Below are 48,704 nucleotides of genomic sequence, written 5' to 3'. Positions count from 1 at the left end.
TTGGCGATCTGTTGTCGGTTCCACAGCGCGTCCTGCTGGCGCGGGCCAGGACGGCGATAGCGCGTCCGGAGTCGCCCGGCAGCGGCCGGTGGGCGTGCATGTCGGTGCGCAGGATGTTCGCGAGCACGAGTGCGTCGCCGGGGTCGGACTTCTTGCGGGAGACGGAGTGCCGGTCGCGGTAGGGCGGCGGCCAGCGGGTTGATCGCGAACACCTTGCGTTTGCCGGTTCGCAGCACGGCAACCAGCAGCGGGAGGTCTCGATCGCCACGGGGATCGGGTTCTCCTCGGTGTCGCCGTGCTCGGCGAGCAGGTCCAGCAGCAGTTTGTAGCCGGCCGCGTCGTCGGTGATGTGCCGCTTGGCCACCAGCGCCCCGGCATCGTTTACCAGGGCGACGTCGTGGGTTCGTTCCGCCCAGTCGATTCCGCAGTAGATCAAGGTTGTCCCTCCCCGATGTGCAGGTGTTTGCGCTGGTGACGAGCGCATGCGGGCCACGCGAGCGACCTAATCCCAGGCATCAACCGTCCTGCGGATGTGCCTCCACCTCACTAGCCGTTCGTGGCACCAGTGCACCCCACGGGCCTCGGTCTGCGCGGGAGCTCGGACGGCTCGGGCGTATCAAGAGGTCACCGTGCGGCAGGCTCGCACCACCAACACCAACGAGTGATCAAGAATCGGTGTTGACGCTCGACGGCCCTGGACGGCGCCGCTCTGGCTGGAGGCATCAAGGCCCAGACCGCACAGGCGTCCGTCCAGTGCCGACGAGCACCAGCGCCCGTCGACGGTGGTGGCGGCCCCGCTGCACCGCATGTCGCCGCTCTGCCTTGAGGCATCACACGCCAGGGCCTCTTGGGGCATCCATACGGCGCCCACGCGACCGCCACCACCATGAGCACCAGGACCGCGCACGCTGTCTAAAGCGAGGCGTTGCCCGCCCGGCAGCCACGAGGTGTCACGGTCCGGCACTCGAACATCCCGGGGAGCCAACTTCCTCGGAACGCCCTTAGCAACGGATTAGGGCCTCTTGGTAGCTCGGGGTTGCGAAGCCGACCGAGATCCAGGAGACCCTGTTGCCGCAGTTGTACGCGCTCGCGCCGGTGGAGTTCAACTCGGCTGCACCGACGTGTGATTGGAGCCGAGTGCGGGTGTGATCGATTCAGTCGGTCAAGGCGGACGTCGCCGTCGGTGCGGACAGCCGTGGCTTCGACGGCGGGAAGCTGGTCAACGGGCGCAAGCGGCACGTCGTGGTCGACACGCTCGGCCTGCTGGGTGATGGTCACCGCAGCGGACACCGGTGATCGCGCCGCCGCGCAGGTCCTGCTGCGGCAAGTCGCCGACGCCCACCACCAGTTGGAGCTGGTCTGGGCCGACGGCGGCTACACCGGCGGCCTCGTCGAGTACTGCCTGGCCACGTTCGCTGGTCCTGGCGATCGTCAAGCGCAGCGACGACATGCGCGGCTTCGTGGTGCTGCCCAAGCGGTGGATCGTCGAGCGGGTGCGCCGTGAGGCGCTTGTCGAGTGGAGGTGAAAGACCTGCACCAACCTGCTGTCGCAGCAGTGGGGTTGAAGCTGAGGGCAGCCTGATCCGGGAGGTGCCGGGGAGGGCGGGAAGCAGCCCTGACAAAGCCGGGGCGGGGCCAGGACCGTCAGATGGCCGTGTGCCCGGCGAGCATGACGGAGAGGTGTACGAGAGGAACCGGTGTGTGAAGCCTCGTAACGAATTCCCACCAGCTCGAACCTGACGGATCTGGGCTGGGTGCGGTGCGCGTCTGCCATCTGCTCGGGCAGGCGACTTGCGCGAGGTCTCGCCGCCGCCGCAAGGCCACGGTGAAGGACTGCGGCGTAGCCGTGGCGATGCCGCCGGGTATAGCCGGGCGCCTCCTCCGACAAGCGATCACAAGTGAACACGGGAACCGTCCCGGTCCGCCGCGGCCGCGCATCCGGCGCGGACATCCGGGCTGGGTCCGTCGGCCGAACGGCATGGGGCGGAGCCGCCGTAGTAGTCGAGAGCGCGGAAAGCCGCGTACATGGCGAAGGGCGGCAGCAGGTAACGAGTGGAAGGGACTGCAATGCCCGAAGACGCCGGAGGAGACTCCGGCCGTGCAGCGCGACGTGCCGGTGGTGCGGCCGCTGCAGGTACCGGAGATGCAGACCAAGCTGCACCGCTGGGCGGCGGCCGATCCCGGCTGCCGCTTCGATGATCTGTACCACCTGGTATGCGACCGCAGGTTCCTCGCACGTGCGTGGGACCGGGTCGCCGCAACACGGTGCCCGCACCGCCGGCGTGGACCGGGCCACGGCCCGCACCATCGCCGAGCAGGTGGGCGTGGAGGTGTTCCTGGACCAGCTGCGCGAGCAGCTTCGGCAGCGGACGTTCCGCCCGCTGCCGGTACGCGAGCGGATGATCCCCAAGCACGGCGGGAAACTGAGGAGTCTCGGCATCCCGACCGTGGCCGACCGCGTAGTCAGGCGACGCTGAAACTGGTGCTGGAACCCATCTTTGAGGCTGACTTCACGCCGGTCTCCTACGGGTTCCGCCCCAACCGGAGGGCGCACGACGCGATCGCCGAGATCCACTTCTGGGGCACCCAAGGCTACCGCCAGGTCTGGACGCGGACATCGAGGCGTGCTTCGACTCGATCGACCACGGCCCTCATGGACCGGGTGCGTTCCCGAGTCAGGACAAGCGCGTGCTCGCCCTGGTCAAGGCGTTCCTGAAGGCCGGAATCCTGCGGGAGACCGGGACAATGGAGCCATCCGAGACCGGCACCCGCAAGGCGGATCCTCTCCGCTGCTGGCCAACATCGCGCTGTCCGCGCTCGATGAGCACGTGATGGGGCCGTGGAAGCCAGGCGGGACGATGTCCAGCGACTCGCGACGCTTCACGCGGGTGGCCAAGAACCTGCCGAACTGGCGGATCGTGCGCTACGCGGACGACTTCGTCGTGCTCGTCAGGGGCGAACGCCACCACGTCGAGGCGCTGAGAACGGAGATCGGCGAGGTCCTGGCCCCGCTCGGACTGCACCTGTCGAAGTCCAAGACGCGCGTGGTGCACATGGCCGACGGGTTCGACTTCCTCGGCTTCCACATCAAGTGGATGCGCAAACGGGGAACGGACAAGCACTACGTCTACACCTTCATCGCGGACAAGCCAGTCCGTGAACTGAGGCGGAAGATCCGGGCGCTGACCCACCGGAGGTCACAGGTCCCCTTCGCCGCCGTGCTGTCGAGGATCAACCAGATCCTTCGCGGCTGGGCCAACTACTTCAAGCACGCCGTCGCCAAGCACACGTTCAACACCTTGCGGTCGTTCGTGTGGTGGCGGGTGGTCAACATGATCACGTATCGGCGGCGCATGACGTGGTCGGCCCTGCGCCGACAGTTCAAGGGCCCCTCGGGCTGGCGGCAGATTGCCCTGGACGGAGTCATGTTGTTCAACATCGCCGCGGTGACGGTCACCCGCTACCGCTGGCGCGGCTTGAACATCCCGACACCGTGGACCGCATAGATCATCGAGCCAACGGCAGGAACCTGTGGAGAGCCGGATGCGGTGAGAGTCGCACGTCCGGTTCGGTGAGCGGCCCGGGGAAACGGAGTCGGAGAAATCCGACCACCGCGTCCCGGGCCGACTCTCCTTCTTCGCCCACCTGATGCGCACCCGCCGCCTGGCACGCGACTTCGAACGCCGCACCACCAGCGCCGAGGCGATGGTCTGCTGGTCGATGACCCTGCTCATGACGCGCCGCCTTGCCCGGCCGGGCCCTGGGCGAGGGTGAACCGGCCCGGCTGCCGCTCTGCCAGCCAGCCCCGCGCGACCAGGCGTTTCGCCTTCGACCGCAGCGCCTCCACCTTCGCCGGCACCGCGTCCAGGCCGAACGCCACGGCCATCTCCTGGCAGGTCAGCGGCCCTTGATGGAGCCGATGCCGGTCCGCGAGGGACTGAAGGATGCGCTGATAGTCCACCGACACAGCACCGACCAGGCCAGTCCCTCACGCCACACCGGCACCTGCGACTTCACCTTCGCCGCCTGGCCGGGCGCCGAACACGCGTCCGCGTCCCGTGGGCCGGAGGCGGCTTCCTCATCGGCGATGCTGCCGCCGTCCGGATCCAGGACCGTGCCTACTCGCCTGCGGGCGATCACCCACTCCTGCCATTCCTGCTCGGCCGCGGCCAGTTCGGCCTGGATGCGATCGGCTCCTCACGCAACCCGTCGACCCGACGGCGAGCAGCGAGCTCGTGCTCTTCCAGCAGTCCGACGACCGACGGCATCCACAACCTCCCGGGGAGCGACGACACAACACGCCACCACTCCCACCGAATCACCGGCCCTATGCCTGACCAGCTAAAACACCGACCTCAGATTCGGAACGACAACAGCCACTTATGCCGCACCGGCCCGGGCCAAGGATCTCAGCGGCCTGCCCCGCGCCTACCTCGGCACCGGCTCGGTCGAGACGTTCCGCCACGAGATCCTGGCCTACGCCGGCCGCCCGTCCGAGGCGGGCGTGAGCGTCGACCTGCACATGTGGGGCGGCGGCTTCCACAGGTGCGACGGCCTCGCGCCCCACGCGGCGGTCTCACGAACCTCCGAGCCGCGACCCGCGACGACTTCATCCGGCGGGCCCTCGAGGACTGAGCGGCCCCGACCCGGCGCGGACCGGACCCATTCCGACCGTTCCGAGGAGCGATGGCGGCCCGCGAGGTGCAGGAACTCCTTCAGTTCAGGATCGCGGTGGCTTCGATCTCCACCAGGTGGTCGGGGATGTCCAACGCCGCAACGCCCAGCAGCGTGGCCGGCGGGGCCGGGGTCACGCCCAGCTTCGCGGATGCGCGACCGATCCCCTCCAGGAGCTGGGGCATCTTGTCGGGGGTCCAGTCGACGACGTGGACGTTCAGTTTCGCCACATCGTCGAAGGAACCGCCGACCTCGGCCAAGGCGGTGGCGATGTTGAGATAACACTGCTCCACCTGGGCGGCGAGATCGCCCTCGCCCACCGTGGCCCCTTCGGCGTCCCAGGCGACCTGCCCGGCGATGAACACCAGTTTCGTCCCCGTCGCGACCGCCACCTGCCGGTAGACGTCGATCTTGGGCAATCCGTCGGGGTTCACCAGTGTGATGGCCATGTTGTCTGCCTCCTCGTCAAGGGAGCCCGTGGGCTCGCTGCCACCGGACCAAGGGCGCCTCGGTCTCTTGTGGTTACTCAGGCACCGTAGGAGAGTGGCTGCTGACGTGGAAGTACGCACTTTTCAGTGACTGGAGAACCTCACGGTGACCAAGCAGTTCACGGGCTCGCCCGACGAAGCGGATCTTCGACGCGCGGACTCTCTGGCACGGGAGATCTTTTCGGACGTTGCCAACAAATGGGCACTTTTGATCATCGAGGCCCTGGGGGAGCACACCCTGCGCTTCGGCGAGCTGCGGAACGAGATCGAGGGCATCAGCCACAAGATGCTCACCCAGAACCTGCGCATGCTCGAGCGCAACGGTCTGGTCGAACGGACGGTGCACCCCGTCGTGCCGCCCAGGGTCGAGTACGCCCTCACCGAGCCGGGCCAGGCCCTTCGGGTGACGATCGACGGACTGTGCGACTGGACCCACCGATACCTCGGCCACATCGAGACCTCCCGCCACCGCTTCGACGCCTGAGGCGGACAGCTGCGTCGCCTGAAAGAGCGTGCGGGCGGCGCGGCAGGCGGCGCCGCTTCGCGTCAGGCTCTGGTGGGGTGCTGTGCCTTGGAGCCGTCGGCCGCGAGCGGAAGGCTGCGCAGTGACAGTGCGCTCGGCGCCGGCAGCGCTCCGTGGGCCGCCTCGGCGCGGAACGACTGGAGCAAGTACGCCACCAGACGCCGGGACGCCACACGGTCGCCCGGCAGCGCGGTGACCAGACCGCAGTGGGCCAGCAGGGCCACGGCGATGTCGGAGGGGTGGAAGTCGGCTCGCAGCGCGCCCGCCGCCTGTGCCCTGCGGACCAGGGTCATGAAGTCCCGCTCGGCCTGCTCCCGTTCGCGCGCGTGTTCTCGTGTGCTGTCCGGAAAGGCAGTGACGAACGCGGCCGGGAAGCCCCGTTCTTCCCGTTGCAGTTCGCAGACCGTCTCGACCAGCCGCTGGAATCCCTGCCACGGATCGGGGTCGGCCAGGGCGTCGGTGAGCGCCCGAGAGCAGGTGTCCATCTGGTGCGCGAACGTGGCCCGTACCAGTGCGTCCCGCGTCGGGAACCGCCGGTACAGCGTCGCCACGCCGACCCCCGCCCGTCGGGCCACGGTCGCCATGGGTGCGTCGATGCCGTGCTCGGCAAAGACCAGGCGGGCGGCCGAGAGGATGCGCCGCCGGTTGCGCCGGGCGTCCGCCCGCAGACTGTCCTGCCCCGCGATCCGAGAGGATTCCCCCACCGCTGTCTCTCACCTCCGGTCAAGTGGACGACCTCGTCCACTTGTCAGCCTACGCTCGGCGCCACGATCCCCCGGACCGGCCACTGGTGGCGAAGGCGAGAGCGAAGGTGAGAGCGAAGACGATGGACGACCGCACGATGAAAGCCGTACTGTTCGACCGCTTCGGCGGCCCCGAGGTGCTGTATGTGGGCCGGGTCCCACGTCCCGGGCCGGCACCTGGCGAAGTCCTCGTGCGCGTGCGCGCGTTCAGCGTCAACGGCGGTGAGCTGGCTGCCCGTTCCGGAAGGGCCCGCCTCATCACGGGCCGGAAGTTCCCCCAGCGCGTCGGGCTGGACTTCACTGGTGCAATCGCCGAACTCGGCTCCGGCGCCACCGGCGTGGCGGTCGGCGACCAGGTGTGGGGTGTCCTGGGCCGCACCTCCGGATTCGGCAGCGCCGCCCAGTACGTGACCGTACGGCCCGAGCGGCTCGGTCGGGTCCCGGACGGGCTGGACCTGGTGGCCGCCGCCGCGCTGCCGGTGGCCACCACCGCCGTCACGGCGCTGCGGGACAAGGCCGCACTGAGCCCCGGCGAACGGCTGCTCGTACGGGGCGGGGCAGGCGGCGTCGGCAACGCCGCCGTCCAGCTCGGACAGGCGTACGGCGCCGAGGTCACGGCCCTGGCCCGCGCTGCCAACCTCGACTTCGTCCGTACACTCGGTGCGCACCACGCCGCCGACCACCGGACGGTGTCCCCTGCGGAACTCGGACTGTTCGACGTGGTCCTCGACACGGCGGGCACCGACCTGCGTACCGTACGGCGGATGCTGAAACCCGGCGGACGCATGGTCACCATCGCCGTCGACCTGACGCGACCCGCCGCCTCGCTGGGCTACATCGCGGTCAGCGCTGTCCACGGACGCGGCCGAGTGCGCTTCTTCAGCGGCAACCCCGGACGCGCCCACCTCGACGACCTCGCCCGCCATGTGACGGAGGGAAAACTGCGGCCGGCGGTGGACACGGTCTTCCCGCTGGAGGAGACGGCGGCGGCACACCGGGCCCTGGAGGCGGGCGGGGTGCGGGGCAAGTACGTGGTCCAGGTCGACTAGGGCTTGTCGGGAAGGCGCTGGTCACAGCCACTCGTCGAGGACAGCGGCCAAGCGGTCGGCCGCTCCCGGCAGCGCCCGGGAGCACGGCGCTTTCTCTCGTCAGGGTAGCTTGGGCCGCACACGGCCGGTACGTGCGGCCGGGCACACCAGGACCGATACAACGGGGGTTCCATGATTCGGTCGCCTCTACGACGTCGCCGTGCGGCCTGGAGCCTCCCGGTCCCGGACGCCTGCGCCCCGGGCCGGCACGCTCTGGCCACCCCGCACCTACTGATCTACACCCCGGTGCCCCAGCTCGACGCGTTGGCGGCCCTCGCCGCGAGCGCGGACCCCGATGCCCAGCGCTGGCATGGGAACCAGACGGACCAGCTCGTACCGGACCCCGACACCAGACATGCCCTACTGGGCATGGGCCCCGCCGGCGCCATCCCCCGCTGGTTCACCAAGGCCAACCCCAACCTGGCCGAACCCTTCACACCCAGCCCCGAGACGTTCGAATTCATGGTCTGCGTACACCGCCAGAGCGGCCGCTACGCCGGCCACCTCGAACTCCACCCCGACAGGAACGAGCTCGGCGGCACCCTCGCCCCCGACCACCGAGGCCAGGGCCTCGGCGCCGAACTTTTCCTGGCAGGCGCGGAGTTGGCCCACCGCGTCCACGTGTACGAGACCTTGAGTACGCCGCCGCCTCGCCCTCTCTCGGTCGATCATGAGGCAGCCGGGTCACCGACCACCCGATCGCAAGCCAACCGGGTCGTGGACGTGCTGTCGGACCGCACCTCCGAAACGTCGCGGCCCGAAACCTCCTGCAACGAGATCAAGTCGCTCACTCGAAGCGTCCCCGCCTCCAGAACCTCCGCGTGCCCGCCGAGGCACGACAGCCGGCCCAGGCCGAACACCGGACGCCGTGGTCGCGGGCAACCGCGGGCATGATGCCAGGGTCCGGCGGCAGTTCGTGTGGACTGGGCCCGGGTGATGTCGTACATGACGATCGTGGTGACCGCCCTGATGAGCCGGTCGACGTCGGCTGCGCTGACGAGGAAACCGCCGCTGCCGCACATGCCGATGGGCGCCGATGCGTTCGCGGTCGACGAAGGGCCGGGTGCCGAGGTAGTCGACGGCCACGTGCAAGTCCTCGACGACCAGGTCCGGGGAGAGATGTGGCGCGGCGCTCACCCGGAGAGTGTGCTCGTGGCCGCTCATGCCCATCAGTTCCGGGTGCCGGCCGGCGGCAGCGTAGTAGTCACGCATGGCGTCCGGCAGGCGGATTCCCAAGCGATCCTCGGCAGCGGTGACTTCGGCATCTGTGCATCCGTCGTTCGGGGTCCAGCTGCCGAACGCGGTCGACATGAGTTCCTGAAGCAACTCTTTGATCATGGCAGGCCCCAAGCCGATGGGATCATCACTCACCGCGAGTGAGCGTTCCGTCCGCAATGATCATAAGTTGACTCCTCACGGCCTCTGTGACTTGTCCCGCAATGATCACGTAGGAGGGCGTCGCAGCTGGTTGTCGACGGGCTGCGGAGTCAGTCCAGGCCGGTCGCCCATGCCGTCAGCGTGGCGAAGTCGTCGATGGCAAGGCCGCGTCGCGGGTCGATCCGGCGCAGTAGGGCGGAACCGTCGTGGTGTTGCTTCACCCCTTCGGCAGTCCCCATCGGCCGACGTCGCTCGGTGGCCTCACCGCCGGCTTCGGCAAGCGGGCGACCGGTTCCATGCGACGCAGCGGCCGCTCAGAGGTGGTCGTCCAGCAGTTGCCGTATCTCGGCGGTGGACATGGGCCCCGTGCCATGGGCCACCACCTCTCCCTCCTTCAGCAGGACGCAGGACGGGGCTCCGGTGATTCCGAATCGCTCGGTCGCGGCCGGACAACGCGTGATGTCGGCGCGGACGACCGTCAGGCAGCCCGCGCGGTCGTCGGCGACGGCCCCCACGACGAGGTCCATCACCCGGCAGGGCTCGATCGTCTTGGGCCATGTCCCGGTGAAGTAGGCGAGAACCGGAACTCCGCTCTTCCCGAGGATGAAATCGAACTCCGCGTCCTCACGGGGGCGGTGGACCCGCATCGTCATGGAAGCTCCTGACCTCACGTTCCGTTGTTCCGTCCCCATCATCCCTCGCGCGGGGTGCCGGGCCGGGGCGCATCGTCCACCGGATCCGGCCGAGCCGTGTCAGCCGGCCCGCAGACCGACCGCCAGCGTCAGTTCGAGGACCCGGTCCGGCGATGCGAGGTCCGGAAACAGCTCCCGCAGCTGGGACATGCGGTAGCGGACGGTCTGGGGATGGACGAACAGCGCCGCCGCGACCTCGTCCCGCCTGCCCTGGTGCAGCAGCCACGCCCGCAACGTCTCCTCCAGCCGCCGTGCGGTCGCGGCAGGCAAGGCCCGCAGCGGGGCGAGGGCTCGGGCGCGCAGGTCCGCGAACGCGTCCGCGTCGGCGCTCAGCACCAGCTCGGGCAGGTGGTCCTCGGTGTCGCGAATGTCAGCGGAGAGGGAGCGCGCGCGTACGGCTCGCGCGTACGAGGCCGAAGCGCGCGCCCACGGCCGGGCCGGGCCGACCACGGCGCTGCGGTCGGTCAGCTGCCGCAGGAGATGTGATCGGTCGGCGTCGGGGACGAGCAGCACGCCGGTGGCGTCCGGCAGATCGTCGAGGACGAGGGTGTTCGGGTCGAGCACGCGGTACGCGGGCCGGGCCTGGGCGGCGGGCAGCAGGACCGCGGTCAGCGAAACCGGAGGCTGCCACCCGGCCCGTTGCGCAGAGGCCATCAGTACGTCCGAGCTCGCGTCGGCGAGGATGTCGCGGGCCAGGTGTTCCAGGTGGCGCTCGTGGGCCCTGCCCCGGGCGGCCAGTTCGTCGGCGTGGCCGGCGGCGCTCGCGGCGGAGAGCTCGTCGATGTAGGCGAAGGTCAGCTCGGCGAACTTGGCGACCTCGGCAGCGGGCAGACCGGCGGGGACGGCACCCGCTGCCAGGCATCGCCAGGCCACGCGGGCGCCGACGCGGTAGGCGCTGAGCAGCGCGTCCATCGAACGGCCGTCGCGGACCTCGCCGCGGCCCAGCTCGTAGGCCGCGTCCCCGGCGTCGCCGCCCGTGGCGTTCCCGCTCGCGAGGTCCAGGTAGTGCCCCAGGGCGGTTCGGACGGCGCGGCGGATCGTGGCGCCCATGTGGCCCGACAGGGCGCCCGCGTAGGGAGGGACCTCGTCGATGATCGCCTGGACGACCTCGTCGGCAGTGGTCCTCAGCGCGGCCCGAAGTGCGGTGACCGTCGTCTCGTCCAGGGCCAGCTCGCTGACCCTACGGATCGCATGACTCACGTTTCTATTCCTTGCGAACAATTCAGCCGACCAGATTCACATCCTGCGGTCAGGACTTTACGCCTTGAGGCACAGCAAGCTGGACTCATGACGAGTACAGCCCTCCGCAGCAGGGCGTGGAAACTGCTGGAGATGGTCACGACGCCGCTGCTGCCGTCGGACTACCTCGACCTGGTCAGCCCGCTGCGTGCGGGCGCCGACCTGCGAGGGCGCATCGAGGCCGTGCACCCCGAGACGGGTGACGCCGCGACGGTCGTGATCAGACCGGGACGGGGCTGGCGCGGTCACACGGCCGGCCAGTACGTGCGGATCGGCGTCGACGTCGACGGGGTGCGCCTGTGGCGTGCCTACTCGGTGACGTCGCCGACGAACAGCCAGGACGGCCGCGTCACGATCACCGTGAAGGCGATCCCGGACGGCAAGGTCAGCAACCACCTGGTCCGCAGGGCGAAGCCGGGCACGCTGATCCAGCTCGACCAGGCGACCGGTGACTTCGTGCTGCCGCGGGCCAAGCCCGCCAAGGTGCTCTACCTGACGGCCGGCAGCGGCATCACGCCGGTGATGGGCATGCTGCGCGACACCGAGTTCGACGACGTCGTCATGGTCCACAGCGCGCCGCGGCCGCAGGACGTGATCTTCCGCGACGAGCTGCATGCCCTGGTCGCGGACCAGAAGCTGCGGCTCACCGAGGTGCACACCGACACCGACGGCATGCTCGACATCGCCCGTCTCGACGAACTCGTACCCGACTGGGCCGAGCGCGAGACCTGGGCCTGCGGGCCCGCGGGCCTGCTCGACGCCGCCGAAAAGCACTGGGCCGAGCACGGCGTGCACGAGCGCCTGCACACCGAACGCTTCCGCCCCGGCATCGTCGTCGCCGGCGAAGGCGGGGAGGTCACGTTCAGCGGCACCGGCAAGACCGTCGACGCGGACGGCGCCACGCCGCTTCTTGACGTCGGCGAGGAGGCCGGCGTGCTCATGCCCTCCGGGTGCCGCATGGGCATCTGCTTCGGCTGCGTCACGCCGCTCAGGGCGGGCGCCGTCCGCGACCTACGCACCGGCGAGATCACCGAGGCCGAGCCGGGCGTCCTCATCCAGACCTGTGTGTCCGCCGCCGCGGGCCCCTGCGACATCGAACGGTAGGAGCGCCTTGACCGCCATCGACCCCACCGCCCATCTGACCGCGGAGCAGATCGAGGAGCTCGGCCGCGAGCTGGACGCGATCCGCGACGAGGTGATCGCGAGCCGCGGCGAGAAGGACGCCGCCTACATCCGCAAGGTCATCTCGGCGCAGCGCAAGCTGGAGCTGGTCAGCCGGGGTGTGCTGCTGTTCTCGTTCTTCCCGCCCGCATGGATCATCGGCACCGCGGGTCTGTCCGTGGCCAAGATCATGGACAACATGGAGATCGGCCACAACATCCTGCACGGCCAGTGGGACTGGATGCGGGACCCCAAGATCCACTCCACCACCTGGGAATGGGATCACGTCTCGCCGGCCGGCCAGTGGAAGCACTCGCACAACGAGCTGCACCACACGTACACCAACGTGATCGGCAAGGACAACGACCTCGGCTACGGCATCATGCGTGTCGACGAGGACCAGAGGTGGCACCCGTTCCACCTCGGCCAGCCGCTGTGGAACTTCATCAACGCCTGCTTCTTCGAGTACGGCATCGCCGCGTACGACCTGGAGCTCGGCAAGAACCTGCACAAGCGCCGCCGCAACAACCCGGAGTTCCGCGCGCGGGCCAGGGCCGTGGGCCGCAAGATCCGCAAGCAGGTGCTCAAGGACTACGTGATCCACCCGCTGCTGTCGGGCCCGTCGTTCCTCACCACGCTCGCCGCCACGTTCACCGCGAACCTGGTCCGCAACATCTGGTCCCACTCGGTGATCATGTGCGGACACTTCCCCGAGGGTGTGCAGGTCTTCGAGCGCCGGTCGATCAAGGGCGAGACGCGCGGCCAGTGGTACCTGCGCCAGATGATGGGCTCAGCGAACATCAGCGGCAGCAAGGCCATGCACTTCATGTCCGGCAACCTGTCGCACCAGATCGAGCACCACCTGTTCCCCGACCTGCCGAGCAACCGGTACGCCGAGGTCGCGGTGAAGGTGCGCGCGCTGTTCGAGAAGTACGAGCTGGAGTACGTCACCGGACCGCTGCCCAAGCAGGTGTTCTCGGCGTGGCGCAAGGTGGTCCGGCTCTCGCTGCCGAACAAGAAGCCCAAGGTCAAGACTCCGGACCGCGAACAGGAGCTCCTCGCGGCCTGATCCCGGTACGTGCGGTCGGCACCGGAGGCTTCGGTGATCCGGCACAGCGCGGCATCCGGCTGCACTGCTGCCCGGAAGTGCGCCAGGAGCACGGCAACAGCCCGGCAAGCCGGCCCAGTGAGGTGTCGAGGCGCGCCGATTTCACGGCGACGACAGAGCCCTGTCCCGGCCGGTCTCGCCGCCGACGACGTCGCGCTCGCACCGGTCGGCAACGGAAGATCCGCGGGAAGCAGGACCTCGTTCCTGTGAACCTGCGGTGGCGGCGACGGGGCACGAATCGGATCAGTTCAGCCGAGCCGGGACCCAGGCGTGGTGCCGAAGGATCATGCGGGTCGCGAGGTGGGAGGGTGTCCACCGCATAGCCGTGTTGCGCAGGGTGACGGCCAGCGGGTGGGAGAGCTGCTGGCCCATCCGCCCGGCTCGCCGGGCGGCGCGCGCCACCGCCTGGCTGCGCGGCCGACGCTCGGCGTCGTAGCGGGCGAGCGCGGCGTCGACGGTGGGCTCGGTGGCGAGCGCGGCGGCCAGGGTGACCGCGTCCTCCAGCGTCTGACAGGCGCCCTGTCCGAGGTTGGGGGTCATGGCGTGTGCCGCGTCACCGAGCAGTGCGATCCGGCCGACCGTGTACGAGGGCAGCGGCGTGCGGATTTCATTGACGTCGTGATGCAGTACGGCTGCGGGTCGCGTCGCGTCGAACAGCGCGGGGATCGGGTCGTGCCAGGTGCGGAACCGCCGGCGCAGTTCCGCCAGCGGGTCGGCGAACCGCGTTCCGGCGGGCAGGTCGAGGACGGCGTGCCACTCGGCCCGTCCGTCCCGAAACGCGATGTGCCCGAACTCGGCCCCCCGCCCCCACGTCAGCTCGAAGTCGGTGGGCAGTTCGACCGCCTGCTCAGTGATGGCCCGCAGCACTGTCGAGCCGCTGTAGACCGGGCCGGGGTGGGCTGGGAAGAGAAGACTGCGCACCTTGCTGCCAATGCCGTCGGCCGCCACCACCAGATCGGCATCCAGGACCGTCTCGCCGCAGCCGACTCGAACCGTCCCGGGGCGGATCTGTCGGAACGAGTCGGCCTCGGAGCCGATCAGCAGTCGCTCGGCGGGCAGGGCCTCGCGAAGCAGCCGGTGCAAAGTGGAGCGAGGGATGCCCATGATCGGCGTACCCACCGCCTTCTCCAGCACCGCGCCGTCCATCCGGGCCAGCCAACGGCCCTCAGGCGTGCGGGTGCCGCCTCTGTACTGGCCGCGCGAGGCATCCCGTACCGCCTCGCCGACGCCGAGTTCGTCAAGTGCCCGCACTCCGTTGGCCGCCAGTGAAATGCCCGCCCCCGCGTCCTCGAGCAGGCACGCACGCTCGACGACCGTCACGTCCCATCCGATGCGGCGCAGGCCGATCGCGGCGGCCAGCCCGCCGATGCCCCCTCCGACCACCACTGCCGTGCTACCCATTCCGGAAGCCCCCTCCTTCTACACCTGTAGAAGGACCACCCTAGCTGGGGCTCTACAGGTGTAGAAAGGAGCCATGGCTTCGGATCGGCGCACCCTCCTCGCGGACGCGGCTCTCGACGTCCTCGCCGACGAAGGGATCCGCGGCCTCACCCACCGGGCGGTCGACCACAAGGCGGCTCTGCCGCCCGGCACCACGTCGGCGTACTTTCGCACCCGGGCCGCGCTGCTCAGCGGACTCGTCACTCGCCTCGTCCAACTCGACCAGGAGGAACTGCAATCGATGGCCGAGCAGCTCCCGCCCATCCGTACGGTCGAGGAACTGGTGGACGGCATGGTGTTGCTCACCCGGCAGCGACTCACCGGCGAGGGCCGCCGCCGCTCGCTCGCCCGCTATGCCTGTGCGGTCGAGAGCGTGCGGGACCCCGAACTGCGCGAGATCCTCGTGCCCCGCGAGAACGCCGGCCGCGAGGCCGTCCGGTTGTTCCTGGCCGATCAGGGCGTGGCGGACGCAGAGAACCGCACACACACCCTCCTGACCTGCATCGACGGGCTGGTCTTCGACCGGCTGGTGAGCGGCGGCGAAGTGCCGCGCGAGCCCCTCGAAGGTATTGTCGCCGCCGCCCTGCGTTAGAGGGCGTTGCAGCGCTGACGCGGTACTCGCGACCGCGCCAACACGTCTCATGCGCCGGTGAGTCCGTCGACCTGCTCGCGAATGAGATCAGCATGACCACTGTGACGTGCGTATTCCTCGATCATGTGCACCATGATCCAGCGCAGGGAGACCCCCTGATCGCCGACGAAGCCCGCTTCCTGTTCGGACAGGCGACCGGAATCGTCCAGCGATGCGCCAGCGATCAGCTCACGGCCTCGGGCGATCTCGGCTCGCCAGACAGCCGTAGCTTCGTCGAGCCCTCGGTCCGGGCGAAGCGCATAGCCGTCTACGTTGATCTCGCCGAAGACCGGCGGCATGTCCTGACCCGCGAATACGCGCTGGAACCAGTTGCGTTCCACCTCTGCCGCGTGCTGCACGAGGCCGAGCAGCGTGATCGACGAGGGTGACGCTGCGGCAAGCCGTAATTGATCGTCCTTGAGGCCCGAACACTTCAGGGCGAGAGTCGCACGGTGAAAGTCCAGCCATGCCTCCAGCATGACGCGCTCGTCAGCACGCGCGGGTGGGATGGGCCGTCCGTCCGGTGTCGTTTTCATCGGCACACCATGGCAGCGACAACCGCGCCCCACGACCACTTTCGCTTGCACCGAACACGCATCCCCAAGGCTTCCCCCACGTTCACAACCACGGCACGGCCACCACGCTCGTCGGCTGTCCCACCTGAGCGAGGAAGGACAAAGGGAAGGGGAAGGGGAAGGGGACGAGGTTGACCCTCGACATGGTCGAGGCACCAGAGTCCTGGGTGTGGAGAGCGAGATGCACAGCATTGGAGAAATGGCCCGGGACAGCGGGCTCGGGGTGAGTGCCCTGCGGTTCTACGACCGTGCCGGCGTGCTGGTCCCCGCTTGGGTGGACCCGGTGAGCGGATACCGCTGGTACGCACCCGAACAGCTCGAAGAGGCCCGGCTCCTTGGCCGGTTGCGTCGGGCGGGCATGCCGCTGGCCGACATCCGGCTCGTCCTGGCCGGCTGGGGCGGCGCGGACACGGAACTGGTGCGCGGTCTTCTGCAGGCACACCTGCGCCGTCTCGAATCGAGGCTGTCCGATGCCCGTAGCGAGTTCTCCACACTCCGAGCCCTACTCGACCACAGGGAGACAGCCTCCATGACCTTGCTTCACACCACCGCCGCCGCCCGGTTCTCCGTGCCCGCGCCGGATGTGGCCGCCGCGTTGGACGCGGTCCGTTTCGCGGCCGGTACCGACGCGGAGCTGCCGATGCTCGGCGGGATCCTGTTCGACATCGAGGGAGAACTGCTCCACCTCGTGGCCACCGATCGCTACCGCATGGCGCTCGCGCGAACACGTACGACCGGGCACGGCGGGCCCCGGACGCAGGTGGTCGTACCTCTGCCGCTCGCCGACGCGATGCGGGCCCTGCTGACCGGCGAGGAGCCAGCCGAACTCATCGTGGACGGTGACCGGGTGACGCTCGAGACCGGGGACCGGCAGGCGGCAGGGCAGAGTCTCGGGGGCGAGTTCCCCGACTACCGCCGCCTCGTCCACCTCCCCGCCGGTCGCCGGGCCCGCGTCGGGGCAGTGGCCTTCCGCCAGGCCCTGGAGACCGGCCCGGTCCGCGCGGGCGAGACGCGTGAGCAGGACAGCGAGCCGTACGACCTGAGCGTGCTCCGGGTCGCGGAGAACGGGACCGTGATCGTCTGCGACGACAGTGACGACGACCCGAACAACGTTGCCGTCAACCGCGATTTCCTGCTGGACGCGCTCACCGCCGGGGCCCGGGACGAGCTGATCCTGGAGCTGGGCGCGCCCACGGCACCGCTCGCGATCCGCCGGCCCGACGACGAGCACGCCTTCTCGCTGCTGATGCCGGTTCGTCTGGAGGACCAGATGTCGGCGTGACGGGCCACGGTTCGTCGTGCGCCCGCCCTGTTCACCGTGGTCGCCTGCGTCGTGTTCGTCACGGTCGTGGCCGTCGCCGCCGCCCGGCCCGCGTACTCGCGTCGGCCGGTCGTCCGGGTCTGGGCGGAGGCCATGCGAATTCACGTGACAGTTGCGGACCAGCTCGGCGATCATCGGCCGATGACCACGGGACCGGACATTCTCCGTCTGAGCATCGTTTGCCCTCCACCCGACGAGGGTCTCGTGGAGGTTCGCCCGATCGTCAATGGCCGGGATCTTCTGGCCGAGGTGGTCCCCGGTGGCGTCGGAGGCTCCCGGTACCTGGGCGCAGGCCCCAGGCATCTGCTGGGCCAGGACGGGCTGTTGCACGCCACTGCGACGCCCCACGAGGTTCGTCTCGCCTGGTCCGGGTGCGGCGTGGAGGAGTGCTGTGGCGCGCTGTACGTGACGGTCACGCGTGACGGCGATCATGTTGTCTGGGCGGGCTGGCGCGATCCGTCCAACGAGGACGTCGACCTGCCGGAGCTTCGGTTCACCGCGGATCAGTACGAGGCCGAGATGCTGCGCGCCGGAGAGGACCGCAGTTGGGAGTGGCCGGCAGGAGCGGTTGCGCGGCTGCTCGAGGCAGGGCTGAGGAGACACGAGGACTGGCTCGTCAGGTGGGACTGCGCGTTGGAAGGCGTCTGGGCCTCCCGCAAGGAGCCCGATCGCATCCACGTCGTGTTGCTGCATCCCCGTGACCGGGCTGATGCCGATCTGCCCTGGCTTCAGTTCGGGATGACCCTCCCCATCTCCTCGGATCCCCCCTCGGACCAAGCCGAGCACCTCGAAGGGCGACTGACCGCCGGCGATCCCCGTGCCGCCGCCGAAGTCTGGGGCGGCTCGCACGATGCCGAGCAACTGGGATATCCATGGCCGCCGGTCGACCCGCTGTCCGTGTGAGGGGCTGGGAGAGGCCGGGGGACCTGCCCCGCGGTACGAGAGGTGGCGTCGGCGGGCGGGCGGAAGCCGGGGTGGCGGCCCGGGCAGGCCGGGGCAGCCTGGACCTCATTCTGCTGGTGTCCCGTGCAGCTGGCGGCCACCCGGCCAGGCACCCGCGTCAGCAGCCCTGAACAGGCAGAACGGATGACCCACCGGGTCGAACAGCACCCGCACAGCATCCTGGGGCTGGACGTCCGCCAGGGTCGCCCCCAGGGCAACAGCGTGCTCGACGGCCGAGGACAGATCGTTCACCTCGATGTCCAGATGCATCATCATCTGCTGTTCGGACCGTGTGGCAGGCCAATGCGGCCGGATGAAGAGCGGCTCCGTCTGGAACGACAATCCGGCACCGCCGTCCGGCGGCGCGATCTCGACCCAGTCTCGTTCGTCCCTCCGAAGCGGCCACCCGAGCAGGCCCTGGTAGAACCGCGCCAACGCGCGCGCGTCCGGTGCGTCAAGGGTGGTCGCTGCCAACGTGAAGCGCGGTTGAGACCTCATGCAGTGCGGCTACCCGGTTCCGCCGCCGACAGTTCCGTCCGTTCCACCGAGTGGCGCGGTCGTCAGGGGCTGTCGCCGCCCCAGTCCCAGCGGGACGGATCGCCCGGGCGCGGGTCGTACAGGGCCCGCCCGCCAGGGCCGAACTGCCCGAGCTCCGTGGCGAGGGAGACACCGTGGTCGATCTCCTCCGGCCTCCAGCCGGTGATGTCGAGCAGCAATCCGTCCAGCGGCCCGCCCACCAGTTCGGCGTAGCTACGCCCGGGCTTCGGGCCCGGGTGGTCGTGGTCCGCTCCGTAGATGCGGCCGCGCATCAGCTGCTCATCCTCACTGTTCATACGGTTCAGCTTCTCAGCCACCACCGACAACGAGGCCGGTGCAGTTGTGCGGCGCACGGTCCCGGGGCCGGGTTCTTGGGACAGACTGTGCGCATGACAGCGACATCGATGGCCAAGGGCGGCAACCTTCCCGTCGCCGCCACGGCGGTACAGGTAGAGCTCGGCTGGTCCGGGGGCGTCGGTGCGCCGGACGCCGACGCCTCGGCGCTGTTGCTCCGTGCCGACGGGCGGGTGAGGGACGACGGGGACTTCGTCTTCTACAACCAGCCCCAGCACGCCTCGGGTGCCGTGCGTCATCTGGGGAAACAGCGGACCGGTGGCGGTACGACGGACACCGTCGGGGTGGATCTGGGGGCCCTGGAGCCGGAGATCGAGCGGGTCGTTCTCGGTGCTTCAGCGGACGGTGGCACCTTCGGCCAGTTGTCCGGTCTGCGGCTTCGGCTGCTCGACGCCGGGACGGGTGAGGAGCTGGCGGTGTTCGAGATGGAGGCAACGACGGAGACCGCGTTCATCGGCGGAGAACTGTATCGGCGGGCCGGTCGGTGGAAGTTCCGCGCGGTGGGGCAGGGGTACGCGTCCGGACTCGCAGGGCTGGCCACCGACTTCGGGATCACCGTGGACGAAGAGGCAGGCGCCACCGCCTCGACGGCTTCCACCGTCCCCACACCCACCCCTGCCGTCCCGAGCACCCCACCCCACGCCGGCCCTCCCATCCCGCCCCGGTCCCCGGCGGCCCCGGCCCCGCGTCTGGTCAAGGGCGAGGAGCAGCTGCCGTTGGACATGCGCAAGCGGCTCTCCCTGCGCAAGGAGCAGATAGCCGTCAGCCTGCGCAAGCACGGGGCGGAGGGAGTGACCGCACGGGTCATCCTGGTCCTGGACGCCTCCGGGTCGATGTCCTTCCTGTACTCGAAGGGCGTCGTGGCCGACGTCGTGGAGCGGATGGCGGCCGTGGCCGCCCAGCTCGACGACGACGGTGAGATGCAGGCGTGGACGTTCGCGTCGAACCCGGCCCGGCTCCCGGACCTCGCCCTGGGCGACCTGCCGGAGTGGCTGCGGCGTCATGTCCGGGTCGGTGAACTGACGTTGTTCCGGCGCAAGAAGCCCCAGAAAGGTCTGCTGCCGGGCCAGGTGGACATGCGCGCGGTCGGCATCCAGAACGAGGAACAGAAGGTGATCGCCGAAGTGCGGGCGTACGTGCGTGAACACCCGGCGGCCGCCCCCACGCTGGTCCTCTTCTTCTCCGACGGCGGTGTCTACCGGAACAAGGAGATCGAGGCCGAACTGCGGGCAGCCGTGGACGAACCGGTCTTCTGGCAGTTCGTCGGGCTGGGCCGCTCCGACTACGGGGTGCTGGAACGGTTCGACACCTTGCCCGGCCGCCGCGTCGACAACGTGGGATTCTTCGCCGTCGACGACATCAGCCGCGTACCGGATGCCGAGCTGTACGACCGGCTGCTGTCCGAGTTCCCTTCATGGATACGCGAGGCTCGACGGCTGAACATCATCTGAGTCGGCGCCCGGAAGACCGGGTCACGTGGCTGTGAGGGCTGCGGCGCCGAAGGAGACGTCGAAACGGTCGCACCAGACGGTGACGCTGGTGTACCGCGAGGGGTCGACATCGTCGGGCAGGGGGTAGTTCTGGCTTCCCTTGTTGCCCTTGAGCTTGCCGAGGCTGACGTACGCGCCGTCGTCGAAGACGTGCCAGCCGGCCCGGCCCTCCTTGACCGGGGCGTCGGTCAGCCACACGCGCAGGTCGGGGCCGTTGCTGGTGTCGAGCTGCTCCAGCCGGATCACGTGGGTGCCGTCGGCCAGCCGTACGAGCTTCACGGTGCCCGTGGTCGGGTGTTCGTGGCTGATCAGCCCGCCGCTCGCCACCGTCACAGGTCCGCTCGGCGCGGAGGGGGAGGACGACGCTCCCGCGTTCGTGTCCGGCTTCGTCCCGGGGGTCGAGGAGGCTTCCACGACCGGGCCCGGCAGGGACTCCGTCACCGTCTGGTCCTGCCAGAGCTTCCACGGCTGGAACCAGTACAACCCGGCGGCCACGCCCACGCACATGACCGTCACCGCCGCCAGCCCGGCGATCAGTCGCCTTCTCGGCCTGCGCCGCCTCATGCCGATCCCGCTTCCTGTCTGATGTGTTGTCCGTGTCGTTCGTGTCGTTCGTGTCATCACGTTCCCCATCCAACGCCGTGCGCGGTCCTCCTGCCCCGGCTCCGCCGATGACGAAATCCTTACGTCTGCCTGGTCGGCATCCTGTCGGCTTGTCGTCACCTTACAGAAGCGTGACGTGCCGGGCGTGGCCCTGGGGCTCGGCGGGTGATCGCTTCTAGCGTGGGCGGCATGCGAGTACTGGTCACCGGCGGTGCCGGATTCATCGGGTCCCATGTCGTCGACGCGCTGGCAGAACACGGGCACGAACCCGTCGTGTTCGACACGGCGGTGGACGCGGGCGCGGACGTCCGGGACGGGAAGGCCGTGGCCCGCGCGCTGAACGGTGTGGACGCGGTGTGTCATCAGGCGGCGATGGTCGGTCTCGGCACCGGGTTCGCCGATGCCCCGGAGTACGTCTCCCGCAACGACCTGGGGACGGCCGTCCTCCTCGCCGCCATGGCGGACGCGGGTGTACGGCGGCTCGTGCTGGCGGGGTCGATGGTGGTGTACGGGGAGGGACGGTACGAATGCGAGCGGCACGGGGTGGTGCGGCCGGGTCCGAGGATCCGGGCCGATCTCGCGGCCGGACGTTTCGAGCCTCTGTGCCCGGAGTGCGGGGCCGAGTTGTCGCCGGGCCTGGTCGGGGAGAACGCGCCGGTCGACCCGCGCAACGTGTACGCGACGACGAAGCTGGCCCAGGAGCATCTGGCGACGGCCTGGGCCCGGACGACAGGCGGGGCTGCCGTGTCGCTGCGGTACCACAACGTCTACGGGCCCCGGATGCCGCGCGACACTCCCTATGCGGGGGTCGCCTCGTTCTTCCGGTCCGCGCTCGCGCGCGGCGAGGCTCCCCGGGTGTTCGAGGACGGCTGTCAGCGGCGGGACTTCGTCCATGTCCGGGATGTGGCGGCGGCCAATGTGGCGGCGCTGGAGGCTGATACGGCCGAGGGCTCGCTGGTCGCGTACAACACCGGGAGCGGCGAGCCGCACACCGTCGGGGAGATGGCGCGGGCGCTGGCCGCCGCGTACGGCGGGCCTGAGCCGGTGGTCACCGGCGAGTATCGGCTGGGGGACGTGCGGCACATCACCGCCGACTCACGACGGCTGCGGGCCGAGCTGGGATGGAAGCCGGGGGTCGGGTTCGCGGAGGGGATGCGGGAGTTCGCGCGGGCCGGGATGCGGGGTTCGTAGCCCCTTCTGGACCGGTGGTGCTGTCCGTGTTCAGGAAGCGGCCGCGGGCAGCACCACCTCGAAGCGGCAGCCGCCGGGGATGTTGCGTACGGAGGCGTGCCCTCGGTGGGCCTCCACGATCCCCCGGACGATGGCCAGACCCAGGCCCGCTCCGGCCTGGGGTGTGCGGGAGTGGGTGCCGCGCCAGCCGGTGTCGAAGACGCGCGGCAGGTCGTCCTCGGCGATGCCGCCGCAGCCGTCGGAGACGGAGAGCACCACGCCGTCGGGGGACCGTTCGGCGGCCACCGCGACCGTGCCGTCGGCCGGGGTCCGGCGGATGGCGTTGACCAGCAGGTTGGCGAGGACGCGGCTCATCTCCCTGCCGTCGACCTCGACCGGCACGGGTTCGACGCGCGCGCCGACGAGCCGGACGCCGTGTTCGCGGGCGAGCGGGTCGGCGCCCGCCAGGGCATCGCCGACGAGGTCGTACAGGGACATGCGGGAGAGGGAGAGCGTCAGGCTGCCCGCGTGGATGCGGGAGAGTTCGAAGAGGTCGCCGACCATGGCGTCCAGGCTTTCGACCTCCGTACGGATCTGCTTCAGGTAGCGGTGGGGGTCGGCTGCGACCCCGTCCTCCAGGGCCTCGGCCATCGCGCGCAGTCCCGCCAGGGGGGTGCGCAGGTCGTGGGAGATCCAGGCGACGAGTTCACGTCGGGAGGACTCCAGGGCGCGTTCGCGTTCCCTGGACGCGGCGAGCTTGGCGCTCGTGGCGGCCAACTCGGTGCTGAGTGCGGCGAGTTCCGCCGTGGCCGGGCCTTCGGGGGCCGTGAAGTCGCCGCCGTCGCCGAAGGACCGCGCGGCGATCTGGAGGGCGCGGCTGCGGGCGACGACCCAACGGCCGAGGAGCAGCGCGGTGGCCAGTGAGACGACGGCGGCCATGGCGACGACGGTGGTGACGACGCTCAGGTCGTGCGGGGAGAGGAACATGGCCCAGGCGACGGCGAGGGTGCCGGCGAGCATGGAGGCCACCGCGACGGCGGCAACCACGGTGAGCGACGCGGTGAGCGAGCGGCGGCGCAGCGGCCACAGCGCGAGCGCGCCCAGCAGTCCGGCCGCGCAGGCACCCAGGAACGCGTACAGGGCGATGAGCACGTTGGCGGTCATCGCCAGTCCTTCCGGTTTTCGAAGGAGGCGTGCGGTCCGTCGCCGACGACGGGTGTGCGCATGGGGTCGAAGCGGTAGCCGACGCCCCAGACCGTCTGGATCAGCCGGGGCCGTGCCGGATCGTCCTCGATCTTGCCGCGCAGTCGGCGGACGTGGACGGTGACCGTGGACAGGTCGCCGAAGTCCCAGCCCCATACCTCGCGCATCAGGTCCTCCCGGCTGTGGGCGCGGCCCGGGTTGCGGAGGAAGTAGGCGAGGAGGTCGAACTCCCTTAGTGTCAGGGCGAGTTCGGCACCGTCGCGGGTGGCGCGGCGGCCCACCGGGTCGAGGGAGAGGCCGGCCGAGCTCAGCAGGCGGGTGTCCGGGGCGGGTCGTGCGCGGCGCAGTACGGACTCGACGCGCAGGACCAGTTCGCGCGGGCTGAACGGTTTGGTCACGTAGTCGTCGGCGCCGACCTCCAGGCCCAGGATGCGGTCGTCCTCGTCGCCGCGCGCGGTGAGCATGATGACCGGTACCGGGCCCCGGGTCCGCAGCAGACGGCACACCTCCAGGCCGTCCATGCCGGGCAGCATCAGGTCCAGCACGACCAGGTCGGGCCAGTGCGCCGCGGCGGCGGCCAGCGCGGCGGGACCGTCCTCGGCGCGGTCCACCGTGTGTCCGGCGCGGTCGAGGTACCCGGTGACGACCTCGGCGACCGTGGGGTCGTCGTCCACGACCAGGACGCGCGCGGCCGCCGGCCCGCTCGGTTTCTGTTCCATGCGGCCAGCCTCGCACCTCGTCGGGGGTGTGGAGAGTGCAGACGGTGCGAAGGGCTGTCGACGTCCGCGTTTCGTAAGGACGCCATGCCCGATAGGAGAACTTTGTTCTCGTAGGCTGAAAGCTGTGACTACCTCCTCTCCCCCGCCTTCGGGCGTCGATGTCGTGCTGCCCTGCCTGGACGAGGCGGAGGCCCTGCCCTGGGTGCTGGCCCGGATCCCGGCCGGGTGGCGCGCTCTGGTCGTGGACAACGGCTCGACCGACGGGTCGGCGGACATCGCGCGAGGGTTGGGCGCGAGCGTGATCCACGAGGCGCGCCGCGGCTTCGGTGCCGCCTGCCACGCGGGGCTGACCGCCGCCACGGCCGACATCGTGTGCTTCTGCGACTGCGACGCCTCCCTCGATCCTTCGCTCCTCGTCCCCTTCGTCGACGAAGTGGCGTACGGCCGGGCCGACTTGGTGCTCGGCAGACGACGGCCGCAGGGCCGGGGAGCCTGGCCAGCGCACGCCCGGGCCGGCAATCTGGCGCTCGCCCGGATGCTGCGCCGCCGTACGGGACTGCCTCTGCGCGACCTGGGCCCGCTGCGCGCCGCCCGCCGCGAACCGCTCCTCGCCCTCGGGCTGACCGACCGGCGCAGCGGCTATCCGCTGCAGATGGTGGTGCGCGCCGCAGACGCGGGCTGGCGCGTCACGGAGCACGACGTGCCGTACCTGCCGCGCTCGGGGGCTTCGAAGGTGACCGGTACCTGGCGTGGCACCTGGCAGGCGGTACGCGACATGAACCGCGTCCTGAACGAAGCACCGGCGTCGGTCGAGGCGGGAGCGGTCCGCCGATGACCACGCTCCTCGTCATCGCCAAGGAACCGAGGCCGGGCCGGGTGAAGACCCGGCTCACCCCGCCCTTCACCCCGGACGAGGCGGCGGCGCTGGCCGAGGCCGCCCTCGTGGACACCCTGCGTGCCGTGGCCGCGGCCCCCGCGGAGCGGCGAGTCCTGGTCCTGGCCGGTGAGCCGGGCCCCTGGCTGCCGCCCGGCTTCGACGTCGTACCGCAGCAGGGCGGAGGGCTGGACGAGAGGCTCGCCGCCGCGTTCGCCGGCTGCGACGGCCCCGCCCTGCTCATCGGCATGGACACCCCGCAGGTCACGCCGGACCTGCTGACCGTGGAACTCGCCGGACACGACGCGTACTTCGGTCCGGCCGAGGACGGCGGCTTCTGGGCGCTCGGGCTCGCCGAGCCGAATCCCGCTCTGCTGCGCGGGGTGCCCATGTCGACGCCCCTCACCGGCGCGGTCCAGCGCGCCCGGATGGTCTCCGCCGGTCTACGGGTCCACGACCTTCCGGTCCTGCGGGACGTCGACACGGCCGCCGACGCCGAAGCCGTCGCCGCGCTCGCGCCGCACAGCCGGTTCGCGGCGGAACTGTCCCGGCTGCGAGCGGTCAGCGCCCGATGAGCGGGCCGTGGCAGGACACCATGCGGCGGCCGGACTGGTCCTCGGATCCCTATGCCGACGCCCTGCGCTCCGGTCGCGGACCGCTCTTCCTGCGCCGGGGGGACGGCTGGCTGCTGCCCCTGGAGGTGGAGCGGTGGTGCGCCCGCGCCGACGCGGTGGACCTCGAGGCCCTGAAACGGTGCGAGGGAGCCGTCCTCGACGTGGGGTGCGGCCCGGGGCGGCTGGTCGCCGAACTCGCCGCCCGGGGGCGGCCCGTGCTCGGCATCGACATCAGCGGGGCGGCCGTCGCCCACACCCGGCGGCTCGGAGGCCAGGCCCTCACCCGCTCGGTGTTCGAGCCGCTGCCCGGCGAGGGCCGCTGGGACACCACCCTGCTCCTCGACGGCAACCTCGGCATCGGCGGCGACCCGTCCGCCCTCCTGCGCCGGACGGCCGAACTACTGTGCCCTGGAGGCCTGTTGATCGCAGAGACGGTGCCGATGGACGTGGACGAGCGTGCCGAGGTCCGCCTCGTGAGCGGGGTCGAGACGGGCGGGGAAGGCGAGTCCGCGTTCCCCTGGGCCCGCCTTGGCACACCCGCACTGCTGCGGTACGCCCGCCCGCACGGCTGGCGCGCCTGTGATCAGTGGACGGCGGGCGGTCGCTCCTTCGTCGCCCTGCGCACCCGCAGTGCCAGCAGCAGCGCCGAACTGCCGAAGAGCAGGGCTGTGATCAGCAACCAGCGGCCGAGGAAGTCGTCGGCCGGCCTCCCGGTCGCGGACGCGTAACGCTCCGTCACCCGCCCGCTGATCAGCGGAAACCACACCAGCAGAAGCAGACCGGAGAGGGCCGCGGGCACACGCACGTACGCGGCCCTCCCCTGCCTCCCCGACGGCACGGGCGGCGTCCCCACCCGGTGAGCGGCCGTGGCCGTCGCGCGGACGAGCGCACGGTCCGCCGCCGCGTACAGCGGCGCCAGGACCAGGTCGTGGACGACCGCGAGCCCGACGAACCACAGCGCGACGCCGAACCAGTCGTCCGCGAGCAGTCGCACCCCCGCGTACCCGGCGAGCGTGAACGAGCAAGCCAAAAGCAGCAGTTGAAAAGGGCTGCCCAGCGGCAGACGGTACTTCCCCAGGCCCAGCGGCAGATGGTACTTCCGGTACTTCCCCATCACAGTTCTCCGAACGTCATCCGGGCCACCCACTTGGTGTTGAGCACACCGGGCGCGGCAGGCACGATGATCCGCGCCGGATAGCCGTGGTCGGGGGACAACGGCTCACCGTTGACACCCAGGGCGAGCAGGGAGCGCGGGTCGCGGACCTGGTTGGCCCGCAGAGCGGCCCGGCGGAAGGCACCGCGCCGCTGGAGGGACTCCACCAGGACATCGGGGGCCGTCCCGGCCTCGTATCCGACGAGCGCGGCGAGGTCGTCCAGTCGTACGCCCCGCCACCACTGGTCGGAGGTGGACCAGCCCTCGACACAGGCGATCGGCAGCGCCGCACTGTGCTGGGGCAGCTCCAGCAACTCGGCGCGGCTCAGTCGGACGGTTCCTGAAGGCCCCGTGACGACCAGTCGCCACGCCTCCTCGCTCGTCTCGGCCGCGCTGATCCCCCTCGACAGGGCCGTCTTGTTGATCTGGAATCCGTTCGGCCCGCTGCCCGGCTCGGCGCCACCGTGCGGGGCGAGGACGGCCGTACGCCGCAGCGGCCCGTCGAAGTTCTGTCCCACGGTCGTGGCGAGGAGCAGCAGCGAGCCGCCGCCGACCAGCCCGAGGGCACCTCGCCGCGACACGGTGGGCTCGGCCGGGTTCGGGGAGACCAGCGACGGCTCCTCCGACGACACCGGAGGCGGGACGGCTTCCTCTTCGCCCGCCCGCATCCGGCGCAGGTTGCGAACGGCGGTCGGCGCCCTCAGCACCACGTGCACCGTGAACGCCGCGAAGAACACCCACGCTCCGTAGAAGTGCAGCGGATAGAAGGAACCGGGGAAGACGTAGTCGAGCTGGACGTTCAGCACTCCGGTCACGAACTCGAACAGCACGCCGCCGACCAGCATCAGCAGCGAGATCCGTTCCAGGGCATGGGCCCAGGACCGCACCGGAGGCAGCTGGAACAGCCTCGGCAGCACCGACCACAGTTTGGCCAGCAGGATCGGGACCAGGGCGATCCCGAGCGTGACGTGGACGCCTTGCGTGAGCCGGTACAGCCAGTGCGGGTCCGTCGGCCAGGGGAACAGATAGAAGCCGAGAACGCCCTTGTCCGGGGTCTTGTCGTTCACCGGCGACAGACCAGGGTTGTAGGCGGCGTACGACAGCAGCCCGGTCACGAACAGCACGGTGATCCCGGCGAGCAGGACCACACCGAGGACGGAGGTGAACCAGGGGCCGCGCAGCGGGCTGCGCCAGAAGGCGGGGGAGGAAGGCAACCGTTCCATGCTCAGACGCTAGGCCCGGACCCCCGGTGAGTGGGCGCGCGACTCATGACGAAACGCTGACGTCCGCGCCTGTCGGGCGGGCACCGGCACTTCTCCGGCCTAACGTCTCGAGGCGTGAACCGTGATCACCGCCGCGACCTTTACGCCGTCGTCGCCGCCGCCCTGCTCGTCGTGACGGCCGCTGTGGTCGGCATAGCCATCAAACGTGCCGAGGACGTCCTGCACGTCGGATGGCCACCCCTGTACGCCAACTGGCTGCCCCACACCGGCCCCGGCACGCCCGCCGCGATCACCGTCGCCGTCATCGTCGTGGCGTACGGCCCGGCGCTGGCCGCCCGGCTGCCCTGGCGGCCCCTGCTGTGGGCCGTGTGGGCCACAGCCACGGCCTGGACGTTCTCCCTCGCCCTCGTCGACGGCTGGCACCGCGGCATCGCCCGCCGGTTGACGACCAGGTACGAGTACCTCCAGGTCATCGACCGCTTCGACGACATCCACGCCGCCCTGCGGAGCTTCACCGACCACATCCTGCTCGGCACCGCCGACCACTGGCCCCCTCATGTCGCCGGGCATCCTCCGGGGGCCACCCTCACCTTCGTCCTCCTCGACCGGATCGGCCTGGGCGGCGGAGGCTGGGCCGGTGTCCTCGTCATCACCGCCGGGGCGACCGGCGCGATCGCGGTCCTCGTCACCGTACGGGCGCTGGCGAGCGAGGCACTGGCACGCCGCGCGGCCCCCTTCCTCGTCCTGGCCCCGGCGGCGGTTTGGGCGGGCACCTCGGCCGACGGGTACTTCGCGGCGGTCGCCGCCTGGGCCGTGGCCTTCCTCGCCCTGGCGGTGACGGGGCACCGGCCACGGGCGACCGCCTTCGCCGCCGGGCTCCTCCTCGGCCTCACGCTCTATCTGTCGTACGGCCTCACCCTGTTCGCCGTGATGGCCGCCACCGTCCTGCTGCTCGGCTCCCGACGGCTGCCGATCCTCCCGTACGTGCTCGCCGGACTCACCGTCGTCCCGCTCGCGTTCACCATGGCGGGCTTCAACTGGTGGGAGGCGTACCACCTGTTGGTCGAGCGCTACCACCAGGGTGCGGGCGGCTTCCGTCCGTACGGCTACTGGGTGTGGGCCAATCTCGCCTGCACGGTCCTCGTCGTCGGCCCGGCCACGGTGGCAGGCCTGCGGCGCACGGGCGCGCTCCTCGCGCGGTGGCACGCTTCGCCCGGGGTCGAGCGCCGCCTCGGACTGCTGCTGTGCGCGGCCCTGCTCATGCTGCTCGCCGCCGATCTGTCCGGGATGAGCAAGGCGGAGACGGAACGGATCTGGCTGCCGTTCGCGCTGTGGCTGCCGGCCGCGTGCGCCGTCCTCGACCGCCCCCGGGCCTGGCTGACCGCGCAGGCGACGCTGGGCCTGCTCCTCAACCACCTGCTGCTGACGGGCTGGTGAGGTGGCATCGTCCTTGGCTTCGGCGAGCGGAGGCCCTTTGCCCTTCGGCCGCGTACTCGTCGTGACCGGGTGGTGGTGGTCAGGCGGGCGTCCGATCGGCGGGCCGGGCGGCGCGCCGGCAGCGGGTCAGGGCCCGGCGGCCGAGGAGCACCGCGCCCAGCCCCAGCGGGAGGGCCACGACGGCGCCGACGAGTCCGTTGCCGGTTCCGGGGCCGCCGTCGGCGGTGGCCAGGTGCAGCAGCGCGAGCACCGTGCCGAGCGTTCCCGTCGCGACGGCCGCCGCCCCGGCGGTGCGCGCGTTGCCGACACCGCTCCCGCGGCCGGCGCGAGCCAGGGCCAGCCAGCCGATGGCCAGACCGATCGCTCCCACTCCGAGAGCCAGGTTGGCCCCCGTCCGCCCGTCGCCGATGATCCCGCCCTCGGCGGCCGCCGTCAGTACCGCTGTAGCCCTCATACCGCATCTCCTCCTGTTTCCGCGTCGCCGCTCGCGACGTTCGTGACCCTGGAGAGCATGCGCGCCGGCCCTCCTGGCGGTCGTCCGGCAGACGCAGGCACTTCCCGGTGCCGCCGCCGTGGCATCCGGATACCGCGGTGGCGGCAGGCTGGGGTCACATACCGCACACGCGGTAGGCCACCGCTCCTCCCCCAGCCGGACCCGCCCACCGCCGCGTCCGGCTACGGTGCACGCATGGACAAAGGACGGTTCGCTGTCCCCGTCGCAGTCACCGACTGGGCGACCGCCCTGGGCGTGGCCGCACTGCTGCTGGGCACCGGGCTGTCCGGGCCGCACCCGTCCGGAGGGCGCGAGGTGCTCGGGTCCGTGCTGCTGGCGGCCGGCGGGTTGTCGCTGGCCGCGCGCCGCCGGGCACCGCTCGTGGTCCTGGGCTTCACCGGGCTGTGCGCGGTGGGTTACCTGGGGGCCGGGTTCGAGGCGCTCGCCGTCTCCTACCTGGTCGCGGTCTACGGCGCGGTGCGCGCCGGGCATCGTGCCGTCACGCTGGCTGTCTCCGTCGGTCTGCTGGCCGCGCTCCACCTCACGGCCCTGCTCCTGCACCACGGGCCGGTGCGCGAGGTCGTGACGCAGGCCCGGAACACCCTTGAACTCGCCTGGCTGATCGCAGCCTTCGCCGCCGGGGAGGCGGTGCGGCAGGCCGAACGGCGGGCGGACGAGGCCGAGCGCACCCGCGAGGAGACCGCGCGCCACCGGGCGGACGAGGAGCGGCTGCGCATCGCCCGGGAGCTGCACGACTCGCTCACCCACCAGATCTCGGTCATCAAGGTGCAGTCCGAGGTCGCCGTCCACGTGGCCAGGCGCCGGGGCGAGGAGGTGCCACAGGCCCTCCTGGCGATCCAGGAAGCCGGCCGGGAGGCGACCCGGGAGCTGCGCGCGACCCTGGAGGCGCTGCGCGACGACGACACCACCCCGCCGCCCGGACTCGACCACGTGCCCAACCTGGTGAAACAGTTCCAAAACACCGGCCTGGAGACGACATTGACGATCGAGGGACAACCGCACACCGTGCCTGCCCCGGTGAGCCGCACCGCCTACCGGATCGTGCAGGAATCGCTCACCAACGTCACCCGGCACGCCGCCGCCACCGCCGCCTCGGTCCTCATCGACTACCGGCCGGACGCCCTCACCATCCGCGTCGACGACAACGGAAAAGCCACCTCGCACCGCACCCCGACACCAGGGCTCGGGATGCTCGGGATGCGCGAACGCGTCACGGCCCTGGGCGGCCGCCTGCGGACCGAGCCGCGCGGCGCGGGCGGCTTCACCGTCCAGGCCGAACTCCCCACGAACGGAGCCTCGTGATCCGGGTCCTGCTGGTCGACGACCAGCCGCTCATCCGCAGCGGCTTCCGCGCGCTGCTCGACCTCGAGGACGACATCGAGGTGGTGGCCGAGGCCGCCGACGGCCAGGAGGGTCTCGCGCTCGTCGAGCGACTGCGGCCCGACGTCGCGCTCGTCGACATCCAGATGCCCACCATGGACGGCATCGAGGCGACCCGACGCATCGCCGCGGACCCGGCCCTGGCCGACGTACACGTGGTCATGCTGACCAACTACGGCATGGACGAGTACGTCTTCGACGCGCTGCGCGCCGGAGCCGCCGGGTTCCTGGTCAAGGACATCCTGCCCGAGGACTTCCTGCACGCCGTACGGGTCGCCGCCCGGGGCGACGCCCTCCTGGCGCCGGCCATCACCCGCAAACTCATCGACCGATACGTCACTCTGCCCCTGCCCGCCCGCACCGGCAGCGGCAGCGGCAGCGGCAGCGGGCTGGAGGCTCTGACCAGCCGCGAACGCGAGGCGGTCGCGCTGGCCGCACACGGCCTGTCCAACGACGAGATCGCCGATCGCCTGGTCATCAGTCCGGCGACCGCCAAGACCCACATCAACCGGGCCATGACCAAACTCCACGCCCGCGACCGCGCCCAACTCGTGGTCCTCGCCTACGAATCAGGCCTGGTCACTCCACGCGGCGCCTGACCCCCACACACCGAAGCGACCAGGCAGCCGGCCCCGACCTGCCGCTCATCGCCTGGTAGGCCCCGGCGACATATGCGACCTACTGCCTGGGCGTCCGGGACCGGCTCGGTCCCGGACACCCGTGGCGCCGCTGATCAGTCCGCACCGACGGCGGGCCACGTCACTCCGCCGACCAGTCCCTCGCTTCGACCGGAACACCCTCGCTGATCAGGGGTTCCACCGTCACCCCTTGCTCGAACCACTCGCCCGCCTCAACACGCCCGGTCAGCTACTCCAGTAGTCGCGGCGCGGCAGTTCGACCCACAGATCGGGCGGCCCGACGACGGCGCGCCGGTCGGTCAGGCGCAGTCCCGCGAAGGCGCAGGCGTAGGCGACGGCGCTGTGCGCGTAGAGGTACGAGGCCAGCACCTCCGCGGCGGAGTCGTCCTCGTGCGGTCCTCCGCCGGGATGCAGGTCCGAGCCCTCGATCGTTCCGTCCCGGGCGACACTGCCCTGGTTGCCGCTCTTGGGATTGGCGTAGAGGCCGTAGCAGACCGTGCCGACGGACAACCGGGTCAGCACGCCCGGCATCTGTGGCGCGTATCCCCAGGGCTGGGTGACGACGCACCCGCCCGGCACGGACGTCACGCCGATGATGTGCAGGCTCTCGTCCATGTCGTAGGCGTAGGGCTCCTCCAGGAACTCGTCCAGCTCAGCGAGGAGTTCGCCGTTCACCGGCGTCGCCTGAAGACGGCGCACCGCCTCGTCCTCGCCGATACCGGCCACACAGGCCAGCCCCGTCCCGTCGTAGTAGAAGTCGCCCAGCGCTTTGGTGAGCCGGTCGGCCTCCTGCGCTGCCGCCCGCTCGGTGTCGGTCAGAGCCGTTCCTTCCGGCACCGGGAACAACTCGGGCGTCGGTCCGGCCAGGCTCAGTCGCCCCGGGGACCAGCCACCGAGGGACAGCCGCCAGGGATCGGCCCCAGCGGCGGCCAGCACACGTGCGTTGTCCGCTTTCCTGGACAGCACCGCTTCCCACAGCGCCGTCACCCCGTCCTCCAGCGCGTCGACGTCCGCGACCCGGCGGGCCAGTTCCGCGACGGCCTCCGGGGAGCCGAACACCGCCGCCCGGTGCAGGGGCAGGCCCCCGCTCCATCTCTCCGGGTCGGCTCCTTGGTCGAGACGTCGGCGAATGTCGTCGGCATCCGACCAGTCCCAGCCCATGCCGGCCCATCCCCCACTTTCCGCTGCCACCGCTCCCCCTCGAACACGTCGCACGTCCTGGCTCCGCTTCGCCATGCTCTCCCCCCAGGCACCGTGCGAACGGCACGGCCGCGTGTCCGCTCGGGGCCCCGCACACCGTCCTGGCTCGCTGACCGGACTCTACCGTCGGCGAAAGCGCCGAGGGCACGGCGACTGGCATGCCCGGTTGGCGCTCGACGCCCGAACAAGCCGCTCCATAGAGCGGCATGACGGTGTGACAGCTACTGAGGAGCCGATCAGGGAGTGGGCGCCTGCCAGTTGGGGGCGCCGCCCCTGTTGTCGGGAGACGGCAGGCCTCTCGGGGACAAGGGCGCGGTGCCGAAGTAGGAGCCCTGTTGTCCCTGACTCTGCGCGCGCTCGGGAACGACCCTCTCGGGAAAGTGCGGTTCCAACATGCGGTGTACACGGTCGGCTTCGTCGCGCGCCCGGGCGGGGATGTCGCCCCTCTCGGCGACAAGGCGACTGTAAATCGGGGTTTCCAGCGATATGACTGGCTGTGTTGACATGCCGAAACCCTACGGTGCGGCGCTGACATCGCGGTCCACCCCTCCCGATTGGCGGCGGTCCGTCGGTATCGGTGCCGGTGCCGGTGGTCTTGGACGGCCAGGCGGTATCGCAGGTACCGTAGATACCATGTCCGACCCCAAAGCGATGAGCCTCCGCTTCCCCGACCCGGAGCAGCGGTCCGCCATCGCGGCAGCCGCGAAGCAGGCCGGGGTCAGCATGCAGGAGTTCATCCTTTCGGCGGCCTACGACCGTGCGACCGCCGTGGAGCGCCGGTTCCTGGAAGGCTTCAGCGCCTCCATGGCCCGTAGCGGCGCGGCTTTCGCGGCCGAGCACAGCACCATGGATCCCGGTGCCGAGCGGCGGGCGGCCGAGCGGCAGGCGCAGCAGGAGCTCGATCAGCAGGAGCGGGGTCACGTAGCGTGACCCCATCGGAACCTGTCGCGCTCGACGTCACTTTCCTGCTGCACGCCGCCGAGCTTCTCGGCGGTGATCCGCAGGTCGACGACTTCGGGCCGCTCTACGCCGCGGTCGCCCGGGTCAACGCGCGGGCGCTGGAGCGGGACATCTACGGATCCCTGTATCTCAAGGCCGCCGCGCTGCTGCAGACCCTGGCGAAGCTGCCGTCCCTCGAACACTCCAACGAAGCCTTCGCCTGGCACGCGACCGAGGCCTACCTGACGCTCAACTCCCGCGAACTCGACTACCCGCCCAAGGCGGCCGTCGCCCTCGTACGCGACGCGGCCGCCGGAACACTCGGCGTTGCCCGGATCGCCCGGCAGCTGCGCGACTGGCGCATCACTTGACCCGCCTCGGACCTTCCGGGCCTTGCGGTTCCTGGCCTGTCCGGGCGGCGGGAGTCGGCCTGCGGTGCCACGCGTCCCAGTAATGGGACGGCCGACATCGCTGTCATGACGGTGCGTGATCGTCCAGACGGGTCCTTGCGGGCGATTTCGGCGGGCGCGACTCTCCCGGACGCCCCTCGCGACGCCGGGAACACGGTGCCGACGTGAATATGCGTTTCTCCTGACTCGATGACCGCTTTGTTGTAGTTACGATTCATTCGTGCCTACTTTGAGGCGACAGCGACACCGTCGCCCACGCGGTGACCGATGGGACGCTGTCCGGCTGTCACCGGTGATCCTCACCGTCCTCATCGCCGCGCTGGCGTTCGCGACGCCGAGGGACATCGCCGTCAGCCGCCTCCTGCCCGCCGCGCCCGCTCTGGCCGCCTCGATGTGGACCGTTCTCCCCACGATTCTCCTGGGCGCGTCCTGCGCGCTGATCATGCTCGGCCTGAATTTGTTCTACAGCGACCTGGGGACTCCCTACACGACGGCCGCGATCGCCGCCGTCACCCTTGCCGCCGCCTACGCCAGCCACGTCCGCATCCGGCGGGAGGAGGCCCTGCTCCAGATCCGGCTCGTCGCCGACGCCGCCCAGCAGGTGCTGCTGAGACCGTTGCCGAGCCGCCTCGGAGGCATCGAGATCGAATCGCTGTACGTCGCGGCGCAGGCCCAGGCCCGGATCGGCGGCGACTTCTACGAGGCGGCCGAAACACCTCACGGCGTCCGCCTCCTCCTGGGAGACGTGCGCGGCAAAGGGCTGTCCGCGGTGGGAGCCGCCTCCGCTCTGATCAGCTGCTTCCGAGAGGCCGCACACGACGAACCCGACCTGACGGGCGTCATCCGGCGCCTGGAGACCAGTATCGGCCGCCACAGCGCCGCCTACCCCTCCCCGGACCTCCCGGAGCGCTTCGCCACCGCTCTGCTCGCGGAGATCCCACGCGACGGCAGCCACGTCAAACTCCTCAACTGCGGGCACCCACCGCCGCTGCTCGTGCATCGAGGCGAGACGTACGTCCTGGAGCCCAGCGAGCCCTCGCCGCCTCTCAACCTCGCGGCACTCGTCGAGGACAACTACCACGCCGACACCGTGCCCTTCACCCCGGGCGACCAACTCCTTCTCTACACCGACGGTGTGACGGAGACCCGGGATCACGACGGCGAGTTCTTCCCCCTGCACCACTGGATGCGACAGCAGAAGCCGGTCCCACCCCATCAACTGCTCGACCGACTCCACGAGGACCTGCTCCGCTTCAGCGACGGAAGACTCGACGACGACATCGCGGCCCTCTCCGTGCGATACCCGAAGCCCGGCCCTCTCGACGCGAGCGACAGCCCCTGACCTCACGGTCCCTCAACGCTCGCGGGGCCGCGAGGCACGCGGGTGCCCTGGGGCCGCCGGGCCGGACCGTCGGTGGACGGGTTCCGCGTCCGCTCCGGACCGGACCGGACCCGACCCCCGACGGTCAATGGGTCAGTTGACGACCGTCAGCGGCTTCGGCCATCCGTTCTTCTCCAGCGTTGCGAACAGGCTCTTGATGTCGCCGGGGCTGTGCTACCGCGTGCTGCCGGCGACGGTCAGTGCTGCGGCGTGCCGATCCGCAGCCGGCTGCCGTCAGGGTCGCGCAGTCCGATCTCCCGGCCCCACGGACCGTCCGAGGGTGGCGGATGGGTCCGTCACCCTTGGCTGCGAGCGGTCCGCAGGTCAGGCGCCTGGCCTCAGTCGGCGCGCCCTACGCCGCGATCAGGAGCGCTCATGTCCCCCGTGGCAGGTGTGCCCTCGGCGAGCCCGTAGCGCAGGTACACGGTGCCCTTGGGACCGGCGGCCGGCGGTCCGAGAAGCGTGAGGTTCGTGGGCACCTCACCACCGTCGAACACCTTCTTGCCCACTCCGAGCACGATCGGGTGCACCCAGAGGTCTAGACGGTCGAAGAGCTTCTCCCGCAGCAGGCTCTGCACCAGGTCCAGGCTCCCGACGACCTTCACGTGCTCGTGCCGGTCACGGATCTCGCGTACCGCGGCGGCCAGATCCGGGCCGAGCTGCGTGGAGCCGGCCCACGACAGGTCGGGCCGGCCACGGGAGGCCACGTACTTCGGGACACGGTTGAAGAGGTCGGCGATCTCGCCGTCCTCGCCGCCCTTCTGGTGCGGCCAGTACGCGGCGAAGATGTCGTACGTCCGCCGACCGAGCAGAAGGGCGTCCGTGCCCTCGTACGCGGCGCCGATCTGCGCCCCGGCGACCTCGTCCAGTAGCGGTGCCTGCCAGCCGCCGAACGGGAACCCGACCGGGTCCTCGTCGGGGCCGCCGGGTGCCTGCCCGACGAGATCGAGAGTCGCGAACAGTTCGATGTGGATGAGGCCCATGGCTTGCTCCCGATGAGATGGTCGTCCCGGTCGAAAGGTAGACCTGTGGGAACGGGCGAACTCATCGCCGATCGGGCCCCTGCCGATCGGGCCCCTGTCGGCAGGTCGTCCTGCGGGCGCCGACGGCCCCGCTCGGCCGACGGACACGCGCAACTGCGGACACGTTCGGCGTCGCCGGGTCGCGGATGGTGTCGGCGAGTGTGCGGTCCGCTCCGCAGGGGCCCTGGGCGGCATCGTCGCCCAGGGCGTCTTCCCCCCGTCCGCGTCGTCCCCACCCCAGCTGTCGCGCCGCGTCCCGGAGAGCCCGAGGTCATCTCAGGCGCCTCGTGCTCATCACCACCGCGGTGACCTCGTCGCGGACGCCCCACGGTTGCGGGGGTTGAACGGTGTGCGGGCCGGCAGACTTTCCGGGTGCCTGCCGAACAGGCCCAGTTCGGGGGTCTGGTTCGGGCCCATCTGCGCGACGATCGCGCGGTGGAAGGCGTCGTAGGAGCCCGTGAAGCCGTTGTCGGCCCAGATGCGGTGCAGGGCGGTGGTGAAGACGCCTGCGCCGTTGACTATGCCGTCGGACGATGTGCGGCCAGCGTGCTGGGCCCGGTCACAGCCGCGCATGGGGCACGGGTCCTGACCGCCGTGGGCGCTCACGATGCCGGCTCTACCGCCGTAGGGCTTCGACGGGTTCGACGCGGGAGGCCCGCCAGGCCAGGTAGAGGCCCGCCAGAGCGCCGGTGACGATGCCGATGAGGGGCGCGGCGGCCACGGTTCCCGGGTGGATGACGGCCGTCCAGTTCCGTGTGACGGTGACGGCGACGTCCGACGGAGCTTGACGCCGGGCGGGAATGCCGAGGGTCGGCCCCCAGCCGCCGGAGCGCCCTGCCAAGACCGACGTCGAAGCGGTCGTTCGCTGCTACTTCGGCCTGCTCCGAGCCGGGAGGATCCCTGAGGCCGAACAGCTCATCGATCACCACCCGGTCCGTCATGTGCTCAAGGCGCTGTGGACCGGGTCGGTCGAAGCGAGCGCCGACGGGGACGGGGACGGGCCGAGCGGAGGCTCTGCTCACGACGAGGACGAACAGCATCTGGAAACGAATCCGGAGATGAATCCGGAGATGAATCCGGATCTGCATGTGTCGTGGCTCGGCGAGCTGGATCTCGCGGACTTCCACTGGGGCGACACCGGCAGCCACGTCTACGTCGAGATCACCTACCGCGCGCAGATCATCGAGGTGTCATTGGGCTTCTGGGTCAGGCCCACGGACGCCGGCCGGGTCGTCACGGGACCGTCCACGTACTGGTAGTAGGGCGTCCAGGGTGGCTCACGTCGTGCCGCGGGCGTTCAAGTTCGGCGTCAGGACGATCGGGGGTGGCTGTTCCCCCGCGAGGAGGCGCTCGACCTGGTGGATGGCCAGTTCGCCCAGCTTTCGCTTGTCGAGGTGGAGGGTGGTCAGGGGCGGATCGACCAGATCGACGACGCTCAGCCCGTCGTAGCCGACCAATGCGCAGTCGTCCGGCACCTGGACGCCGAGCCGGCGGGCGGCCCGGAGCGCGCCTATCGCCACCAGGTCGTTGAAGGCGACCACGGCGGTGAGGTCCGGCCGCGCGGCGTGCAGCGCCTCGAACGCGGCAGCTCCCCCCGCCGGGGACTGCTCCCCCATCACGATCCAGCCCTCGTCGACGGGCAGCGCATGTTCGCCGGCGACTTCGAGGAAGGTGCGGCGCCGGACCAGGGGCGCGGTCAAGCACTCGCAGTCGATCATGCCGATCCGGCGGTGCCCGAGGTCGATGAGGTGCCGCATCCCGGCCCGGATTCCGGCCGCGGTGTCGATGTGGACCAACGCGTGGTCCGACGAGTCGAGCCCGCGATCGACCACGACCAGCGGCACGGTGCCGATGTACGGCTCGAGTTGCGCATCGGAATGGCTGATGTAGCCGACAAGAGCGTCGACCTGTTGGCCCAGTGAGCGGACCAGGGACAGCTCCCGGGACCGGTCGTTCTCGGTGCTGGCCACGAGCACCTGCCAGTCGCGTTCGTCGGCGGCCGCGATCACTCCTGCCACGAACTCCGGGAAGAAGGGGTTGACCACGTCGGGGACGACGAGCCCGACGGACACGACGTCGGGGCGGACCAGCCCTCGGCCGAACCGGCTGGGCCGGTACCGCAACTGCCTCGCGACATCGAGCACGCGTTGCTGAGTCGCCGGGTCGATCTCCCCCTTGCCGTTGATCGCCCGGGAGACGGTCTGATGGGACACGCCCGCCGCCTGAGCGACGTCGCGAAGCGTCACACGCTTACCCGTTCTCGCGCCCCGCGCCCGCTGGTCTTCCGTTTCCCGCTGTCCGGCCACGCCGCCCACTCACTTCAGTTCCTGTGCCGCCCTGCGTCCAAGTCAATCAGGTCTGCCGACACGCCGCGCCATCGCCGGACTGCCGCGCATCACTGGACCCCGCGCGGATGGCGAGCCGTCCGGCGGCAGGCGTTGACGGGCTCCGCTCCCCTGCGCCAGAATCCCGTTAACGGTCACGTTAACGGTCACGGAGCAGAGAGGGGTAACACCGTGGCTTCTTCGAGGGGGCCTCTACCGCACGAGCCGCACCAGGTGTTCCGAAACGTGTTCCGCGGCTGGCACGCGGAGGCAGGTGTCTTCTCGGCGCTGCCGGACGCACCTGTGCAGCCGGATGATCCGCTGCCGTGGTGGCGCCGGTTGCGAGTGCGACGGCAGAAGTCGAGCCGCGGCGGATCTCCGCTCCTCCGCTCGTCATCGCGCCCGCTGGGCTGTGCCGCTACCAGCGGGGAGGGCCGCGGTTGAAAGGAAGTGCGACGGTCGGGCGCCGACGTATGCGCACAGCGCGGTGGACTGACCCGGTGCGTACTGGGTCAGAGTTGGGCCCACCGTGTCATAGGGCGATCAGTCCGGCCGCCGTCTCCTTGAAGCCGCAGGCGTCGACGTAGAAGACACGAAGGTGCTCCTCGAAGTCGACGTGCAACCACTCGCACTTCGCGATACGAGCCTCACGCGCAGCCGCGGCGACCAGCGCACCGCCCACACCTCTCCGCTCGCGGTGCGGGGCGACCACCGTGTCCAGCAGGAAGGCGTGAACCCCTCCGTCCCAGGCCACGTTGACGAATCCGATCAGCGAGCCGTCTTCCCAGGCGCAGACCCAGCCGAGGCTGTGGCGTTCAAGTCGTTCTCGCCAGTCGGACTGAGCGACCGGGTGTCCGAAGCCCTCGGCATGCAGTGCGTTGAGGGCGGTGTTGTCGAATTCGCCGCGCCACTCGTACTCGATCGCCATTCGTCGATCGTAGAGTCCGCTCAGGGCGGCAGGCTCGAACTCGAACTCGATCTGAGGCAGGGGGAAACGTGGGCACCCTGCCCGGCGGTGACCATGTCGTCCTCCCGTTCACCTCCCATCTGCTGAGCGGCGACGTCGGCAGCGCGAGGCCGTCGCGCCGTTGCTCCGTGCGAAGAACGGCTGGGAGGCGTGCCTGGCCGTGGGTGAGGCGCCCGTAAGGGCCGGGATCGTCTTCGACTTCGACGCCAGTGGGAGGCGTGCGGGGCCCCCCACGCCTCGCCGCAGCCCCGCAGCCCGGCGCCTGGTGATCTACAGCCTCTCGGAGCGCCTGGCCCACTCGTCGGGTCGAAGTTCCCACCGGCCGACTTCAGCTTGGGCGCGAACTCCGTGTGCTCCCCGGCCAGGCCGTCCTGCCCGTTGATGAAGTTGCGGTACAGCCACGCGGACGGGCTGCCGTACGTGGCGACGTGGAGGCGTCCTTGAACCACTCGGGGGCCGCCGGGTGCTTGTCGACCGAGTCCCAGTTGGTGTGCAGGTGCTCGGTGCGGCGCAGGCGACACCTACGGCCCTCATGGGCACCACCACCGGTAGGTATTGATGGGATGAGTCGGCCGCCCGGAATGGCGAGAGATGAGCGATCAACGCCCACTGAAGTGGCGTTTCGTAAGTACCGTCTTCCGACCACTAGACACGCCCCCTCATCGTCACTTACAAACATCCCATCTCTCACCGCACGGCGAAACGCGCAACGTCATCCATCCGCTCAGCGCGAGGAACACCCGATGAGACTCAGAGCCGTCTGCTCAGCCGTTGCCGCCCTGTCCGCACTGGCGTTGCTCACCGCCTGTGGCGGGGACGCGCAGACCACGTCCACGACGAGCGGCAAGCCGCTGGTCGGCGTCGACTACCCGCGTTCCGACACCGACTTCTGGAACTCGTACATCAAGTACACGCCGGAGGCCGCCAAGGAGCTGGGCCTCTCCCTGAAGACCACCAACTCGCAGAACGACGTCGCCAAGCTGACCGCGAACGCGCAGACGTTCATCAGCCAGGGCGTCAAGGGCGTGGCGATGGCCCCGCAGGACACGGCCGCCGTCGCGCCGACCCTGACGCAGCTGGAGGCCAAGAAGATCCCGGTCGTCACCGTGGACACCCGTCCCGACACCGGCAAGGTGTACATGGTCGTGCGGGCCGACAACCGCGCGTACGGCGAGAAGGCGTGTCAGTACCTCGGTACCAAGCTCGGCGGCAAGGGCAAGGTCGTCATGCTGCAGGGCGGCCTGGACTCCATCAACGGCCGTGACCGCACCGAGGCGTTCAACGAGTGCATGAAGAAGAACTACCCGGGTGTCACCGTGTTCGGTGAGGCCACCAACTGGGACGGCGCGGTCGCCGCGCAGAAGCTCCAGACGCGTCTGACCCAGCACCCGGACATCAAGGGCGTCTACATGCAGTCCAGCTTCGCCCTGTCCGGCACCCTCCAGGTCCTCAAGCAGAAGGGCCTGTTGGTCGGACCGAAGGACAAGAAGCACGTCTTCGTCGTCTCCAACGACGGCATCCCCGAAGAGCTCAAGTCCATAGCCGAGGGGAAGATCGACGCCACCGTCTCGCAGCCGGCCGACCAGTACGCCAAGTACGCCCTGTACTACCTCAAGGCCGCGATCGACGGGAAGACGTTCGCGCCCGGCGAGACCGACCACGACAGCACCATCATCAAGGTCCGCGACGGAGTGCTGGAGGACCAGCTCTCCGCCCCGCTCGTCACCGCCGACGGCGGCACCTACGGCGGTGTGCCCAGTGTGAAGAGCGACAGCACCTCCCTGTGGGGCAACAACCTCGGCTGACGCTTCGCCAGGCGGCCCGACATCCCATGGACACAAGGTGGTTGAGATGAGCGACGGGGAGCGAGCGGCAGTCACCCCCGCGTCCGTCCCGGCGGACGACGGACGGGCCCCGGCGGGCCCGGCCGTCGTCGAGGCGACGGGCATAGTCAAACGATTCGGTCCGACGGTGGCCCTGAACGGCGCCCGGATCACCATCAGGCCCGGCGAGACCCACGCGCTCGTCGGCCGCAACGGCGCCGGCAAGTCGACCCTGGTCTCCGTCCTGACCGGACTCCAGGCCCCCGACGAGGGGACGGTGACCTTCGGCGGCGAGGCGGCTCCCCGGCTCAGCGACCGCGACGCCTGGCGGCGCCGCGTGGCCTGCGTCTACCAGAAGTCGACGATCATCCCCACGCTGACCGTCGCGGAGAACCTCTTCCTGAACCGGCACCACCACGGACGGCACCGGCTGATCAGCTGGCAGCGCGTGCGCGGCCGGGCCGAGGAACTGTTGTCGGCGTGGTCGGTGAACGTCGATCCGCAGACGTCGGCCGGCGCTCTCGGTGTGGAGCAGCGGCAGTTCGTCGAGATCGCCCGCGCCCTGTCGTTCGGCGCCAGGTTCATCATCCTCGACGAGCCGACGGCCCAGCTCGACGGCGCGGCGATCAACCGGCTCTTCGACCGGATCCGCGACCTGCAACGGCAGGGCGTCACCTTCCTGTTCATCAGTCACCACCTCCAGGAGGTGTACGAGATCTGCGACATGGTGACGGTGTTCCGGGACGCCCGGCACATCGTGACCGCCCCGGTCGCGGAATTTCCCCGCACCGACCTCGTCGCCGCCATGACCGGCGAGGCGGCGGCGGACCGGCGCCAGGAACGAACCGGCACCCTGGACGGCGACGCGACCGCGGCCCTGAGCGTCAACGGCCTGAACGGCGACACCTACTCCGGCGTCACCTTCCGGGTGGGCGCCGGGGAGATCGTCGGGCTCGCGGGGGCGGCCGGCAGCGGCCGTACCGAGGTCGCCGAGACCGTCGTGGGGCTGCGGGCCGCCGACGGCGGCCGGGTCGAGATCGCCGGAACGCCCACCCGGCCGGGCAGCGTCCCCGCCGCGCTCGCCGCGGGCGCGGGATTCGTCCCCCAGGACCGGCACCACCAGGGCTTCGTCCCCGACATGTCGATCGCGGACAACGCCACGCTCTCCGTCCCCCACCGGCTCGGCGACAACGGCTTCCTCGACCGTGGCCGACGGGACGCGCTCGCCAAGGGCATGATCGAGAAGCTCGCAATCAAGACGCCCGGCCCCGAGCTGCCCGTCTCCGCCCTGTCCGGCGGCAACCAGCAGAAGGTCGTCATGGCCCGCGCCCTGGCCGACGACCCCAAGCTGTTGGTCCTGATCAACCCGACCGCGGGCGTCGACGTGCGCTCCAAGGAGTTCCTCCTCGGCAAGGTCGAGGAGACCGCGGACACCGGGACCGGAGTGCTCATCGCCTCCGACGAACTCGACGACCTGCGCATGTGCGACCGGATCCTGGTGATGTTCCAGGGCCGTGTCACCTCGGAGATGGCCCGCGGCTGGCACGACCACGACCTCGTCGCCGCGATGGAAGGAGTGGACCTCGATGCCTGACACCGTCCTCGCGGACGCGCCCGCCCCCAAGGCCGGCGAGCCGCGACCCGGGCGGACCGGCCTGTTCGGCGGCCGGATCCCGCTGGCCCGGATGCGCGACCTCGCCCTGGTCCCCGCCATCGTCGTCATCGCGATCGTGGGCCAGATCGTCAATCCGGTCTTCCTGCAGGCGGACAACCTCGTCAACGTCCTGCAGACCATGTCGGAGATCGCCCTGCTGGTCCTGGCGCAGACGATGGTCCTGATCGTCAAGAAGATGGACCTGTCGCTGGAGTCCACGATGGGCCTGGCACCCGGCGTCGCGGCCTGGCTGGTGGTCCCCACGGGCGCCGGACACGGCCTCGGGCTCCTGCCGGGAGCCTGGTCGATCCCGGTCACCCTCGCCGTGGGCGTGCTCGTGGGCGTGATCAACGCCCTGTTGATCATCCGCTTCGGCCTCAACGGCTTCATCGTCACCCTCGGCATGCTGATCGTGCTGCGGGGCGTCCTGACCGGTATCTCGGGCGGACAGACGTTCTTCCAGCTGCCCGAGTCGATGCTCTACCTGGGCACGGCCCAATGGTTCGGGATGCCCGCCTCCATCTGGCTCTGTCTGGTGCTGTTCGCCGTCGCCGTCGTGGTCCTCGGCTGGACCAGCTTCGGGCGTTCGCTGTACGCCATCGGCGGCAACGTCGACGCCGCGAAGGCAGCCGGTATCCGTACCGACCGGGTGCTGTGGATCGTCATCGTCACCGGCAGCCTGCTCGCCGCACTCGCCGGACTGATGCTGTCAGGACGGCTCGCCTCGGTGGCCTCGGCCCAGGGCAACGGCTACATCTTCACCGTCTTCGCCGCCGCCGTCATCGGGGGCATCAGCCTCAACGGCGGCAAGGGCACCATGTTCGGCGCCTTCAGCGGCATCCTGCTGCTCTTCATGATCCAGAACGTGCTCACCCTGGCCGGCGTCCCCGCCCAGTGGATCGGCGCCCTCAACGGCCTGATCATCCTCGTCGCGTTGATGATCTCGCGCATCACGGGCGGCAAGGTCCAGGAGTGACTCCGGGCGGCCGTCGCGGGATGCACACCGCCCGTACGGCCGCCGGACTCCCCGCCGTCACCCATCTCGTCGCAGGGACCGCCCCGTCCCCGCTCGCACAGGAGTTGCCATGTCCTCCCCGAGTCCCTCCGCCCGTATCACCGCCCTGGACGTCCTCGACGTACGCTTCCCCACGTCCGAGCACCTCGACGGCTCGGACGCGATGAACCCCGAGCCCGACTACTCGGCCGCCTATGTCGTCCTGCGCACCGACGCCGGCGACGGGCTGGAGGGCCACGCCCTGGCCTTCACCACCGGCCGGGGCAACGACGTCCAGGCCGCCGCCATCGCGGCCCTCGCCCCCCATGTGGTGGGCCTGTCCGTCGACGAGGTCTGCGGTGACCTCGGCGGGTTCTCCCGCTCGCTGGTCCACGATCCCCAACTGCGCTGGCTGGGACCGGAGAAGGGCGCCATCCACATGGCGACCGGCGCGGTCGTCAACGCCGCCTGGGACCTCGCGGCCAAGCGCGCGGGCAAGCCCGTGTGGCGCTTCCTCGGCGAGATGTCCCCCGAGGAACTGGTCTCGCAGGTCGACTTCCGCTGGCTCAGCGACGCCCTCACCCCCGAGCAGGCTCTGGAGGTCCTCCAGCGCGCGGAACCGGGGCGGCAGGAGCGTATCGACCACTTGCTGGAGCGCGGCTACCCCGCCTACACGACCACCCCCGGCTGGCTCGGCTACTCCGACGAGAAGCTGGCCCGCCTCGCCCGGGAGGCGGTCGCCGACGGCTTCACCCAGATCAAGCTGAAGGTGGGAGCCTCCCTGGAGGACGACGTACGGCGGATGCGCACCGCCCGCGAGACGGTCGGCGACTCCATCCGCATCGCCGTCGACGCCAACCAGAGATGGGACATCCAGCCCGCCATCGACTGGATGCGGGCGCTGGCCCCCTACGACCCGTACTGGATCGAGGAGCCCACCTCCCCCGACGACATCCTCGGCCACGCCGCCGTCCGCAGGGCCGTCGGGCCCATCAAGGTCGCCACCGGCGAGCACATCGCCAACCGGGTCGTCTTCAAGCAACTGCTCCAGGCGGGCGCAGTCGACATCGTGCAGATCGACTCCGCCCGCGTCGGCGGCGTCAACGAGAACCTCGCGATCCTGCTGCTCGCCGCGAAGTTCGGCGTCCCGGTCTGCCCGCACGCCGGCGGGGTCGGCCTGTGCGAGATGGTGCAGCACCTGTCGATGTTCGACTACGTGGCCGTCTCCGGCACCACCGAGGACCGGGTCATCGAGTACGTCGACCACCTGCACGAGCACTTCGTCGACCCCGTACGTGTCGCCGACGGCCACTATCTCGCACCCACCCTGCCGGGCCTGAGCGCCCAGATGCACCCCGACTCCCTCAAGGAGTACGCCTACCCCGACGGCCCCGTCTGGGCGGCCCGTGTCTGACACCTCGCAGCCGGGACTCGTAGACGCCCACCACCACGTGTGGAACCTGGACGACCGGCCGCAGCCGTGGCTGGACGTGCCCGGTCGCGAGCCCATCCGTCGCTCCTTCGACACCGACGACCTGCGATCGGCCGCGACCCGGCCGATCGCCGGCCGACAGTTGGAGAGCTCCGTGGTGGTCCAGTGCGTGCCGTCCTCGTCCGAGACACGCGACCTGCTCACCCTCGCCGACGAGGACCCGCTGATCGGCGCGGTCGTCGGCTGGGTCGACCTGACCGGCCCCGCCATCGGCGACGTCCTCGACAAACTGTGTACCGGCCCGGGAGGCTCGTACCTGCGCGCCGTACGGCACCTCGTCCAGGACGAACAGGACCCGCGGTGGCTGCGACGACCGGCCGTGGAACGGGCGCTGAGGACGATCGGGGAACGCGGGCTGGGCTACGACGTGCTGATCCGCGACCACCAGGTCCCCCAGGCGGTCGGCCTGGCTGAACGCCTGCCCGAACTGCCCCTGGTTCTCGACCACGCGGGCAATCCCCCGATCGCCGGCGGGGATCTGGCCGACTGGGAGCGGGACGTACGCCGACTCGCCGGGCACCCGCAGGTGCGCTGCAAGCTGTCGGGCCTGATCACCGAGGCCGACCACGAGCAGTGGACCCTCGCCGACATCCGCCCGGTGTGGGACGTGCTGCTCTCGGCCTTCGGCCCGTACCGGCTCATGTTCGGCTCCGACTGGCCGGTCTGCGTCCTCGCCGGCGGCTGGAACCGGTGGGCCGCCACCGTCGAGGAACTCCTCACCGGCTGCTCGGCGGACGAGACCGACGCGATCCTCGCCGGGACCGCTCTCGACTTCTACCGCCTGCCCCCTGTCGAAAGGGCACCGGCGTGCTCCTGACCGATCTTCTGCACCCCGAGATCCTGCGGTCCCTGGCCGGAGCCGGCCACGGCGCCCGCGTACTGCTCGCCGACGGCCACTATCCCGCGAGCACCGCCGTCGGCGAGCGTGCCCGGACCGTCCACCTCAACCTGACCCCCGGTCTGCTCGACGTCACCACCGTGCTCCAGGTCCTGCTGCGCGCCGTGCCCGTGGAGTCGGCCCAGGTGATGGTGCCACCGGAGGACGAACCGGAACCGCCGGCCGTCACCGAGTACCGCTCTCTGCTCGCACCGGCGCCGGTCCAGCCCCTCGGCCGCTTCGAGTTCTACGACGCCGCCCGCTCGCCCGACCTGGCACTGGCGATCGTCACCGCCGACATCCGCACCTACGCCAACCTGCTGCTGACCATCGGCGTCCGCGCTGAAGGGACCCTGAGAACACGATGACACTCGCCGTCCGCTACACCGCCGCCCGCACCCTCGACACCGCCCCCGCGCTCGACGCGTCACCGGGCCCCGGCGAGGTCGAGCTGGCCCCCGCCTACGTCGGCATCTGCGGCACCGACCTGCACATGTTCCACGGCGACATGGACGCCCGGGTGCGTACGCCCGCCGTCCTCGGGCACGAGATGTCCGGACGAGTCGTCCGGGTCGGGCCGGGCGTGGAGGGTTGGCGGCCCGGTGACGCGGTGACCGTGATGCCGCTGCGCTGGGACGGCACCTGCCCCGCCTGCCGCGCCGGCCACCGGCACGTGTGTCAGCACCTGGACTTCATCGGCATCGACTCCCCCGGCGCGATGCAGCAGCGCTGGACCGTGCCGGCCTCCACCCTCGTCCGGTTGCCCGACTCCCTGCCGTTGGACCGGGCCGCACTCGTCGAACCGACGGCGGTCGCCGTGCACGACGTGGGCCGGGCGAAGGTCAGCGCGGGCGAGAAGGCCGTGGTCGTCGGCGGCGGGCCCGTCGGCGTCCTGATCGCGCTGGTCGCCCGGGCGACGGGCGCCGAGGTCCGGGTCGTGGAGCCGAGCGCCCACCGGCGGCGGCTCGCCGAGGAGTTGGGGCTGACGGTCTGGAACCCGTCCGAGGACGAGATACCGACGCTGGTCCGGAAGTGGACCGGCGACGCGGGCGCGGACGTCGCTTTCGAGGTCTCCGGCGCGGCGGGCGGTGTGCAGACGGCGGTCGAAGTCCTCGGCGGACCCAGGCTTTGCGGGACGATCCCACCCGCAGCCGGGCCATCCTCGACCGCATCCCGGCCGGACGCTGGGGCACGGCCGACGACCTGGCAGGGGCCAGCGTGTTCCTCGCCTCGGACGCCGCCGCCTACGCCCACGGCACCGTGCTGCCCGTCGACGGCGGATGGCTGGGCCGATGACCGCCGATCTGTCCTCCGTGCTCGCCGGCGCCCGCATCCTGCCGGTGCTGACCGTGCCGTCCGCCGCGATGGCCGCCCCGCTCGCCGAGTGCCTGGCGGCGGGCGGGGCGCGGTGCGCCGAGGTCACCTTCCGCGCCCCGGACGCCGTGCAGGTCGTGAAAGCGATGGCGGCCCACGGTGAACTGACCGTCGGAGCCGGCACCGTCCTCAGTGCCGAGCAGGCGGAGCGAGCCGTCGAGGCCGGAGCCCGCTTCGTCGTGTCACCCGGCCTGGACGACGAGGTCCTGGAGAAATGCGCCGAGTTGGAGGTACCGGCCGTGCCGGGCATCGCCACCGCCTCCGAGCTGATGCGCGCGCTGCGGGCCGGCCTCGACACCGTGAAGCTCTTCCCCGCCGAGCCGCTCGGAGGTACGT

General features: G+C 70.6%; 51 protein-coding genes and 7 pseudogenes (1 of these 58 running past the window's edge). 34 read left to right on the top strand and 24 right to left on the bottom strand.

Annotation, left to right across the window (positions count from 1 at the left end):
- Positions 1-436, bottom strand: a 436-nt coding sequence (locus tag E4N62_RS43635) for an IS110 family transposase (RefSeq protein ID WP_230223757.1), incomplete at its 3' end; no start/stop codon positions are given.
- Positions 437-1,292: 856 nt separating this feature from the next.
- Here E4N62_RS43635 and E4N62_RS43625 point away from each other — a divergent pair.
- From E4N62_RS43625 to E4N62_RS43615, 3 genes are all read left to right on the top strand, one after another.
- The gene (locus E4N62_RS43625) at positions 1,293-1,526 is read left to right on the top strand and encodes a hypothetical protein (protein WP_230223756.1); all 234 of its coding nucleotides are present in this window, start codon (positions 1,293-1,295) and stop codon (positions 1,524-1,526) included.
- 711 nt (positions 1,527-2,237) lie between these two features.
- Positions 2,238-2,477, top strand: coding sequence for a hypothetical protein (locus E4N62_RS43620; RefSeq protein ID WP_230223755.1), 240 nt, complete (start codon positions 2,238-2,240; stop codon positions 2,475-2,477).
- 147 nt (positions 2,478-2,624) lie between these two features.
- Complete coding sequence (locus E4N62_RS43615) at positions 2,625-3,506, top strand: group II intron maturase-specific domain-containing protein (RefSeq protein ID WP_230223754.1); 882 nt, start codon at positions 2,625-2,627, stop codon at positions 3,504-3,506.
- 224 nt (positions 3,507-3,730) lie between these two features.
- Here E4N62_RS43615 and E4N62_RS43610 read toward each other — a convergent pair.
- A pseudogene (locus tag E4N62_RS43610) lies at positions 3,731-4,268 on the bottom strand (hypothetical protein).
- 149 nt (positions 4,269-4,417) lie between these two features.
- Here E4N62_RS43610 and E4N62_RS49070 point away from each other — a divergent pair.
- Positions 4,418-4,486, top strand: a pseudogene (locus tag E4N62_RS49070) (hypothetical protein); the annotation flags it as partial.
- 229 nt (positions 4,487-4,715) lie between these two features.
- Here the strand turns inward: E4N62_RS49070 and E4N62_RS43600 are convergent.
- Positions 4,716-5,123: a RidA family protein gene (locus E4N62_RS43600; RefSeq protein ID WP_230223751.1), complete on the bottom strand. Its 408-nt coding sequence runs from the start codon at positions 5,121-5,123 to the stop codon at positions 4,716-4,718.
- Between the two features lie 145 nt (positions 5,124-5,268).
- On the opposite strand from E4N62_RS43600, the gene E4N62_RS43595 reads away from it, so the two are divergent.
- Positions 5,269-5,646 carry a helix-turn-helix domain-containing protein gene (locus tag E4N62_RS43595; protein WP_230223749.1) on the top strand — a complete coding sequence of 126 codons (378 nt, stop codon included), beginning with the start codon at positions 5,269-5,271 and terminating at the stop codon, positions 5,644-5,646.
- Positions 5,647-5,708: 62 nt separating this feature from the next.
- On the opposite strand, the gene E4N62_RS43590 is transcribed toward E4N62_RS43595, so the two are convergent.
- Entirely contained in the window at positions 5,709-6,389 is a 681-nt protein-coding gene (locus E4N62_RS43590; protein ID WP_230223747.1) for a TetR/AcrR family transcriptional regulator, read from the bottom strand.
- Between the two features lie 122 nt (positions 6,390-6,511).
- On the opposite strand from E4N62_RS43590, the gene E4N62_RS43585 reads away from it, so the two are divergent.
- The 3 genes from E4N62_RS43585 to E4N62_RS43575 all read left to right on the top strand — a co-directional run bounded on the left by E4N62_RS43585 (position 6,512) and on the right by E4N62_RS43575 (position 8,896).
- Positions 6,512-7,477, top strand: a complete 966-nt coding sequence (locus E4N62_RS43585; protein WP_230223773.1) for an NAD(P)-dependent alcohol dehydrogenase — start codon at positions 6,512-6,514, stop codon at positions 7,475-7,477.
- A gap of 171 nt (positions 7,478-7,648) precedes the next feature.
- Positions 7,649-8,410: a GNAT family N-acetyltransferase gene (locus tag E4N62_RS43580; RefSeq protein WP_230223744.1), complete on the top strand. Its 762-nt coding sequence runs from the start codon at positions 7,649-7,651 to the stop codon at positions 8,408-8,410.
- Between the two features lie 51 nt (positions 8,411-8,461).
- Positions 8,462-8,896 (top strand): hypothetical protein, encoded by a 435-nt coding sequence (locus E4N62_RS43575; protein WP_230223742.1) that lies wholly within the window; start codon positions 8,462-8,464, stop codon positions 8,894-8,896.
- A gap of 107 nt (positions 8,897-9,003) precedes the next feature.
- Here the strand turns inward: E4N62_RS43575 and E4N62_RS48425 are convergent, their stop codons facing one another.
- From E4N62_RS48425 to E4N62_RS43565, 3 genes are all read right to left on the bottom strand, one after another.
- Positions 9,004-9,132, bottom strand: coding sequence for a hypothetical protein (locus E4N62_RS48425; RefSeq protein ID WP_268270492.1), 129 nt, complete (start codon positions 9,130-9,132; stop codon positions 9,004-9,006).
- Positions 9,133-9,207: 75 nt separating this feature from the next.
- Entirely contained in the window at positions 9,208-9,546 is a 339-nt protein-coding gene (locus E4N62_RS43570; RefSeq protein WP_230223739.1) for a co-chaperone YbbN, read from the bottom strand.
- Between the two features lie 99 nt (positions 9,547-9,645).
- Positions 9,646-10,785, bottom strand: coding sequence for a helix-turn-helix domain-containing protein (locus E4N62_RS43565; RefSeq protein WP_230223736.1), 1,140 nt, complete (start codon positions 10,783-10,785; stop codon positions 9,646-9,648).
- A gap of 87 nt (positions 10,786-10,872) precedes the next feature.
- On the opposite strand from E4N62_RS43565, the gene E4N62_RS43560 reads away from it, so the two are divergent.
- Positions 10,873-11,928, top strand: a complete 1,056-nt coding sequence (locus E4N62_RS43560) for a ferredoxin reductase (RefSeq protein WP_230223734.1) — start codon at positions 10,873-10,875, stop codon at positions 11,926-11,928.
- Between the two features lie 7 nt (positions 11,929-11,935).
- Positions 11,936-13,054 carry an acyl-CoA desaturase gene (locus E4N62_RS43555; protein WP_230223733.1) on the top strand — a complete coding sequence of 373 codons (1,119 nt, stop codon included), beginning with the start codon at positions 11,936-11,938 and terminating at the stop codon, positions 13,052-13,054.
- Positions 13,055-13,336: 282 nt separating this feature from the next.
- Here E4N62_RS43555 and E4N62_RS43550 read toward each other — a convergent pair whose 3' ends face one another.
- On the bottom strand, positions 13,337-14,494 hold the full coding sequence (locus E4N62_RS43550) for an FAD-dependent monooxygenase (protein WP_230223731.1): 1,158 nt from the start codon (positions 14,492-14,494) through the stop codon (positions 13,337-13,339).
- Between the two features lie 73 nt (positions 14,495-14,567).
- On the opposite strand from E4N62_RS43550, the gene E4N62_RS43545 reads away from it, so the two are divergent.
- A complete protein-coding gene (locus E4N62_RS43545; protein WP_230223729.1) occupies positions 14,568-15,125 on the top strand; it encodes a TetR/AcrR family transcriptional regulator in 558 nt (185 codons plus the stop codon).
- Positions 15,126-15,172: 47 nt separating this feature from the next.
- Here E4N62_RS43545 and E4N62_RS43540 read toward each other — a convergent pair whose 3' ends face one another.
- Positions 15,173-15,700, bottom strand: coding sequence for a DinB family protein (locus tag E4N62_RS43540; RefSeq protein ID WP_230223727.1), 528 nt, complete (start codon positions 15,698-15,700; stop codon positions 15,173-15,175).
- A gap of 220 nt (positions 15,701-15,920) precedes the next feature.
- On the opposite strand from E4N62_RS43540, the gene E4N62_RS43535 reads away from it, so the two are divergent.
- Both E4N62_RS43535 and E4N62_RS43530 read left to right on the top strand, forming a co-directional pair.
- Complete coding sequence (locus tag E4N62_RS43535; RefSeq protein WP_230223725.1) at positions 15,921-17,021, top strand: MerR family transcriptional regulator; 1,101 nt, start codon at positions 15,921-15,923, stop codon at positions 17,019-17,021.
- Positions 17,022-17,087: 66 nt separating this feature from the next.
- Positions 17,088-17,963 (top strand): hypothetical protein, encoded by an 876-nt coding sequence (locus tag E4N62_RS43530; RefSeq protein WP_230223723.1) that lies wholly within the window; start codon positions 17,088-17,090, stop codon positions 17,961-17,963.
- Positions 17,964-18,068: 105 nt separating this feature from the next.
- On the opposite strand, the gene E4N62_RS43525 is transcribed toward E4N62_RS43530, so the two are convergent.
- Both E4N62_RS43525 and E4N62_RS43520 read right to left on the bottom strand, forming a co-directional pair.
- Positions 18,069-18,476 (bottom strand): VOC family protein, encoded by a 408-nt coding sequence (locus E4N62_RS43525; RefSeq protein ID WP_230223722.1) that lies wholly within the window; start codon positions 18,474-18,476, stop codon positions 18,069-18,071.
- An 86-nt stretch (positions 18,477-18,562) separates the two neighbouring features.
- Positions 18,563-18,835 (bottom strand): hypothetical protein, encoded by a 273-nt coding sequence (locus E4N62_RS43520; protein ID WP_230223721.1) that lies wholly within the window; start codon positions 18,833-18,835, stop codon positions 18,563-18,565.
- 93 nt (positions 18,836-18,928) lie between these two features.
- Here E4N62_RS43520 and E4N62_RS43515 point away from each other — a divergent pair, with 93 nt between their 5' ends.
- A complete protein-coding gene (locus E4N62_RS43515; RefSeq protein ID WP_230223720.1) occupies positions 18,929-20,344 on the top strand; it encodes a VWA domain-containing protein in 1,416 nt (471 codons plus the stop codon).
- 21 nt (positions 20,345-20,365) lie between these two features.
- Here E4N62_RS43515 and E4N62_RS43510 read toward each other — a convergent pair whose 3' ends face one another.
- Positions 20,366-20,947 (bottom strand): DM13 domain-containing protein, encoded by a 582-nt coding sequence (locus E4N62_RS43510; protein WP_230223719.1) that lies wholly within the window; start codon positions 20,945-20,947, stop codon positions 20,366-20,368.
- 228 nt (positions 20,948-21,175) lie between these two features.
- Between E4N62_RS43510 and E4N62_RS43505 the strand changes: the two genes are divergently transcribed.
- Positions 21,176-22,177 (top strand): NAD(P)-dependent oxidoreductase, encoded by a 1,002-nt coding sequence (locus E4N62_RS43505; RefSeq protein WP_230223718.1) that lies wholly within the window; start codon positions 21,176-21,178, stop codon positions 22,175-22,177.
- A gap of 30 nt (positions 22,178-22,207) precedes the next feature.
- Here the strand turns inward: E4N62_RS43505 and E4N62_RS43500 are convergent, their stop codons facing one another.
- The gene (locus E4N62_RS43500) at positions 22,208-23,320 is read right to left on the bottom strand and encodes a sensor histidine kinase KdpD (protein WP_230223717.1); all 1,113 of its coding nucleotides are present in this window, start codon (positions 23,318-23,320) and stop codon (positions 22,208-22,210) included.
- Positions 23,317-24,078: a response regulator transcription factor gene (locus E4N62_RS43495; protein WP_230223715.1), complete on the bottom strand. Its 762-nt coding sequence runs from the start codon at positions 24,076-24,078 to the stop codon at positions 23,317-23,319. Before E4N62_RS43495 ends, E4N62_RS43500 begins: the two co-directional genes overlap by 4 nt.
- 115 nt (positions 24,079-24,193) lie before the next feature.
- Here E4N62_RS43495 and E4N62_RS43490 point away from each other — a divergent pair, with 115 nt between their 5' ends.
- The 3 genes and pseudogenes from E4N62_RS43490 to E4N62_RS49965 all read left to right on the top strand — a co-directional run.
- Entirely contained in the window at positions 24,194-24,913 is a 720-nt protein-coding gene (locus E4N62_RS43490) for a glycosyltransferase family 2 protein (RefSeq protein ID WP_230223772.1), read from the top strand.
- Entirely contained in the window at positions 24,910-25,527 is a 618-nt protein-coding gene (locus tag E4N62_RS43485) for a DUF2064 domain-containing protein (RefSeq protein WP_230223713.1), read from the top strand. Before E4N62_RS43490 ends, E4N62_RS43485 begins: the two co-directional genes overlap by 4 nt.
- Positions 25,524-26,009, top strand: a pseudogene (locus tag E4N62_RS49965) (class I SAM-dependent methyltransferase); the annotation flags it as partial. The gene E4N62_RS43485 and the pseudogene E4N62_RS49965, both read left to right, overlap by 4 nt.
- Positions 26,010-26,149: 140 nt before the next feature.
- On the opposite strand, the gene E4N62_RS49960 reads toward E4N62_RS49965, so the two are convergent.
- Together E4N62_RS49960 and E4N62_RS43475 are read right to left on the bottom strand one after the other, a co-directional pair.
- The gene (locus tag E4N62_RS49960; protein ID WP_374117234.1) at positions 26,150-26,680 is read right to left on the bottom strand and encodes a hypothetical protein; all 531 of its coding nucleotides are present in this window, start codon (positions 26,678-26,680) and stop codon (positions 26,150-26,152) included.
- A complete protein-coding gene (locus E4N62_RS43475; RefSeq protein WP_230223710.1) occupies positions 26,680-27,942 on the bottom strand; it encodes a molybdopterin-dependent oxidoreductase in 1,263 nt (420 codons plus the stop codon). Before E4N62_RS43475 ends, E4N62_RS49960 begins: the two co-directional genes overlap by 1 nt.
- Before the next feature lie 114 nt (positions 27,943-28,056).
- Here E4N62_RS43475 and E4N62_RS43470 point away from each other — a divergent pair, with 114 nt between their 5' ends.
- Positions 28,057-29,379 (top strand): hypothetical protein, encoded by a 1,323-nt coding sequence (locus tag E4N62_RS43470; protein WP_230223709.1) that lies wholly within the window; start codon positions 28,057-28,059, stop codon positions 29,377-29,379.
- A gap of 79 nt (positions 29,380-29,458) precedes the next feature.
- On the opposite strand, the gene E4N62_RS43465 is transcribed toward E4N62_RS43470, so the two are convergent.
- Positions 29,459-29,833 carry a DUF6223 family protein gene (locus E4N62_RS43465; RefSeq protein WP_230223708.1) on the bottom strand — a complete coding sequence of 125 codons (375 nt, stop codon included), beginning with the start codon at positions 29,831-29,833 and terminating at the stop codon, positions 29,459-29,461.
- A 234-nt stretch (positions 29,834-30,067) separates the two neighbouring features.
- Here E4N62_RS43465 and E4N62_RS43460 point away from each other — a divergent pair, with 234 nt between their 5' ends.
- Together E4N62_RS43460 and E4N62_RS43455 are read left to right on the top strand one after the other, a co-directional pair.
- Positions 30,068-31,195 carry a sensor histidine kinase gene (locus E4N62_RS43460; RefSeq protein ID WP_230223707.1) on the top strand — a complete coding sequence of 376 codons (1,128 nt, stop codon included), beginning with the start codon at positions 30,068-30,070 and terminating at the stop codon, positions 31,193-31,195.
- A complete protein-coding gene (locus E4N62_RS43455) occupies positions 31,192-31,872 on the top strand; it encodes a response regulator transcription factor (RefSeq protein WP_230223706.1) in 681 nt (226 codons plus the stop codon). The genes E4N62_RS43460 and E4N62_RS43455 overlap by 4 nt, the downstream gene beginning before the upstream one ends.
- Before the next feature lie 264 nt (positions 31,873-32,136).
- On the opposite strand, the gene E4N62_RS43450 is transcribed toward E4N62_RS43455, so the two are convergent.
- A complete protein-coding gene (locus E4N62_RS43450; protein ID WP_230223705.1) occupies positions 32,137-33,102 on the bottom strand; it encodes an ankyrin repeat domain-containing protein in 966 nt (321 codons plus the stop codon).
- 642 nt (positions 33,103-33,744) lie between these two features.
- Between E4N62_RS43450 and E4N62_RS43445 the strand changes: the two genes are divergently transcribed.
- The 3 genes from E4N62_RS43445 to E4N62_RS43435 all read left to right on the top strand — a co-directional run bounded on the left by E4N62_RS43445 (position 33,745) and on the right by E4N62_RS43435 (position 35,802).
- Positions 33,745-34,041: a DUF1778 domain-containing protein gene (locus E4N62_RS43445; protein ID WP_230223703.1), complete on the top strand. Its 297-nt coding sequence runs from the start codon at positions 33,745-33,747 to the stop codon at positions 34,039-34,041.
- Positions 34,038-34,421: a fic family toxin-antitoxin system, toxin component gene (locus E4N62_RS43440; RefSeq protein ID WP_230223702.1), complete on the top strand. Its 384-nt coding sequence runs from the start codon at positions 34,038-34,040 to the stop codon at positions 34,419-34,421. Before E4N62_RS43445 ends, E4N62_RS43440 begins: the two co-directional genes overlap by 4 nt.
- Positions 34,422-34,752: 331 nt before the next feature.
- Positions 34,753-35,802, top strand: a complete 1,050-nt coding sequence (locus tag E4N62_RS43435) for a PP2C family protein-serine/threonine phosphatase (RefSeq protein ID WP_230223701.1) — start codon at positions 34,753-34,755, stop codon at positions 35,800-35,802.
- A gap of 377 nt (positions 35,803-36,179) precedes the next feature.
- Here E4N62_RS43435 and E4N62_RS43430 read toward each other — a convergent pair whose 3' ends face one another.
- The 3 genes and pseudogenes from E4N62_RS43430 to E4N62_RS43420 form a co-directional block, all read right to left on the bottom strand.
- Entirely contained in the window at positions 36,180-36,824 is a 645-nt protein-coding gene (locus E4N62_RS43430) for a dihydrofolate reductase family protein (RefSeq protein ID WP_230223700.1), read from the bottom strand.
- Positions 36,825-37,157: 333 nt separating this feature from the next.
- A complete protein-coding gene (locus tag E4N62_RS43425) occupies positions 37,158-37,436 on the bottom strand; it encodes a hypothetical protein (RefSeq protein WP_230223699.1) in 279 nt (92 codons plus the stop codon).
- A 43-nt stretch (positions 37,437-37,479) separates the two neighbouring features.
- A pseudogene (locus E4N62_RS43420) lies at positions 37,480-37,635 on the bottom strand (ABC transporter permease); the annotation flags it as partial.
- A 28-nt stretch (positions 37,636-37,663) separates the two neighbouring features.
- On the opposite strand from E4N62_RS43420, the gene E4N62_RS43415 reads away from it, so the two are divergent.
- The gene (locus E4N62_RS43415; protein ID WP_230223698.1) at positions 37,664-38,122 is read left to right on the top strand and encodes a hypothetical protein; all 459 of its coding nucleotides are present in this window, start codon (positions 37,664-37,666) and stop codon (positions 38,120-38,122) included.
- Positions 38,123-38,140: 18 nt separating this feature from the next.
- Here the strand turns inward: E4N62_RS43415 and E4N62_RS43410 are convergent, their stop codons facing one another.
- From E4N62_RS43410 to E4N62_RS43400, 3 genes and pseudogenes are all read right to left on the bottom strand, one after another.
- Positions 38,141-39,178, bottom strand: coding sequence for a LacI family DNA-binding transcriptional regulator (locus E4N62_RS43410; RefSeq protein WP_230223697.1), 1,038 nt, complete (start codon positions 39,176-39,178; stop codon positions 38,141-38,143).
- Between the two features lie 541 nt (positions 39,179-39,719).
- Positions 39,720-40,115: a GNAT family N-acetyltransferase gene (locus tag E4N62_RS43405; protein WP_230223695.1), complete on the bottom strand. Its 396-nt coding sequence runs from the start codon at positions 40,113-40,115 to the stop codon at positions 39,720-39,722.
- A 341-nt stretch (positions 40,116-40,456) separates the two neighbouring features.
- Positions 40,457-40,688, bottom strand: a pseudogene (locus E4N62_RS43400) (alpha-L-fucosidase); the annotation flags it as partial.
- 209 nt (positions 40,689-40,897) lie between these two features.
- Between E4N62_RS43400 and E4N62_RS43395 the strand changes: the two are divergent.
- The 9 genes and pseudogenes from E4N62_RS43395 to eda all read left to right on the top strand — a co-directional run.
- Entirely contained in the window at positions 40,898-41,959 is a 1,062-nt protein-coding gene (locus tag E4N62_RS43395; protein WP_230223693.1) for a sugar ABC transporter substrate-binding protein, read from the top strand.
- A gap of 46 nt (positions 41,960-42,005) precedes the next feature.
- Positions 42,006-43,571, top strand: coding sequence for a sugar ABC transporter ATP-binding protein (locus tag E4N62_RS43390; protein ID WP_230223692.1), 1,566 nt, complete (start codon positions 42,006-42,008; stop codon positions 43,569-43,571).
- Positions 43,564-44,607: an ABC transporter permease gene (locus E4N62_RS43385; RefSeq protein WP_184903355.1), complete on the top strand. Its 1,044-nt coding sequence runs from the start codon at positions 43,564-43,566 to the stop codon at positions 44,605-44,607. The genes E4N62_RS43390 and E4N62_RS43385 overlap by 8 nt, the downstream gene beginning before the upstream one ends.
- A gap of 109 nt (positions 44,608-44,716) precedes the next feature.
- The gene (locus tag E4N62_RS43380) at positions 44,717-46,039 is read left to right on the top strand and encodes an L-fuconate dehydratase (protein WP_230223691.1); all 1,323 of its coding nucleotides are present in this window, start codon (positions 44,717-44,719) and stop codon (positions 46,037-46,039) included.
- Positions 46,032-46,934, top strand: coding sequence for an amidohydrolase (locus tag E4N62_RS43375; protein WP_230223690.1), 903 nt, complete (start codon positions 46,032-46,034; stop codon positions 46,932-46,934). The genes E4N62_RS43380 and E4N62_RS43375 overlap by 8 nt, the downstream gene beginning before the upstream one ends.
- On the top strand, positions 46,925-47,362 hold the full coding sequence (locus tag E4N62_RS43370) for an RbsD/FucU family protein (protein WP_230223689.1): 438 nt from the start codon (positions 46,925-46,927) through the stop codon (positions 47,360-47,362). Before E4N62_RS43375 ends, E4N62_RS43370 begins: the two co-directional genes overlap by 10 nt.
- Positions 47,359-48,126 (top strand): annotated as a pseudogene (locus tag E4N62_RS43365) (zinc-binding dehydrogenase); the annotation flags it as partial. The gene E4N62_RS43370 and the pseudogene E4N62_RS43365, both read left to right, overlap by 4 nt.
- A pseudogene (locus tag E4N62_RS43360) lies at positions 48,111-48,290 on the top strand (SDR family oxidoreductase); the annotation flags it as partial. The pseudogenes E4N62_RS43365 and E4N62_RS43360, both read left to right, overlap by 16 nt.
- Positions 48,275-48,704, top strand: partial view of a bifunctional 4-hydroxy-2-oxoglutarate aldolase/2-dehydro-3-deoxy-phosphogluconate aldolase gene (gene eda, locus E4N62_RS43355; RefSeq protein WP_308186262.1) — the 5' portion only. Its footprint extends 212 nt past the window's final position; only the first 430 of its 642 coding nucleotides appear in the window; its start codon is at positions 48,275-48,277; its stop codon lies off the right edge, out of view. The pseudogene E4N62_RS43360 and the gene eda, both read left to right, overlap by 16 nt.

The sequence above is a fragment of the Streptomyces sp. MNU76 genome, assembly GCF_020982545.1.
In the GTDB taxonomy this organism is placed as follows: Bacteria; Actinomycetota; Actinomycetes; order Streptomycetales; family Streptomycetaceae; genus Streptomyces.
The sequence above is the reverse complement of the archived record's forward strand: the minus strand, read 5'-3'. Positions and strand labels throughout refer to the sequence as shown.

Coding starts and splice junctions, on each gene's coding strand:
- E4N62_RS43600 (WP_230223751.1), bottom strand. CDS start 5,123: ATGGCCATCACACTGGTGAACCCCGACGGATTGCCCAAGATCGACGTC.
- E4N62_RS43585 (WP_230223773.1), top strand. CDS start 6,512: ATGGACGACCGCACGATGAAAGCCGTACTGTTCGACCGCTTCGGCGGC.
- E4N62_RS43580 (WP_230223744.1), top strand. CDS start 7,649: ATGATTCGGTCGCCTCTACGACGTCGCCGTGCGGCCTGGAGCCTCCCG.
- E4N62_RS43575 (WP_230223742.1), top strand. CDS start 8,462: ATGACGATCGTGGTGACCGCCCTGATGAGCCGGTCGACGTCGGCTGCG.
- E4N62_RS48425 (WP_268270492.1), bottom strand. CDS start 9,132: ATGGGGACTGCCGAAGGGGTGAAGCAACACCACGACGGTTCCGCCCTA.
- E4N62_RS43570 (WP_230223739.1), bottom strand. CDS start 9,546: ATGACGATGCGGGTCCACCGCCCCCGTGAGGACGCGGAGTTCGATTTC.
- E4N62_RS43560 (WP_230223734.1), top strand. CDS start 10,873: ATGACGAGTACAGCCCTCCGCAGCAGGGCGTGGAAACTGCTGGAGATG.
- E4N62_RS43550 (WP_230223731.1), bottom strand. CDS start 14,494: ATGGGTAGCACGGCAGTGGTGGTCGGAGGGGGCATCGGCGGGCTGGCC.
- E4N62_RS43545 (WP_230223729.1), top strand. CDS start 14,568: ATGGCTTCGGATCGGCGCACCCTCCTCGCGGACGCGGCTCTCGACGTC.
- E4N62_RS43540 (WP_230223727.1), bottom strand. CDS start 15,700: ATGAAAACGACACCGGACGGACGGCCCATCCCACCCGCGCGTGCTGAC.
- E4N62_RS43535 (WP_230223725.1), top strand. CDS start 15,921: ATGCACAGCATTGGAGAAATGGCCCGGGACAGCGGGCTCGGGGTGAGT.
- E4N62_RS43520 (WP_230223721.1), bottom strand. CDS start 18,835: ATGAACAGTGAGGATGAGCAGCTGATGCGCGGCCGCATCTACGGAGCG.
- E4N62_RS43515 (WP_230223720.1), top strand. CDS start 18,929: ATGACAGCGACATCGATGGCCAAGGGCGGCAACCTTCCCGTCGCCGCC.
- E4N62_RS43510 (WP_230223719.1), bottom strand. CDS start 20,947: ATGAGGCGGCGCAGGCCGAGAAGGCGACTGATCGCCGGGCTGGCGGCG.
- E4N62_RS43505 (WP_230223718.1), top strand. CDS start 21,176: ATGCGAGTACTGGTCACCGGCGGTGCCGGATTCATCGGGTCCCATGTC.
- E4N62_RS43500 (WP_230223717.1), bottom strand. CDS start 23,320: ATGACCGCCAACGTGCTCATCGCCCTGTACGCGTTCCTGGGTGCCTGC.
- E4N62_RS43495 (WP_230223715.1), bottom strand. CDS start 24,078: ATGGAACAGAAACCGAGCGGGCCGGCGGCCGCGCGCGTCCTGGTCGTG.
- E4N62_RS43485 (WP_230223713.1), top strand. CDS start 24,910: ATGACCACGCTCCTCGTCATCGCCAAGGAACCGAGGCCGGGCCGGGTG.
- E4N62_RS49960 (WP_374117234.1), bottom strand. CDS start 26,680: ATGGGGAAGTACCGGAAGTACCATCTGCCGCTGGGCCTGGGGAAGTAC.
- E4N62_RS43475 (WP_230223710.1), bottom strand. CDS start 27,942: ATGGAACGGTTGCCTTCCTCCCCCGCCTTCTGGCGCAGCCCGCTGCGC.
- E4N62_RS43465 (WP_230223708.1), bottom strand. CDS start 29,833: ATGAGGGCTACAGCGGTACTGACGGCGGCCGCCGAGGGCGGGATCATC.
- E4N62_RS43460 (WP_230223707.1), top strand. CDS start 30,068: ATGGACAAAGGACGGTTCGCTGTCCCCGTCGCAGTCACCGACTGGGCG.
- E4N62_RS43445 (WP_230223703.1), top strand. CDS start 33,745: ATGTCCGACCCCAAAGCGATGAGCCTCCGCTTCCCCGACCCGGAGCAG.
- E4N62_RS43430 (WP_230223700.1), bottom strand. CDS start 36,824: ATGGGCCTCATCCACATCGAACTGTTCGCGACTCTCGATCTCGTCGGG.
- E4N62_RS43425 (WP_230223699.1), bottom strand. CDS start 37,436: ATGCGCGGCTGTGACCGGGCCCAGCACGCTGGCCGCACATCGTCCGAC.
- E4N62_RS43415 (WP_230223698.1), top strand. CDS start 37,664: ATGCCGAGGGTCGGCCCCCAGCCGCCGGAGCGCCCTGCCAAGACCGAC.
- E4N62_RS43405 (WP_230223695.1), bottom strand. CDS start 40,115: ATGGCGATCGAGTACGAGTGGCGCGGCGAATTCGACAACACCGCCCTC.
- E4N62_RS43395 (WP_230223693.1), top strand. CDS start 40,898: ATGAGACTCAGAGCCGTCTGCTCAGCCGTTGCCGCCCTGTCCGCACTG.
- E4N62_RS43390 (WP_230223692.1), top strand. CDS start 42,006: ATGAGCGACGGGGAGCGAGCGGCAGTCACCCCCGCGTCCGTCCCGGCG.
- E4N62_RS43385 (WP_184903355.1), top strand. CDS start 43,564: ATGCCTGACACCGTCCTCGCGGACGCGCCCGCCCCCAAGGCCGGCGAG.
- E4N62_RS43380 (WP_230223691.1), top strand. CDS start 44,717: ATGTCCTCCCCGAGTCCCTCCGCCCGTATCACCGCCCTGGACGTCCTC.